This window comes from Mesorhizobium sp. C120A, from assembly GCF_030323105.1.
Lineage (GTDB): Bacteria > Pseudomonadota > Alphaproteobacteria > Rhizobiales > Rhizobiaceae > Mesorhizobium.
Genome location: NZ_CP100476.1, coordinates 5145957 through 5201817 on the forward strand (window position 1 = coordinate 5145957; position 55861 = coordinate 5201817).

57 protein-coding genes, 1 tRNA gene and 1 pseudogene (2 of these 59 only partly in view) are annotated in these 55861 nt (G+C 63.2%); 33 read left to right on the forward strand and 26 right to left on the reverse strand.

The genetic code is table 11. The features are described from left to right. Positions 1-216, reverse strand: the 5' portion of a protein-coding gene (locus tag NL532_RS25320; RefSeq protein WP_286487506.1) for a porin. The gene continues 957 nt to the left of window position 1, outside the view; only the first 216 of its 1173 coding nucleotides appear in the window; it begins with the start codon at positions 214-216; its stop codon lies off the left edge, out of view. A gap of 464 nt (positions 217-680) precedes the next feature. Here NL532_RS25320 and NL532_RS25325 point away from each other — a divergent pair. The 3 genes from NL532_RS25325 (at position 681) to NL532_RS25335 (ending at position 2579) form a co-directional block, all read left to right on the forward strand. Continuing rightward, a tRNA-Ser gene (locus NL532_RS25325) sits at positions 681-771 on the forward strand. Positions 772-1039: 268 nt separating this feature from the next. Next, positions 1040-1282, forward strand: a complete 243-nt coding sequence (locus NL532_RS25330) for a GIY-YIG nuclease family protein (protein WP_023829059.1) — start codon at positions 1040-1042, stop codon at positions 1280-1282. Positions 1283-1403: 121 nt separating this feature from the next. After that, entirely contained in the window at positions 1404-2579 is a 1176-nt protein-coding gene (locus NL532_RS25335) for a porin (RefSeq protein ID WP_023743754.1), read from the forward strand. Between the two features lie 91 nt (positions 2580-2670). On the opposite strand, the gene NL532_RS25340 is transcribed toward NL532_RS25335, so the two are convergent. Next, positions 2671-2832, reverse strand: coding sequence for a hypothetical protein (locus NL532_RS25340; RefSeq protein WP_023687272.1), 162 nt, complete (start codon positions 2830-2832; stop codon positions 2671-2673). On the opposite strand from NL532_RS25340, the gene NL532_RS25345 reads away from it, so the two are divergent. The 9 genes and pseudogenes from NL532_RS25345 to NL532_RS25390 all read left to right on the forward strand — a co-directional run bounded on the left by NL532_RS25345 (position 2831) and on the right by NL532_RS25390 (position 12345). Beyond that, on the forward strand, positions 2831-3943 hold the full coding sequence (locus NL532_RS25345) for a pyridoxal phosphate-dependent aminotransferase (protein WP_023692834.1): 1113 nt from the start codon (positions 2831-2833) through the stop codon (positions 3941-3943). The two genes, NL532_RS25340 and NL532_RS25345, sit on opposite strands and share 2 nt — an antisense overlap. Positions 3944-4098: 155 nt before the next feature. Further along, the gene (locus NL532_RS25350) at positions 4099-4383 is read left to right on the forward strand and encodes an acylphosphatase (RefSeq protein WP_023738560.1); all 285 of its coding nucleotides are present in this window, start codon (positions 4099-4101) and stop codon (positions 4381-4383) included. A gap of 69 nt (positions 4384-4452) precedes the next feature. Then, positions 4453-5109, forward strand: coding sequence for a TetR/AcrR family transcriptional regulator (locus NL532_RS25355; RefSeq protein WP_023747474.1), 657 nt, complete (start codon positions 4453-4455; stop codon positions 5107-5109). 65 nt (positions 5110-5174) lie between these two features. Then, the gene (locus NL532_RS25360) at positions 5175-6338 is read left to right on the forward strand and encodes an isovaleryl-CoA dehydrogenase (protein ID WP_023692831.1); all 1164 of its coding nucleotides are present in this window, start codon (positions 5175-5177) and stop codon (positions 6336-6338) included. A gap of 107 nt (positions 6339-6445) precedes the next feature. Beyond that, entirely contained in the window at positions 6446-7270 is an 825-nt protein-coding gene (locus tag NL532_RS25365) for a DUF1444 family protein (protein WP_023829060.1), read from the forward strand. An 8-nt stretch (positions 7271-7278) separates the two neighbouring features. Further along, positions 7279-8886 carry a carboxyl transferase domain-containing protein gene (locus NL532_RS25370; RefSeq protein WP_023829061.1) on the forward strand — a complete coding sequence of 536 codons (1608 nt, stop codon included), beginning with the start codon at positions 7279-7281 and terminating at the stop codon, positions 8884-8886. A gap of 1 nt (position 8887) precedes the next feature. After that, positions 8888-9416 (forward strand): annotated as a pseudogene (locus NL532_RS25375) (O-acetyl-ADP-ribose deacetylase). Between the two features lie 120 nt (positions 9417-9536). Next, on the forward strand, positions 9537-9911 hold the full coding sequence (locus NL532_RS25380) for a hypothetical protein (RefSeq protein ID WP_023829062.1): 375 nt from the start codon (positions 9537-9539) through the stop codon (positions 9909-9911). A 472-nt stretch (positions 9912-10383) separates the two neighbouring features. Next, positions 10384-12345: an acetyl/propionyl/methylcrotonyl-CoA carboxylase subunit alpha gene (locus tag NL532_RS25390; protein WP_023829063.1), complete on the forward strand. Its 1962-nt coding sequence runs from the start codon at positions 10384-10386 to the stop codon at positions 12343-12345. A gap of 66 nt (positions 12346-12411) precedes the next feature. Here the strand turns inward: NL532_RS25390 and NL532_RS25395 are convergent, their stop codons facing one another. Beyond that, on the reverse strand, positions 12412-13533 hold the full coding sequence (locus NL532_RS25395) for an ABC transporter substrate-binding protein (protein WP_023670204.1): 1122 nt from the start codon (positions 13531-13533) through the stop codon (positions 12412-12414). 386 nt (positions 13534-13919) lie between these two features. Further along, positions 13920-14186, reverse strand: a complete 267-nt coding sequence (locus NL532_RS25400; RefSeq protein WP_006199745.1) for an SEL1-like repeat protein — start codon at positions 14184-14186, stop codon at positions 13920-13922. A gap of 437 nt (positions 14187-14623) precedes the next feature. Here NL532_RS25400 and NL532_RS25405 point away from each other — a divergent pair, with 437 nt between their 5' ends. The 5 genes from NL532_RS25405 to NL532_RS25425 all read left to right on the forward strand — a co-directional run bounded on the left by NL532_RS25405 (position 14624) and on the right by NL532_RS25425 (position 18471). Next, positions 14624-14965, forward strand: a complete 342-nt coding sequence (locus NL532_RS25405) for a DUF2147 domain-containing protein (protein ID WP_023687258.1) — start codon at positions 14624-14626, stop codon at positions 14963-14965. Positions 14966-15191: 226 nt separating this feature from the next. Next, positions 15192-15344: a hypothetical protein gene (locus NL532_RS25410; protein WP_023692826.1), complete on the forward strand. Its 153-nt coding sequence runs from the start codon at positions 15192-15194 to the stop codon at positions 15342-15344. Between the two features lie 39 nt (positions 15345-15383). Beyond that, the gene (locus NL532_RS25415; RefSeq protein WP_023821077.1) at positions 15384-15578 is read left to right on the forward strand and encodes a hypothetical protein; all 195 of its coding nucleotides are present in this window, start codon (positions 15384-15386) and stop codon (positions 15576-15578) included. Between the two features lie 278 nt (positions 15579-15856). Continuing rightward, entirely contained in the window at positions 15857-17317 is a 1461-nt protein-coding gene (locus NL532_RS25420) for an AMP nucleosidase (RefSeq protein WP_023731828.1), read from the forward strand. A gap of 152 nt (positions 17318-17469) precedes the next feature. After that, entirely contained in the window at positions 17470-18471 is a 1002-nt protein-coding gene (locus tag NL532_RS25425; RefSeq protein WP_245262529.1) for an endonuclease/exonuclease/phosphatase family protein, read from the forward strand. A 25-nt stretch (positions 18472-18496) separates the two neighbouring features. Here the strand turns inward: NL532_RS25425 and NL532_RS25430 are convergent, their stop codons facing one another. Both NL532_RS25430 and NL532_RS25435 read right to left on the reverse strand, forming a co-directional pair. Next, positions 18497-19243: a DUF922 domain-containing protein gene (locus NL532_RS25430; RefSeq protein WP_348524273.1), complete on the reverse strand. Its 747-nt coding sequence runs from the start codon at positions 19241-19243 to the stop codon at positions 18497-18499. Then, the gene (locus NL532_RS25435; RefSeq protein ID WP_023826786.1) at positions 19240-20919 is read right to left on the reverse strand and encodes an electron transfer flavoprotein-ubiquinone oxidoreductase; all 1680 of its coding nucleotides are present in this window, start codon (positions 20917-20919) and stop codon (positions 19240-19242) included. Before NL532_RS25435 ends, NL532_RS25430 begins: the two co-directional genes overlap by 4 nt. Before the next feature lie 303 nt (positions 20920-21222). Here NL532_RS25435 and NL532_RS25440 point away from each other — a divergent pair, with 303 nt between their 5' ends. The 3 genes from NL532_RS25440 to NL532_RS25450 all read left to right on the forward strand — a co-directional run bounded on the left by NL532_RS25440 (position 21223) and on the right by NL532_RS25450 (position 23834). Continuing rightward, entirely contained in the window at positions 21223-21777 is a 555-nt protein-coding gene (locus tag NL532_RS25440) for a hypothetical protein (protein ID WP_032890987.1), read from the forward strand. Positions 21778-21917: 140 nt separating this feature from the next. Then, the gene (locus tag NL532_RS25445) at positions 21918-22796 is read left to right on the forward strand and encodes a uracil-DNA glycosylase (protein WP_023826785.1); all 879 of its coding nucleotides are present in this window, start codon (positions 21918-21920) and stop codon (positions 22794-22796) included. A gap of 225 nt (positions 22797-23021) precedes the next feature. Then, complete coding sequence (locus NL532_RS25450; RefSeq protein WP_023826784.1) at positions 23022-23834, forward strand: helix-turn-helix domain-containing protein; 813 nt, start codon at positions 23022-23024, stop codon at positions 23832-23834. Positions 23835-23853: 19 nt separating this feature from the next. On the opposite strand, the gene NL532_RS25455 is transcribed toward NL532_RS25450, so the two are convergent. Together NL532_RS25455 and NL532_RS25460 are read right to left on the reverse strand one after the other, a co-directional pair. Beyond that, on the reverse strand, positions 23854-24756 hold the full coding sequence (locus NL532_RS25455; protein WP_245270273.1) for a DMT family transporter: 903 nt from the start codon (positions 24754-24756) through the stop codon (positions 23854-23856). Between the two features lie 170 nt (positions 24757-24926). After that, positions 24927-25139: a hypothetical protein gene (locus NL532_RS25460; RefSeq protein WP_155923818.1), complete on the reverse strand. Its 213-nt coding sequence runs from the start codon at positions 25137-25139 to the stop codon at positions 24927-24929. Positions 25140-25176: 37 nt separating this feature from the next. Here NL532_RS25460 and pepN point away from each other — a divergent pair, with 37 nt between their 5' ends. Together pepN and NL532_RS25470 are read left to right on the forward strand one after the other, a co-directional pair. Further along, entirely contained in the window at positions 25177-27816 is a 2640-nt protein-coding gene (gene pepN / locus NL532_RS25465) for an aminopeptidase N (protein WP_023829065.1), read from the forward strand. 301 nt (positions 27817-28117) lie between these two features. Further along, a complete protein-coding gene (locus NL532_RS25470) occupies positions 28118-30439 on the forward strand; it encodes a PAS domain-containing sensor histidine kinase (RefSeq protein ID WP_023705424.1) in 2322 nt (773 codons plus the stop codon). 103 nt (positions 30440-30542) lie between these two features. On the opposite strand, the gene NL532_RS25475 is transcribed toward NL532_RS25470, so the two are convergent. The 5 genes from NL532_RS25475 to NL532_RS25495 form a co-directional block, all read right to left on the reverse strand. Further along, positions 30543-31016: an EF-hand domain-containing protein gene (locus NL532_RS25475; protein ID WP_023705425.1), complete on the reverse strand. Its 474-nt coding sequence runs from the start codon at positions 31014-31016 to the stop codon at positions 30543-30545. Between the two features lie 65 nt (positions 31017-31081). After that, positions 31082-34036: a bifunctional [glutamine synthetase] adenylyltransferase/[glutamine synthetase]-adenylyl-L-tyrosine phosphorylase gene (locus NL532_RS25480; protein WP_023829066.1), complete on the reverse strand. Its 2955-nt coding sequence runs from the start codon at positions 34034-34036 to the stop codon at positions 31082-31084. Between the two features lie 11 nt (positions 34037-34047). Beyond that, positions 34048-35523 carry a sensor histidine kinase gene (locus tag NL532_RS25485; protein WP_023829067.1) on the reverse strand — a complete coding sequence of 492 codons (1476 nt, stop codon included), beginning with the start codon at positions 35521-35523 and terminating at the stop codon, positions 34048-34050. 107 nt (positions 35524-35630) lie between these two features. Then, entirely contained in the window at positions 35631-36305 is a 675-nt protein-coding gene (locus NL532_RS25490; RefSeq protein ID WP_023670185.1) for a response regulator transcription factor, read from the reverse strand. 254 nt (positions 36306-36559) lie between these two features. Next, complete coding sequence (locus tag NL532_RS25495; protein ID WP_023670184.1) at positions 36560-38113, reverse strand: Do family serine endopeptidase; 1554 nt, start codon at positions 38111-38113, stop codon at positions 36560-36562. A 191-nt stretch (positions 38114-38304) separates the two neighbouring features. On the opposite strand from NL532_RS25495, the gene NL532_RS25500 reads away from it, so the two are divergent. Then, positions 38305-38574, forward strand: coding sequence for a CopG family ribbon-helix-helix protein (locus NL532_RS25500; protein WP_023670183.1), 270 nt, complete (start codon positions 38305-38307; stop codon positions 38572-38574). Next, complete coding sequence (locus NL532_RS25505) at positions 38571-38879, forward strand: type II toxin-antitoxin system RelE/ParE family toxin (RefSeq protein WP_023687243.1); 309 nt, start codon at positions 38571-38573, stop codon at positions 38877-38879. The genes NL532_RS25500 and NL532_RS25505 overlap by 4 nt, the downstream gene beginning before the upstream one ends. Here NL532_RS25505 and NL532_RS25510 read toward each other — a convergent pair. The 8 genes from NL532_RS25510 to NL532_RS25545 all read right to left on the reverse strand — a co-directional run bounded on the left by NL532_RS25510 (position 38876) and on the right by NL532_RS25545 (position 46042). Further along, entirely contained in the window at positions 38876-39337 is a 462-nt protein-coding gene (locus NL532_RS25510; protein ID WP_023829068.1) for a cytochrome c-type biogenesis protein, read from the reverse strand. The genes NL532_RS25505 and NL532_RS25510 overlap by 4 nt on opposite strands. Beyond that, positions 39334-41325 (reverse strand): heme lyase CcmF/NrfE family subunit, encoded by a 1992-nt coding sequence (locus NL532_RS25515; RefSeq protein WP_023829069.1) that lies wholly within the window; start codon positions 41323-41325, stop codon positions 39334-39336. The genes NL532_RS25510 and NL532_RS25515 overlap by 4 nt, the downstream gene beginning before the upstream one ends. Next, on the reverse strand, positions 41325-41768 hold the full coding sequence (ccmE, locus tag NL532_RS25520; protein WP_023670179.1) for a cytochrome c maturation protein CcmE: 444 nt from the start codon (positions 41766-41768) through the stop codon (positions 41325-41327). Before ccmE ends, NL532_RS25515 begins: the two co-directional genes overlap by 1 nt. 3 nt (positions 41769-41771) lie before the next feature. Continuing rightward, positions 41772-42926, reverse strand: coding sequence for a c-type cytochrome biogenesis protein CcmI (gene ccmI, locus NL532_RS25525; RefSeq protein ID WP_023829070.1), 1155 nt, complete (start codon positions 42924-42926; stop codon positions 41772-41774). A gap of 85 nt (positions 42927-43011) precedes the next feature. Further along, complete coding sequence (locus tag NL532_RS25530; RefSeq protein WP_023687241.1) at positions 43012-43455, reverse strand: RT0821/Lpp0805 family surface protein; 444 nt, start codon at positions 43453-43455, stop codon at positions 43012-43014. Positions 43456-43631: 176 nt separating this feature from the next. Beyond that, positions 43632-45050 (reverse strand): ATP-binding protein, encoded by a 1419-nt coding sequence (locus tag NL532_RS25535; RefSeq protein ID WP_023829071.1) that lies wholly within the window; start codon positions 45048-45050, stop codon positions 43632-43634. Then, a complete protein-coding gene (locus NL532_RS25540) occupies positions 45034-45699 on the reverse strand; it encodes a response regulator transcription factor (protein WP_023670175.1) in 666 nt (221 codons plus the stop codon). The genes NL532_RS25535 and NL532_RS25540 overlap by 17 nt, the downstream gene beginning before the upstream one ends. 82 nt (positions 45700-45781) lie before the next feature. Beyond that, entirely contained in the window at positions 45782-46042 is a 261-nt protein-coding gene (locus NL532_RS25545) for a hypothetical protein (protein WP_023692812.1), read from the reverse strand. Between the two features lie 280 nt (positions 46043-46322). Here NL532_RS25545 and NL532_RS25550 point away from each other — a divergent pair, with 280 nt between their 5' ends. Further along, the gene (locus NL532_RS25550; protein ID WP_023732030.1) at positions 46323-46709 is read left to right on the forward strand and encodes an ester cyclase; all 387 of its coding nucleotides are present in this window, start codon (positions 46323-46325) and stop codon (positions 46707-46709) included. Positions 46710-46715: 6 nt separating this feature from the next. Here NL532_RS25550 and NL532_RS25555 read toward each other — a convergent pair whose 3' ends face one another. Next, positions 46716-47123, reverse strand: a complete 408-nt coding sequence (locus tag NL532_RS25555) for a DUF3168 domain-containing protein (RefSeq protein WP_023670173.1) — start codon at positions 47121-47123, stop codon at positions 46716-46718. Positions 47124-47340: 217 nt separating this feature from the next. On the opposite strand from NL532_RS25555, the gene NL532_RS25560 reads away from it, so the two are divergent. Both NL532_RS25560 and NL532_RS25565 read left to right on the forward strand, forming a co-directional pair. Continuing rightward, a complete protein-coding gene (locus NL532_RS25560) occupies positions 47341-47550 on the forward strand; it encodes a hypothetical protein (RefSeq protein WP_023705435.1) in 210 nt (69 codons plus the stop codon). Positions 47551-47581: 31 nt separating this feature from the next. Beyond that, entirely contained in the window at positions 47582-47749 is a 168-nt protein-coding gene (locus tag NL532_RS25565; RefSeq protein ID WP_348524274.1) for a hypothetical protein, read from the forward strand. Positions 47750-47792: 43 nt separating this feature from the next. Here NL532_RS25565 and NL532_RS25570 read toward each other — a convergent pair whose 3' ends face one another. Together NL532_RS25570 and NL532_RS25575 are read right to left on the reverse strand one after the other, a co-directional pair. Next, positions 47793-48059 carry a DUF1488 family protein gene (locus tag NL532_RS25570; protein ID WP_023670170.1) on the reverse strand — a complete coding sequence of 89 codons (267 nt, stop codon included), beginning with the start codon at positions 48057-48059 and terminating at the stop codon, positions 47793-47795. After that, positions 48056-48319 (reverse strand): hypothetical protein, encoded by a 264-nt coding sequence (locus tag NL532_RS25575; protein WP_023670169.1) that lies wholly within the window; start codon positions 48317-48319, stop codon positions 48056-48058. The genes NL532_RS25570 and NL532_RS25575 overlap by 4 nt, the downstream gene beginning before the upstream one ends. A gap of 247 nt (positions 48320-48566) precedes the next feature. On the opposite strand from NL532_RS25575, the gene NL532_RS25580 reads away from it, so the two are divergent. The 3 genes from NL532_RS25580 to NL532_RS25590 all read left to right on the forward strand — a co-directional run bounded on the left by NL532_RS25580 (position 48567) and on the right by NL532_RS25590 (position 50921). Further along, positions 48567-48929, forward strand: coding sequence for a co-chaperone GroES (locus NL532_RS25580; protein WP_023829072.1), 363 nt, complete (start codon positions 48567-48569; stop codon positions 48927-48929). A 64-nt stretch (positions 48930-48993) separates the two neighbouring features. Continuing rightward, positions 48994-50622, forward strand: coding sequence for a chaperonin GroEL (gene groL, locus NL532_RS25585; RefSeq protein WP_023684537.1), 1629 nt, complete (start codon positions 48994-48996; stop codon positions 50620-50622). A gap of 146 nt (positions 50623-50768) precedes the next feature. Next, positions 50769-50921: a hypothetical protein gene (locus NL532_RS25590; protein WP_023829073.1), complete on the forward strand. Its 153-nt coding sequence runs from the start codon at positions 50769-50771 to the stop codon at positions 50919-50921. A gap of 12 nt (positions 50922-50933) precedes the next feature. Here NL532_RS25590 and NL532_RS25595 read toward each other — a convergent pair whose 3' ends face one another. Further along, positions 50934-52487 (reverse strand): trimethylamine methyltransferase family protein, encoded by a 1554-nt coding sequence (locus NL532_RS25595; protein ID WP_023829074.1) that lies wholly within the window; start codon positions 52485-52487, stop codon positions 50934-50936. Continuing rightward, positions 52469-52774 carry a glycine cleavage T C-terminal barrel domain-containing protein gene (locus NL532_RS25600; RefSeq protein ID WP_023727644.1) on the reverse strand — a complete coding sequence of 102 codons (306 nt, stop codon included), beginning with the start codon at positions 52772-52774 and terminating at the stop codon, positions 52469-52471. The genes NL532_RS25595 and NL532_RS25600 overlap by 19 nt, the downstream gene beginning before the upstream one ends. A gap of 127 nt (positions 52775-52901) precedes the next feature. Between NL532_RS25600 and NL532_RS25605 the strand changes: the two genes are divergently transcribed. The 3 genes from NL532_RS25605 to NL532_RS25615 form a co-directional block, all read left to right on the forward strand. Then, a complete protein-coding gene (locus tag NL532_RS25605; RefSeq protein WP_023687235.1) occupies positions 52902-55061 on the forward strand; it encodes a transglycosylase domain-containing protein in 2160 nt (719 codons plus the stop codon). Between the two features lie 73 nt (positions 55062-55134). Continuing rightward, positions 55135-55719 (forward strand): DUF1214 domain-containing protein, encoded by a 585-nt coding sequence (locus NL532_RS25610; protein WP_023670163.1) that lies wholly within the window; start codon positions 55135-55137, stop codon positions 55717-55719. Continuing rightward, on the forward strand, positions 55712-55861 hold the start of the coding sequence (locus NL532_RS25615; RefSeq protein ID WP_023829075.1) for a DUF1254 domain-containing protein. The gene runs 399 nt beyond the window's last position; 150 of the gene's 549 nt are visible here — the first part of the coding sequence; the start codon lies at positions 55712-55714; its stop codon lies beyond the right edge, outside the window. The genes NL532_RS25610 and NL532_RS25615 overlap by 8 nt, the downstream gene beginning before the upstream one ends.

Genomic DNA, 55861 nt, shown 5'->3' on the forward strand with positions numbered 1-55861 from the left:
GACGTCGCCGGCGCCGATATCGTAGCGGACATAGCCGCCGATGCGCAGGCAGGTTTCGGTGCCGGGAATGTAGAAGTAGCCCGAGCCGTAAACGTCGCAAATCTTGACGTATTCAGCCGGTTCCGGCTCGGCGACGACGACGGCGTCGGCGGCGCGCGCACCGGAAACTGCGATCAGGGCCGCAGCGGAGCCGAGGAGAAGGCTCTTAATGTTCATTTTCTGACCTCCAGTCAAAAGTTAAAAAACGGGTCTGGGTATTCTTTGCTGAAGGACAGCGTTCCCTGCCCCATCCCCACTACCGAAAAAGATGCGCACCGCGCCGCTCCTTCGAAATCGACATTACCCATGAGGCGGCGGCGTTCAACCACGATCGTACCGGCGAAAGGGCTATGCGGGCGCTATCCCCATGCGTTGTTGCACAAATGACACGATTTGGCCTCAGTCAGAAAGCTCTCATTAACTATCGAAGGGCCCGCAAGCCTTATCCAGCGCCGCGCAATGCGGCCGAATCCGGCGATGGCCGGCCAGAATTGCGGCCATGTCGCCGACTCGCCAGCCAGGGAACTGCCGTAGAATCGCCGCATGCAAAAGGCGCCGCTGCGGCCGAATGCGGATTTTTCAACGATTATCGCGCCGGCTTGTTGATTGTGCCGGCGCTTTTCTCTATCCAGCGGCGCAACGGAGAGGTGGCCGAGTGGTCGAAGGCGCTCCCCTGCTAAGGGAGTAGAGGTCAAAAGCTTCTCGTGGGTTCGAATCCCATCCTCTCCGCCATCCTGCTTCGCTCTTCGAGCTTCGCAGGACAAGCCCAACCCTCAGCGCGAAGCAGGATGGCGGAGAGGATGCCCTCCGAAGCCTTGGCGTAGAAGGGCCGGACCGTGTGGTGTGCTACGTGCCGCACAGCGTACGCCCAGACAATCCCTTGCAAAATTCGATTGGCAGTCCTGCTTCGCTCTTCGAGCTTCGCAGGACAAGCCCACCTCAGCGCGAAGCAGGATGGCGGAGAGGATGCCCTCCGACGCCCAGCAAGGGAGAGCAGCTCATGTGGTATGTGTATCTTCTGGGGAGTGCGGCTGCCGAACGCGAACGCTATATCGGCATAACGACGGACCTGAAACGACGGCTTGTCGAGCACAATGCGGGGAAATCCAGCCATACATCCAAGTTTCTGCCGTGGCGGATCGTCACCTATATGGCCTTTTCGAACCAGGGCAAGGCAGCTTCATTCGAGCGCTATCTCAAATCCGGTTCAGGGCATGCTTCCGCAAACAAGCGCCTGTGGTGATGGCCGCATCACCCGCAGCAAAGTTCCATTTTCAATAGACCTCAACAATAACAACTGATTACAGCGAAAACGCCTGTCGCCGGCTTCACTGTCTTGTTCGATTCTGACTGGAGGTCAGAAAATGAACATTAAGAGCCTTCTCCTCGGCTCCGCTGCGGCCCTGATCGCAGTTTCCGGTGCGCGCGCCGCCGACGCCGTCGTCGTCGCCGAGCCGGAACCGGCTGAATACGTCAAGATTTGCGACGTCTACGGCGCCGGCTACTTCTACATTCCCGGCACCGAAACCTGCCTGCGCATCGGCGGCTATGTCCGTTACGACATCGGTGCCGGCGACGTGGGTTCGTTCGATGGTGCGAGGTCCTTCGACCATAAGGATGGCGACGAGCAGGATACCTTCTACAAGAACGCCCGTTTCACGCTGAAGACCTGGACCGGCCAGGAAACCGAACTCGGCACCTTGAAGACCTACACCGAGACCCGCTTCAACTTCGGCAACCGCAACGGCTACCCCTCGGCAGACGATCCGACGACCGAAGCAGACGAGTTCAACTCCAACCCTGCCGGCAACAAGAACGTTTCGCTGAACTTCGCCTGGATCCAGCTCGGTGGCCTGCGCGTCGGTAAGGACGAATCGGCCTTCGACACGTTCATCGGCTACGCCGGCAACGTCCTCCAGGATACGCTCGTTCCCTACGGCGATTTCGATACCAACGTCGTCCAGTACTACTTCGATGCGGGCAACGGCTTCTCGGCCGTGGTCTCTCTCGAAGAAGGCTCCGGAACCGTTGGCACCATCGACAGCTACGTTCCGCATGTCGTCGGCGGCGTGAAGTACACGCAGGGCTGGGGCGCCATCACCGGCGTCGTCGCTTATGACAGCAACTACGAAGAAGTCGCCGGCAAAGTTCGTTTGGATATCACCCCGATGCAGAACCTGTCGCTCTTCATCATGGGCGGCTACGGCACCGACGACAATTTGACGGACTCGAGCTATGCGATCGACGCCGGCGGCCGCGGCTTCTACAAGCAGTGGGGCGGCAACTGGGCTTTCTGGGGTGGTGGCACCTACACCATCAACGAGAAGACCTCGTTCAATGCCCAGGTCTCGTATGACGAATGGAAGAATCTCGGTGTTGCCGCCAACATCGCCTACGACGTTGTTCCCGGCTTCACGGTCACGGCCGAAGTCGACTACCTCAATGCAGGCAAGTTCGACGACGCCAATTTCTCCAACTTCACCAACGCCGACAAGAAGAGCAGCATCGGCGGTCTCCTCCGCTTCCAGCGCTCGTTCTAAGACGCTCAGCCTGGCTGAAAATCGAACCCGGCGGGCAACCGCCGGGTTTTCTTTTTGAAGCGCCCGTCGCCATTGGCTGCAGTGCTGGCCTTCAAAAGGGTTGCCGCCTACCGGCGGTCAGGTCGTAGAGCGTGGCCACCCGCGCCGATTTCATCACGGGCGTGATGGCCACTATTTCCAGCCGCGCCAGAACTTGCGCCGTCCTATTGGGCACGCTAGCAAGAAGGCCCATCTTCTCGTGAGCCTTTGCCATGCGCCAGCGCCCTGCCCTCACGCCGCTTGTCGGCGCGCTTCCCTCGACGGTGCCGTTTGTCGGACCGGAAGCGCAGGAGCGCGAGCGCGGACGTGCTTTTCGCGCCCGCATCGGCGCCAATGAAAGCAGCTTCGGGCCTTCGCCGCGCGTTATCGCCCGTATGGAGCGCGTCGCGCGTGACCAGTGGATGTATTGCGATCCCGACAATTACGATCTGAAGCAGGCTGCGGCCCGCCATCTCGGCGTCGGCGCCGAAAACGTCATGGTCGGCGAAGGCATAGACGGGCTGCTCAGCCTGGTGGCGCGCATGTATGTCGCGCCCGGCGACGCAGTGGTCACCTCGCTCGGCGCCTATCCGACCTTCAACTTCCACATTGCCGGCGTCGGCGGCCGGCTGGTCACGGTGCCTTACGAGAACGACAAGGAAAGCCTGGACGGCCTGCTCAAGGCAGTCATCAAGGAGAAGGCGCCGCTGGTCTATCTCTCCAATCCGGACAATCCGATGGGCAGCTGGTGGGAAGCAGGAGATATCACCCGCTTCGTCGAAGCGTTGCCGGAAACCACCATGCTGGTGCTCGACGAGGCCTATGGCGAATTGGGGCCGGCCTCGGCGCTGCCGCCGATCGATGTCGCGCGATCCAATGTCATCCGCATGCGCACCTTCTCCAAGGCATACGGGCTGGCCGGCATACGCTGCGGCTATGCGGTGGCGGAAGCCGAGGTGATCCGTGACTTCGAGAAGATCCGCAACCATTACGGCGTCAGCCGCATGGCGCAGATCGCCGGCGTCGAGGCGCTGGCCGACCAGGACTGGCTGCACACCGTGGTGGCGCGAGTCGCTGCCGGCCGCACACGTATAGCCGGGATTGCGGAGACGAACGGGCTGAAGCCGCTGCCATCGGCGACCAATTTCGTCACCATCGACTGCGGCCAGGACGGCGCCTTCGCGCTGAAAGTGCTGCAAAACCTTTTGTCGCGCGACGTTTTCATCCGCAAGCCGATGGCGCCAAGGCTCGAACGTTGCATCCGGGTCAGCGTCGGCCTCGATCATGAACTCGACATCTTTGCCGAGGAACTGCCCGGCGCACTCGCCGCGGCGCGGGGAAACTAGCGCCGCCGATTGCCATCGCAACAGAGCCTGCCGAGGCCGCCAAGGCCAAAACAGAATCAGCCGCGACCCCGACTCCGTCGATCCAGCAGCAATCCGAAGTCAAGCCTGTTGCTTTCGTCCGATTCCGCGCCAGTTTCTGTGCATGGGAGGCAACGATGGATGACCGGCAAAGGGCAGTGCAGGCGCGTGTGCATGGCAAGGTGCAAGGCGTCGGCTACCGGATGTGGGCGCGACGCGAAGCGACAGGGCTTGGCCTCGTAGGTTGGGTACGCAATGAACGAGACGGCACGGTGACGGCCTCGATTGCCGGTGCCGATGCTGCGGTTTCCACAATGATCGAACGGCTCCGGCAAGGGCCAAGGGGAGCTTCGGTTTCGAGGGTCGAGATCGAAGAATTCGAACTCCTCGACGCGCCCATCGACTTTCGGATCATTGTCTAGACGGAACCACTTTATTGCCGCTTGAATTAATTGAACGTTCGTTTTATTACTAAATACCGGGAGACTATCATGGCACGCACAACGGGATCCGACGGCGAAAAAACTGAAGCGGCCGTCCGCGAGGCAGCGGTCAGCCTGATCGCCCGCTTCGGCTATGAGGCGACGTCGATGCGGCAGCTTGCCGCCGAGGTCGGCGTCCAGGCGGCCGCGCTCTACCGCTATTTTCCGACCAAGGAAGACCTGCTGTTCACGCTGATGCGCGAACATATGGAAGGGCTGATCGAAGCGTGGGACGCCGCACGCCCCGACGCAGCCGATCCGGCAACGCGGCTTGCCGCCTATGTCGAAAACCACATCGCTTTCCACATCGAGCGCCGCCACTCCACCCATGTCTCGAACATGGAATTGCGCAGCCTGTCGCATGACCGGCTGACGCAGATCCTTCGCATGCGCACCGCCTATGAGAAGGAGTTGCGCGCCATCCTGCGCGACGGCGCGGAGGCCGGCGCCTTCAGTGTCGATGACACCGGGCTCACTGCCATGGCCCTGGTCCAGATGATGACCGGCGTCATCGTCTGGTTCCGGCCGGGCGAGCGGCTGTCGATGGCTGAAGTCACGGCGACATATCTTTCAATGACAATGCGCCTGGTTGGCGCGAAGATCGACGGCAAGACTTACAGCGCCGCGCGTCCCTTCGGACGCGCAAAGGACGCTGTAGCATTTTGATTTCGCGCATGATCCTTTCCGGAAATCAAAGTTGATTTTCGGGGTCATGCGGCAGGAGGAACGGCATGTACACGAACACACTCAGCTTCGGGCATGACGAAGACATCGAGGCGCTGCGCGATCTGGTGCGCCGCTTTGCCCAGGAGAAAATAGCGCCGATCGCTGCCGAGATCGACCGCAGCAATCAATTCCCCACGCATCTGTGGAAAGAGCTCGGCGCGCTCGGCCTTCTCGGCATCACCGCCGATCCCGATTTCGGCGGCAGCGGCATGGGCTATCTTGCCCACGTCATTGCGGTGGAAGAGATTTCGCGCGCCTCGGGCTCGGTTGGTCTCTCCTACGGCGCCCATTCGAACCTCTGCGTCAACCAGATCAACCGCTGGGCGACGCCGGCTCAGAAGGAGAAATTCCTGCCGGCATTGTGCTCGGGCGAAAGGGCAGGTGCGCTGGCCATGTCGGAATCAGGCGCCGGCTCCGACGTCGTCTCGCTCAAGCTGCGCGCCGAAAAGCGCAACGACCGCTATGTGCTCAACGGCTCGAAAATGTGGATCACCAACGGCCCCGATGCCGAAACGCTGGTGGTCTACGCCAAGACCGATCCCGAGCGGAAATCGCGCGGCATCACCGCCTTCATCGTCGAAAAGACGATGGCCGGCTTCTCGGCATCGCCAAAGCTCGACAAGCTCGGCATGCGCGGCTCCAACACCGGCGAACTGGTGTTCGACAATGTCGAGGTGCCCTATGACAATGTGCTGCATGAGGAGGGCCGCGGCGTCGAGGTCCTGATGTCGGGCCTCGACTACGAACGCACCGTGCTCGCCGGCGGACCGCTCGGGCTCATGGCGGCCTGTCTCGACGTGGCGATCCCCTATGTGCATGAGCGCAAGCAGTTCGGCCAGCCGATCGGCGAGTTCCAGCTCGTGCAGGGCAAACTTGCCGACATGTATTCGACGATGAACGCCGCGCGCGCTTACGTTTATGCTGTCGCGGCTGCCTGCGATCGCGGCCAGACGACACGCAAGGATGCCGCTGGCTGCGTGCTGTTTGCCGCCGAAAAAGCGACGCTGATGGCGCTCGACGCCATCCAGCTGCTTGGCGGCAACGGCTATACCAACGAGTATCCGACCGGCCGGCTGTTGCGCGACGCCAAGCTCTACGAGATCGGCGCCGGCACCAGCGAGATCCGCCGCTGGCTGATCGGGCGCGAGATCATGGCGGAAGGGGTTTAGTGCCTGCCAAGATGGCAGGCTGTTGTTTTGCGGGTATCGAGAGACAAGTAGGGCGATAGATGGTTACGTCATCGGGGCATCCAGTCACAAGGCGGGGGATATTTGCGATGGCTTTGTTTTCCACAATCGCTGGCTTTCTCGGGCGCGCGAAGGCTCAGAAGCGTCGCTTTTCTAATATGGCGGAATTCAGAGAGCTCGTAATTGCCGAACTCAAACGGCAGCCGGGTGTCGATAGCGCTGTCGCAGACCCATCGGATCCTGCAAAAATCGGTGCAAAACTCGATGGCGCAGACGTGACGGCAGACGTCACAAACGTGTTCGGGCACTTGAACTCATACCCCGACGAAGACGCCGATGCGGCCATACGCAGGCTTGTCCGAGGCCTCGCCGAAATACGACCTAGGGCGAGTGAAGAAAGTCTGATCGCGGTGATACGGACCCAGCAGTATGTCGAGCACCTCAAATTGATGGGTTTGGATTTATTGTGCGAACCGCTGGTTGGTGAAATTGCGGTCGTATACATGGCCGACCTTCCCGATACAGTCTCACCTGTTGCTCCGAAGGACTTCCCCGGCCGGGCGCTTTCGGATTTGCGCGATGTCGCACTAGGCAATGTGAAGAAATGGCTGCCGAAAATTGTCTCCGACGGCCAGATTGGCACATTTTATCTCTATTACGTCGACGGCAATACGATGCTCTCCACGAGCCTTGTGCTGCTCGACGAGTTCTGGCTGTCGATCAAAGCACAGTTTCCCGGCGATGTTTTATTTGCGCTGCCGCGCCGGGATCAATTGTTCATCTTCGACGCGAGCAATCCGCAGGCCCAAAGCGCGGCCAGACAGATGATCGACGTCACGTTCGAGGATGACTTCAATCTGCTATCCGATAAAATTTTCGAACGCCGCAACGGCAAACTCCTAGCCCAGATGTAGAGCTCGAAATGGCCGTACTCCAGACCCAGATCTCGCCCTCCTCCGAGACCTTCCGCGCCAATGCCGAGCGCATGCGGGCGCTGGTTGCCGACATTGCGGACAAGGCGGCAAGCGTCGAGCGCGGTGGCTCGGAGGAGGCGCGCGAGCGTCATGTTTCGCGCGGCAAGCTGTTGCCGCGCGAGCGGCTGGCGCAGTTGCTCGACACCGGCTCGCCTTTCCTCGAGATCGGCCAGTTCGCGGCATGGTCCATGTATGGCGAGGAGATTTCCTCGGCCGGCCTCATCGCCGGCGTCGGCCGTGTCGAAGGCACCGAGGTGATGGTCGTGGTCAACGACGCCACGGTGAAGGGCGGCACCTATTATCCGCTCACGGTGAAGAAGCATTTGCGCGCACAGGAGATCGCGCTGCAAAACAATCTGCCTTGCGTCTATCTGGTCGACAGCGGCGGCGCCAACCTGCCTAATCAGGACGAGGTGTTTCCCGATCGCGAGCATTTCGGCCGCATCTTCTACAACCAGGCCAACATGTCGGCGGCCGGCATTCCGCAGATCGCCTGCGTCATGGGCTCATGTACTGCGGGCGGCGCCTATGTGCCGGCAATGTCGGACGAGACGATCATGGTGCGCAACCAGGCGACCATTTTTCTCGGCGGCCCGCCTCTGGTGAAGGCGGCTACGGGTGAAGATGTCAGCGCCGAGGAGCTTGGCGGCGCCGACGTGCACACCAGGCTGTCCGGTGTCGCCGACCACTATGCGCTGGACGACGAACATGCGCTGGCCATCTGCCGGCGCATCGTCAAAAATCTCAACCGGCGCAAGACTGTAAGCCTGACCTTACAGAAACCCATGCCGCCGCTTCATGACGCGCAGGAACTCTACGGCATCGTGCCGACGGATCTGCGCCAGCCCTATGATGTGCGCGAGGTGATCGCGCGCGTCGTCGACGGCTCCGAGTTCGACGAGTTCAAGCAGAATTACGGCACCACGCTGGTCACCGGCTTTGCCCATCTTGAGGGCATGCCGGTCGGCATCATCGCCAACAATGGCGTGCTGTTTTCCGAAAGTGCTGTGAAGGGCGCGCATTTCATCGAACTGTGCTGCCAGCGCAAGATCCCGCTGATGTTCCTGCAGAACATCACCGGCTTCATGGTCGGGCGAAAATACGAGGCCGGCGGCATCGCCAAGGACGGCGCCAAGCTGGTGATGGCGGTCGCCACCGCCAAGGTGCCGAAGGTGACGATGATCATCGGCGGGTCGTTCGGCGCCGGCAATTACGGCATGTGCGGACGCGCCTACTCGCCGCGGTTCCTGTGGATGTGGCCGAACGCGCGCATTTCGGTGATGGGCGGCGAACAGGCGGCGACCGTGCTGGCGGTGGTCAAGCGCGAGGGCATCGAGCGCAAGGGCGGTGAGTGGAGCGCGGACGAGGAAGCGAAATTCAAGAAGCCGATCCTGATGAAATACGAGCATGAGGGCCACCCGCTCTACTCCTCGGCGCGGCTGTGGGACGACGGCATCATCGACCCGGCGAAAACGCGCGAGGTGCTGGCGCTCAGCCTGTCGGCCGCGCTCAACGCCGACATCGAGGAAACGAAGTTCGGCGTGTTCAGGATGTAGGATGAGCAAGTTCGGCGAACGGATACATGTCCACACCGGCGACATCACCAGGCTTGCGGTCGATGCCATCGTCAACGCCGCCAATTCCTCGCTGCTGGGCGGCGGCGGCGTCGACGGCGCCATTCACCGCGCCGCCGGCCCGGAGCTCGAATTCGAATGCCGGATGCTGAACGGCTGCAATGTCGGCGAAGCAAAGCTTACCAAGGGCTATCACCTGCCGGCACGTTACATCATCCACACGGTCGGACCTGTCTGGCAAGGCGGCGGCAAAGGCGAAGCCGGACTGCTCGCCTCCTGCTATATCCGATCGCTCGAAATCGCCGCCGCCAGGGATTGCCGGACCGTGGCATTTCGGGCGATCTCCACCGGCATGTACCGCTACCGAAAATGAGGCGACGCAGATCGCCGTTGGCATCGCAGGTACCTTCGTCGGACAGAACTCAACGCCCGAAACAGTTATTTTCTGCTGCTTCGACGAGCCAATAGCTCAACTATACCGACAAGCCGTTGCTGCCATTGGAGGATGCTAGTCTGCATGGATAAGATGGTTCCTCCACCTACGCAAAAGCAATTTTCGGTGAGCAGGCTGGCGGCACTGGAGAATAGACGCTATTGTTCATCCCACATTGGGCAACGGGGATGGGGTAAAGATGAAGCCGAAATATTCGGGAAAAACGACTGCGTCGGTACTTGCAGTCTTGCTTATATTTGCGGTACCCGGCGTTGGCGCCGCGGCATCGCTGGCGGGAAGCAAAGGCGACATCCATTTCTATCCGTATTTGCCGAAAAGCCCGAAAGACCAGTGCACCATGGCTTACAACGCCTATGTGGCCGCCGGCGGCCATTCGGCCTATGCGACCACGCCCTATGCCCGGATCCGTTCGTTGTACATCATCTGCGGCTCGGGCTTGAATGCACCGTCACAGAAGGCTGCCGAAGAACGGGCGATGAAATCCTGCGAGTCCGCCCGCAGCCACTACAAGGTCATTACAGGGGCTGGCTGCGAAGTTGCGGCATCGAAGTAGGCCGACAAGCATCGGCTTGGGCATTTTTCAAATGGGCGGGGCAAGATGAAATCGACACGCATCAAACGAATTACTGTATCGATGCTTGCCGGCCTGCTCGTATTTACGGCACCCGGTATCGGGGCGGCTGGATCGCTGGCGGGCAGCAAGGGAGACACCCGATTCTGGCCTCCGTTGTAACTGAATCCAAAGGAGCCCTGCACGAAGTCGTACAACGCCTATGTCGCGGCGAGTGGCCACTCGGCCTACGCGACCACATTCTACTCGCGCGTCGACGATCTTTACATCATCTGCGGTGCGCGGCTGAACGCGCCATCTCAGAAGGCCGCGGAAGAGTTGGCGTTGCGAAGCTGTCAGGTTGGCCTGAAAAAGTGGAAGGTTCAGACCGCGAGCGGCGGCTGCAAAATCGCGGCTTCGAAATAGGCTCATTCCTGCCAGACCGGCGCCGCCCGAGACAAACCCGGGAGGCTCCATGTTCGCCAAGATCCTGATCGCCAATCGCGGCGAGATCGCCTGCCGGGTGATACGCACGGCCAGGAAGATGGGGGTGCGCACCGTTGCCGTCTATTCCGACGCGGACGCCAAGGCTCTGCATGTCGAAATGGCCGACGAGGCGGTGCATATCGGCGCTTCGCCCGTCGGTGAAAGCTATCTGCGCGGCGACAGGATTGTTGCGGCGGCGCTGGCGACCGGCGCCGAAGCAATTCACCCCGGCTATGGCTTCCTCTCGGAAAACCCCGATTTCGTCGACCAGGTGGTGGCGGCAGGGCTCACCTTCATCGGCCCGTCGGCCGCCTCGATCCGCGCCATGGGGCTGAAGGACGCGGCCAAGCGGCTGATGGAAAAGGCCGGCGTGCCGGTGGTGCCGGGCTATCATGGCGAGGCGCAGGAGATCGTGCTGCTGGCGTCCAAGGCGCGTGAGATCGGCTATCCCGTTCTGATCAAGGCGCGGGCCGGCGGTGGCGGCAAGGGCATGCGCCGGGTCGAACATCCCGACGATTTCTCCGAGGCGCTGTCGGGCGCACGGCGCGAGGCCAAGGCCGCGTTCGGCGACGACCGCGTGCTGGTCGAAAAATATGTCGACAAGCCGCGCCACATCGAGGTCCAGGTATTCGGCGACAATTTTGGCAATGCCGTGCATCTCTACGAGCGCGACTGCTCGGCGCAGCGCCGCCACCAGAAGGTGATCGAGGAAGCGCCGGCGCCCGGCATGACGCCGGCGCTGCGCGAGGCGATGACGGAAGCGGCGGTCAAGGCCGCCAAGGCGATCAGCTATTCCGGCGCCGGCACCATCGAATTCATCGTCGATGCCTCGCAAGGGCTGAAGGCCGACCGCTTCTGGTTCATGGAAATGAACACCCGCCTGCAGGTCGAGCATCCCGTCACCGAAACGGTCACCGGCACCGACCTCGTCGAGTGGCAGTTGCGGGTAGCCGCCGGCGAAAAGCTGCCGAAGACGCAGAGCGAAATCACGCTTTCCGGCCACGCCTTCGAGGCGCGCATCTATGCCGAGGACGCGGCGAAAGGGTTTCTGCCGGCGACCGGCACGCTGCATCACCTGGCGTTTCCCGACAACGCGCCCGAAGGCGCCAGCATGCGCATCGAGACCGGCGTGCGGGCCGGCGATGCGATCTCGCCCTTCTACGATCCGATGATCGCCAAGCTGGTCGTCCACGCCAAGGACAGGCAGGCGGCACTCGATGCGCTCGGGACTGCGTTGTCGCAGACCGAGATTGCCGGCTCGACCGTCAACACCGCCTTTCTCGCGGCACTTGCCGCGAACACCGATTTTTCGGCCGGCGACGTCGATACCGGCCTGATCGGCAGGCATCAGGAAGCGCTGACCGCGGTCGCCCCGCCGCGCAGCGAGATCGTTGCCGCGGCGGCCCTTGCCGCGGCGGGCGCCGGTGCCTTGCCGCCGTCGAACGATCCGTGGTCGTCGCTTGCCGGCTATGCGCATTTCCACAGCATTGCGCGCCGCACGCGCCTGCGCCATGGCGAGGACGATATACTGGCGCGTGTTTCAGTGCGGCCGGACGGGCGCTTCGAGGTGGCGCTGGACGCGCCCTATGACAGCGTCAATTCGCATGATCTTCGCGCCGCCCCTCGCCTTGCCCGCTGGCCAGGCCACGTCACCGTGTTCGAAGGCGCGGTCGGCTACAGTTTCCTCGTCCCGGATCCGCTGGCGCGCACCGACGAGGCGGCCGCCGCTTCCGGCAGCCTGCGCGCGCCGATGCCAGGCGTGGTCAAGCTGGTGCGCGCGGCAAAGGGCGAAAGGGTGATCAAGGGCCAGCCGCTACTGATCCTGGAAGCGATGAAGATGGAGCACACGATCGCGGCCAGCCATGACGGCGTGATCGCGGAAATCGCCACCGAGGGCGAGCAGGTCACCGACGGAACGGTGCTGGTGCGCTTCGTTGAAGAGGCTTCATAGCCGGCTGGAGGCTTGAATGAAAAATGGCCGGGACAAGCCCGGCCATTGCCATGAGTACGCGGCCGCTTACTGCGCGATCGGTGCGTATTTGCCGTCGTGCCACTGGTTGATGTCGTAGCTGGCGTTCTTCAGATCGCCCTTCTCGTCGAAGGTCACGTCGCCGACCACGGTGCTGAACGGCGTGCCGTTCTTCAGCGCTTCGGCTACCTTGACCGGATCGTCCGTTCCGGCGCGCTTGACGCCCTCTGCAAACGCCTGAACGACGGCGTAGGAGAACAGCGTAAAGCCTTCCGGCACGAAGCCGCCCGCCTTGATCTTGGCGATGGCCTCCTTGGCTTCCGGCTTGGCCTGCGGGTCCGACGGGAAGACGAACAGGGTGCCTTCACCGGCGGGGCCGGCGACCTGCCAGAATTCTGGCGAGGCGATCGAATCCGGCATGATCAGCTGGAACTTGACGCTCTGCTCGGCCGACTGACGCAGGATAAGCCCGGCTTCCGGGTGATAGCCGCCGAAATAGACAACGTCGGCCTTGAGGTCCTTCAGCTTGGTGACGAGAGCCGAATAATCCTTCTCGCCGGCATTGATGCCTTCATAGTCGATCTCCTTGAGGCCACCGGCATTCATCGTCGCCTTCACGGCATCGGCAACGCCCTGACCGTAGGCGCTCTTGTCATGCAGGATAACGACATTCTTGCCGGCATATTTCTTGGCGATCCACGGGCCAATGAAGGCGCCCTGCGCATCGTCACGCGTATAGAGACGCATGATCGTCGGCCAGCCGGCCTTGGCGGCGGCATCGGTCAGCTCGGGATTTGAAGAGGCCGGGCTCATCATCAGCGCGCCGGCCTCGGCGTAGACGGCGGAAGCCGGGATGCTCGAACCTGAACAGGCATGGCCGTCAATAAACTTGACGCTGTTGGCAACGATCCGGTTGGCCACCGAAACCGCCTGCTTGGGATCGCACTGGTCGTCCTCGATGTCGAGCTTGATCATCGAGCCGTTGACACCGCCGGCGGCGTTGATCGCGTCGGCGGCTGCCGTTGCGCCCTGCTTGAACTGGTCGCCGATCGTGGCGAGCTGTCCGGTCATCGGGCCGACCACCGAAATGGTGATGTCATCGGCAAAGGCAACCGGCGCGCTCATCATCAGGCCAAATACGGCCGCGCTCAAAATACCCATTTTTTTCATGGTGATAGAACTCCTCCCACACTCGCGCAGCCGCTCTGGCCGCGCTTCTTTCCGAAGGCGGGACAATTTCATCCTTCATTGGGCCTGTCTAGGCGCATCGGCGCCGCTCGATTGGGCCTCATCAACGCAAAAAGCCACGCCAGCCTGTTCCGGCCGGTCGTGGCTTTTTGCTCGTAGCAGTCCCCATGCGCCCCCGCGCCACGAAAACCTGCCCGCCGTCCCCATTGTGCACGACTGGACCGTGCCGGCCTGCCGCGTTCTTGTTCTTTCATGGTCGGCCGTCTTGTCGCGGCCTTGTCGTTTCACCGGTTCCGACCGTCTTTGCGGTCTTGATCCCGGGGCTTCCCTGTTTTCGATAATCTGCCTGCGATAATCTGCTCGCGATCTCAGTGCATCGTCATCCATTCGCGGGCTTCGCGCAGCGCCTTGGCGATCTCGACCTTGGACATTGCGGCCGACAGTTCCGAGCGCAGTTCCGCGGCGCGGACCGAGCCCTTGATGGCGGCGATGTTGAACCATTTGTGGGCGGCAACGACATCGGTCTCGCAATCGCGGCCGGTCGCATACATCATGCCCAGTTCGAAAAGAATGTCGGCCTGGGCAGTTGCCCCCATGGCGCCGAAGCCGGCTTCAAGCATTTCAAAACGTGCCATTTTAGTCCCCTGTCTGGCTCCCGAGAGCGAGGCTCTTCTGTCCCCCGGTGTTCCCTGGGGAGCCGCTCTTTCGATGCTTCCGAGAATGAGGCCGAGCCTTGAATCCGTCGTTAAATGGCGTGCTTAATTTGGAGAAAACAAAGCTAAAACAAGAGGTAAACGCGGAAATTCGTTAAGGATACAAAGTCCGCAATCCCGCCGTTTCTCGACCGATTTGACGAAAATTTGCAAGGCGCCGATCAACACTCTGCTAACCACGCGAACCAAAGCCAACGCCTCGATCGTTTCATTTCCACGGGCTGCACTCTCCCGACCCTGCATGAAAATTGCGAAACCTTCCGTCGCGGTACGCTTTTGTTTTGCCAGGAGCTGGATTAGCTTACGTTTGCGTAAGGGGCAGAGAGGCGGCTGCCCCATCTAAACCAGGGAGGACAGATATGTTTCGCAAAGTGAGCTTGGCCCTGGCGGCCGCCGTGATGATGGCTGGTGCGGCTTGGGCCGATCCGATCGAAGGCAATTGGAAGACACAAGCCGGCGACACAGCAGTTATCGGCGGCAGCGGTTCATTCTCCATCACCCTGAAGACCGGCAAATATGCCGGGAAGACCATCGGTTCGCTCAAGGCGGCCGGGGCCAACAAATATGCCGGCAACATCACCGATCCGGCAAACGACAAGACCTATTCGGGCAAGGCAACACTGTCGGGCACCTCGCTCAAAATGAGCGGCTGCGTGCTCGGCGGGCTGATCTGCAAGAGCCAGACCTGGCACAAGCTCTGATCTTGCTGCTTTGAGTTGACCAACGGGGCCTTCACAGGCCCCGTTTTCTTTTGCAGGACGGTCCGCGCCATAGCGACGACCGTGCCGTTTGCGGCGGCGCAAACCCGAACCGACGCTCTCTCTAAGACCTCGTCAATCACTTTGAACCGCAGATGAACGTCGGCATCAGCGCCGGTTCAGTCGCATCAGGGCATTTTGATGGCGTGTTCAAGGAGACACTACGCAAATGCTCGCTCGCCGCTTCACCATCGTCTGCCTGTTGATGAGCCTGTTCGGGATGCTCTTCGCCATCCTCGTGGCCGAAGCCGGCCGCCCGGCCCGTTCCTGGGATGCAGCCAGTTCCTGCCAATTCGATTGCATGAACCATTTTCGCCCCTGAGACGACAAAGACATAGATCCAAACAGAAAAGCAAAAGCCATGAACCGCATCGCCATCAACGCCCTCCAGACCCTTCGGCTCCTGCCGCGGGCGGCGCTCGTTCTGGTCGTGCTGTCGGCGCCGGTCCTGGCCATGCCGATGATGCGGGCCAATGCCGACGCGACGATCGACGCGCCGGCGACGAAGAAGCATGGCGTCGGCTTTGTCTTGCTGGTCAGTCTGCAGCGCGGGTAAGGTGTGCCGGTATTAAGGTGATGCCGGCCTGCAAGTGGCGGCCTTTGGTGCTCACATACTTCGAGTACGCTCCGCTCCGGTTCTCGAAGCCAACCAGTTTGGTCGCTTCGCGCCCGTCCTCGACTCCGGCTCAGCCTTACCTGAATCTCAGCACACCTTGGGCGTGGACGAATAAATCGACCACTTGGCGGCCATCCTCCCCTCCCAAGTGCGGCCTCAAGTCTCTATATTGAGCCATGGAAAAGCGAATCTACCCACAAGCTATCGAATCGGTCGTCATGCCGGAGCCTTTCGGCAAGCAGAGCTTCGACGACGCCAAAAAGGCCGTGGCCGCCTTGCAGGTGCTCTACGACCGCAACACCAAGTTTCTGCGCGACTCCTTTGCCACGCTCGCCGCCGGCGGCGACGAAAGCAAGCGCTACCGCGCCTTCTACCCGGAGATCGGCGTCACCACCAATTCGTTCACCCAGATCGACTCGCGCCAGGCTTACGGCCACATGCCGACCCCCGGGCATTTCTCGACCACCATCACCCAGCCGGTGCTGTTCGAACGCTATCTCGTAGAGCAGCTTCGCCTGATCATGCGCAATCACGGCGTGCCGGTAACGGTTTCGGAATCGACCACGCCGATCCCGCTGCATTTCGCGTTCCTTGAAGGAACCCATGTCGATGGCGCCGCCGCCGACCGCATCAAACGGCCGATCCGCGACCTGTTCGACGTGCCGGATCTTGACGGCACCGACGACCAGATCGCCAACGGCACCTTCGAGGTCGCGTTCGGCGAACCAAGGCCGCTGGCGCCGTTCACGGCGCAGCGCATCGACTATTCGCTGCACCGCATGACGCACTACACGGCGACCAGCCCGCAGCATTTCCAGAACTTCGTGCTGTTCACCAACTACCAGTTCTACATCGACGAGTTCGTCGCCCGCGCGCGGGCCCAGATGGCTGAAGGCGGCCACGGCTATACCGAATTCGTCGAACCGGGCAATGTCATCACCAAGGCAGGGCAAAACGCACCCAGCGAAGGCGTGGCGGCGCCGCGCCTGCCTCAGATGCCAGCCTATCATCTGAAGAAGCCGAACCATGGCGGCATCACCATGGTCAACATCGGCGTCGGCCCGTCCAACGCCAAGACGATCACCGACCATGTCGCGGTGCTGCGGCCACATGCATGGCTGATGCTCGGCCATTGCGCCGGCCTGCGCAACACTCAGGCGCTGGGCGACTATGTGCTGGCGCATGCCTATGTCCGGGAAGACCATGTGCTGGACGATGACCTGCCGGTGTGGGTGCCGATACCGCCGCTGGCCGAGATCCAAGTGGCGCTGCAGGAGGCGGTCGCCGAAGTCACCGGACTTTCCGGCTACGATCTCAAGCGCATCATGCGCACCGGCACCGTCGCCACCATCGACAACCGCAACTGGGAACTGCGCGACCAGCGCGGACCGGTGCAGCGGCTGTCGCAGTCGCGCGCCATCGCGCTCGATATGGAATCGGCCACGATCGCCGCCAATGGCTTCCGCTTCCGCGTGCCCTACGGCACGCTGCTTTGCGTCTCCGACAAGCCGCTGCATGGCGAGTTGAAGCTGCCCGGCATGGCGACCGAATTCTACAAGCGGCAAGTGGCGCAGCATCTGACCATCGGCATCAAGGCGATGGAGAAGCTGGCGGAAATGCCGATGGAACGGTTGCATTCGCGCAAGCTGAGAAGCTTTTCGGAGACGGCCTTTCAGTAGACCGGCTTGCCGTAAATGTTTGCCGCGAGGCGTTTCGTCATCTTGATTGGGCCGCATTTCAGCCGATAAAGGCCTGATACCTCGGCAATGTATTACCCGGTCTATGGGCAAAACCCGGTCTGATGGCACGCGTGCGAAAGATGATGGCTTCAATGGCGTTCCTGGCAATGCTCGGCCTCTCGGCCGCGCTTGTAGCCGGGTTCTTTGGCGCACTGCATCCGGCCTTCGATTCCTTCGCCCATTTCCGCATCCATTTTGCCGTGCTGATGGGGCTGATTGCGCTGCCGCTGCTCGCCACCTCGTTTCGCCTGCAGGCGGGCGTGGGCCTGCTGCTGGCCGTGGCCGCCTTCGCCAGCACGTTGAGCACCTTGCCGCGCCTGTGGCCGGTGCAGGCCGCCAATGACGCCGCGCCCGGCAACGAACCGGTCTACCGGCTGCTGCAGATGAACCTGCGTTTCAACAATCCGACACCCAAGAAGGTTCTTTCGCTGATCGCCAGGACCAACCCGGACGTGATCACGCTCGACGAAGTATCGGCCATGTGGGCGACCGAACTCGGCTATATCGAGAACGCCTATCCCTATCGCATCCTGTGCGCCCATCCCGACGGCGTGTGGGGCGTGGCGCTTTTGTCCCGGCGACCCTTTGCGGCCGGCACCGAGCCGCATTGCGAACCGCGCGGCGCGATGGCGGCCGCCACCGTCGATTTCGGCGGCACTCCGGTCGATGTCGCGGCGATCCATTTGAGCTGGCCGTGGCCGAAGGAACAATACTGGCAGATCGGCGAGTTGACCGAGACGCTCACCTCGCTCGGCGAGACGGCGATCATGGCCGGCGACTGCAATGCCGTGCCGTGGAGCGCCGCGGTACGGCGCGTTGCCTCGCTCGGCGGACTGACCGTGATGCCGTCGGCCGGACCGACCTGGATCCACCGGACCCTGCCCGATTTCCTGCGGCGCTATGTGGGCCTGCCGATCGACCAGGTGTTTTCGAAGGGCGGGGTGACCATCCTGTCGTCGACGCAGATGGAAGAGACCGGCTCCGACCATCTGCCGGTGATGGTGGAATTTTCATTGATGCGCGACGAGACCAAGCCGGTCGACGAGGATTCTACCGCGACTGTGTCGCTGACCCAGCCCAGCATGGGCGGCTAGATCGTACGCCACGGGGCTTACGGTTTCACAAGCCTACCAAGGCCTCGATGATGCGCTCGACATGGCCGCCTTCACTGTGCTCGCGCGCGTCGAACGCGATCTGTTTTGCCTCATAGAGCTTGGAAGTGGCTTGCAAGCGCCGCGTGGCTTCGACGCGCGTTTTGTTGCATTGCGGATCGTTGGCAAATTTCAGGCCGCGAACCGACCGCTCGGCAGCCTGCATCATCTGCCCGGCGATACGGCCATGGGTTCCTTCATGAGCGAGAACGCCTGTGAAAAACCGGTTCCAGCGTTTGCGCAGCGCCGGCGTGACGGCCGAGGCGACGCGCGGGTAGGTGTAGGCGATGTTGAGCGTTCCATTGGCCTGGCGCAGGCGGCAGACGCCGTTGACCTGACCCACGTCCAGGCTCCAGTCGGCGGTGTAGCTTGTCTGCGCGATGGCGTGGGTCATGAAACCGTGCTTGGGGCCCCTGCGGTTCATGGCGATAACCAGACCGGCACCTGTCATGCCGGTGATGTCATAGGTTCGCGTCTTGACGACGGTTTTCACCCCCGCCGACGCCGTCCCGACGACGCCGCAGGCCGCGCTTATGACGGCGACGCAAAACAAGACCAACACGCGCATGCCATTTTCCCCATGGACGCGGCAATGAGACCACAAGCAGACGACGGTTTCAACAATCTTTGGCGCCGAGCGCCTTACATGCATTGGTAAACCCGGCCATCGCCGCCATTTTTGCTGGTTGAGACGGCCCCGGTCGGTGAGGCTCACATGCCCTGATAGACCGGGCCTTCGCCGCCTTGTGGCGGCACCCAGTTGATGTTCTGGTTGGGATCCTTGATGTCGCAGGTCTTGCAGTGCACGCAGTTCTGCGCGTTGATGACGAAACGCACATCCTTGTCAGACGGATCGGCGGCGGCGTTGCCGTCCTTGTCGACCCATTCGTAAACACCGGCCGGGCAATAGCGGGTCGAAGGCCCGGCAAAGACATCATGCTCGGAACGCTTCTGCAACTCCATGTCGCCGACGATGAGATGCACCGGCTCGTTTTCCTCGTGATTGGTGTTGGACAGGAACACCGAGGACAGGCGGTCGAAGGTCAGCACGCCGTCCGCTTTGGGATAGGCGATCTTCTTGTGCTTGGCCGCAGGCTCAAGCGTGGCATAATCGGCATTGCCATGTTTCAGCGTGCCGAAGGGCGAGAAGCCGAACAGCGTGTTCAGCCACATGTCGAGACCGCCGAGGCCGACGCCGATAATGGTGCCGAAGCGCGACCAGAGCGGCTTGACGTTGCGGACCTTCTTCAAATCCTTGCCGATATCGGTCGCGCGCCAGGCGTCCTCATAAGACGACAGCTCGTCATTGGCGCGGCCGGAGCCGATCGCTTGCGCGACATGCTCGGCCGCCAGCATGCCGGACAGCACCGCATTGTGCGAACCCTTGATGCGCGGCACGTTGACGAAGCCCGCCGCACACCCCATCAGCACGCCGCCGGGGAAGGAGAGTTTCGGCACCGACTGCCAGCCGCCTTCGGTAATGGCGCGCGCGCCGTAGCCGATGCGCTTGGCGCCCTCGAAGGTGCGCGATATCGCCGGATGCGTCTTGAAGCGCTGGAATTCCTCGAAGGGAGACAGCCAGGGGTTCTTGTAGTTGAGATGCAGGACGAAGCCGACCGCGACCTGGTTGTCCTCCAGGTGGTAGAGGAAGGAGCCGCCGCCTGTCTTCAGGTCGAGCGGCCAGCCGAAGGAGTGCTGCACCAGGCCCGGCCGGTGGTTCTCGGGCTTGACCTGCCACAGCTCCTTGAGGCCGATGCCGTATTTGCCGGGCTCACGCCCGTCGGACAGTTTGTATTTTGCGATCAGCTGCTTGGACAGCGAACCGCGCGCGCCCTCGCCGATCAGCACGTATTTGCCCATCAGTGCCATGCCCGGCGCAAAGCCCGGGCCATGTGTGCCGTCTTTTTCGACGCCCATGTCGCCGGTGATGACGCCCGTGACGGCGCCGGCATCGTTGTAGACGAGGCTGACGGCAGCAAAGCCCGGATAGATTTCGACGCCTAGCGCTTCAGCCTTGGTTGCCAGCCAGCGGCAGACATTGCCGAGCGAGACGATGTAGTTGGCGTGATTGTTCATCAGCGGCGGCATCAGGATATTGGGCAGACGGAACGAGCCGGCGGGGCCGAGCACCAGGAAATCGTCGGCCGTAACCGGCGTCTTGAAGGGGTGGCCATCTTCCTCGCGCCAGCCCGGCAACAGGCGGTCGATGCCTATGGGATCGACGACGGCGCCTGACAGAATGTGGGCACCAACCTCGCCGCCCTTTTCCAACACCACGACGGAAAGCTCGGGATTGACCTGCTTGAGACGGATCGCTGCGGCAAGGCCCGCCGGGCCGGCCCCGACGATGACCACGTCGAATTCCATGCTCTCGCGTTCGATCTCGCTCATCAACCCCTCCGCACTGGCCGACCGTTTCCGGGCATTTTGCTGGCTCCTGCGCTGCATAGCGCATCAATCCGCGACAGGAAACCGGCGCTGACGTGACAATGGCGATTTCGACAAAAAGTCGCGGATGACAACTCTGCCGCAAGCGTTTTGCGCGCGACCGCGCTCAGCGTCCCATATTTTAATTGTTCGACGGCTCTCTTATCGGCCATACTTATTTCCATGCGCACGCCGTCCGGCTATTCATTGACGCGCTTCCCCCTTCCGCCCGGCCGGACCTGCCGAGCGATCCTTCTCGCCCTTTCAATGCTTACGCCGGTTCGCGCTCAGGCCGAGCCGGTGAAGGTGTGGGCGACCGGCGCCTATTCCTTTTCCGACGAGCTTGGCGGTTTCCACATCACCGGCGCCTCGGGCACCGGCACCAAGGAAGATCCGTTGGTCATCTCCGAGGAGCTGAATTCGTCGACGCCGGTGACGCTCACCATCCGCACCACCAAACCGATCCAGCCGTTCAGCACCAACGGCGAATTCGCCAACGGCATCCTGTACATGCGTATCGAGGTGCTCAACAACAGCGGCCAGGCCTGGGTCGAATTCCAGTTCGAGCTGCAGGAGATACTCAACCAGCCGAGCGTGTTCGGCGACGGCCTGTCCTTCGACCAGCGCAACAAGACGCCCGACAACATCCTGTCGAACGCGTACGCCGATTTCGACCGCGATTTCGAACCCTATGACCGGCTCTTGTTCAAGAGTGGACAGATCGACCCGCTGAAGAGGGGACGCTTCGAGTTTCTGATCACCGACTACACGCCGCGCTGGACGTTCTATCTGGTGCAGGATCCGCGGATTCCTACGGGGTAAGCGGCAGACGCCGTGAAAATCGCCACGAAATGCCCTTCGTGATCGGCGAAAGCCGACGAGCGCGTAATCTCCCTCCTTGAGGGGAGATTACTAACCGCCCAACCTTGCAAATCGTCTCTCGGCGGACGAATGTTCCCGGCATGACTGCCGCCTCCCCCAACAACCGATCCGACCTGGCCGAGTTGCTCGCCTTCTACGCCTCTGCCGGTGTCGACGAAGCGTTGGAGGACGCGCCGGTGAACCGGTTTGCCGGGGCAGCACCGGAGCGCCCCGAGCGCACAACGGCGCCTGCCGCGCCGCCTCGCGAAAACAAGTTTCCGGAACAAGCCGCCGCCAGCCCCGGGCTGGACGCAAGCCGGGTGCCGGACGCGCCGGCGCGTTCCGTTCCGGCCATGGCGACGGTGCCCGACGAGGCACAGGCGGCCCTGGCCCGGCAAATGGCGGCAAGTGCCTCGACGCTCGACGAACTGCGCCAGCACATGGCGTCGTTCGATGGCTGCAACCTCAAATTCACCGCCAAGAACCTGGTCTTTGCCGACGGCAATCCGGAAGGTTTGGTGATGTTGGTCGGCGAGGCGCCCGGCCGCGACGAGGATATTGAGGGCCTGCCCTTCGTCGGCCGCTCCGGCCGGCTGCTCGACCGCATGCTGGGGGCGATCGGGCTTGACCGGACTTCGGTCTATATCGCCAACGTCATTCCCTGGCGGCCGCCCGGCAACCGCACGCCGACGCCGCACGAGACCGAAATCTGCCGCCCCTTCATCGAGCGGCAGATCGAGCTGGTCAATCCGAAGGTGCTGGTCAATCTCGGCGGCCCTTCGGCCAAAACCCTGCTCAACACGACCGAGGGCATTCTGCGCCTGCGCGGCAATTGGCAGGTGCACACGACGGTGTCGGGCACTGCCATTCCGGCCATGCCGACGCTCCACCCGGCCTATCTTTTGCGGACGCCGGCGCACAAGAAACTGGCGTGGCGGGATTTTCTCGAGGTCAAGGCGAAGTTGCGGGAGGTGGGGTGAGGCGCGCCTCTTCCTTCCACCCTTGTGGGGGAAGGTGGATCGGCGCGCAGCGCCGAGACGGATGAGGGGTGTTCCAGCGGAGTGAGACGTTGGCGTTCCCTGGAACACCCCTCATCCGACCGAGCTTCGCTCGGCCACCTTCTCCCACAGGGGGAGAAGGGAGAACCGCGCCAATGACCTCAGAGGTAATTGAAATACCGCCCGCCCCGGCCTACTCATCCTCCCATGACAACAGTCCAAACCTCCGCCGGCAGCCTGATCCGCGAATGGCGCACGCGCCGGCGCATGAGCCAGCTTGATCTCGCAATGGAGGCTGAGATTTCCCAGCGTCATCTCTCCTTCGTCGAAAGCGGCCGCGCCGCGCCATCGCGCGAGATGGTGCTGCATCTGGCCGAGCAGCTTGAGATTCCGCTGCGGCAGCGTAATCAGCTGTTGCTGGCTGCCGGCTTTGCCCCGAGCTTCAGCGAGCGGCCACTCACAGATACGACGCTGGCGCCGGCGCTTGCCGCGGTCGAGAGCGTGCTCAAAGGGCATGAGCCGTTCCCCGCCCTCGCCGTCGACCGGTACTGGAACCTGATTTCCGCCAATGCCGCCATCGGCCCGTTTCTGGCCGATGTTGCCGAGCCGTCGCTGCTCCAGCCGCCGGTCAATGTGCTGCGCCTCAGCCTGCACCCGAACGGCATCGCACCGCGCATCGTCAATCTCGCGGAATGGCGGGCGCATCTGCTGGAGCGGCTGAAACACCAGAACGATGCCGCCGGCGATCCCGTCCTGGTCGAGCTGGAGCGCGAATTGCGAACCTATCCGTCCGGGCTCAAGGGTGCGCGGCCGGTGCCGGTCGAGCCCAACGGCATCGTCCATCCGCTGCGGCTGGCGCATGGCGACCAGGTGCTGTCCTTCATCAGCACCATCACCGTCTTCGGCACGCCGCTTGACGTGACGCTGTCGGAACTGGCGATCGAGTCTTTCTTCCCGGCCGACGAGCAGACGCGAGCGGTGCTGGTGCGGCTGGCGAAGGAACGTGCGGAAGCTAACTGAGCCAACCCCGCGGACCTCCTCACCCCTGTGGTGGCGCTGCCTTGCGCGTTCGGGTGCGTTCCAGGCCGAGTTGGCGCTCGCGCCAGATGATGAAGATGCCGGCGGCAACGACGATCACACCGCCGGCGAGCGTGTTGATGGTGGCGATATCGCCAAAGGCGAAATAGCCGACGACGACGCCGAGGATCATCGAGGTGTATTCGAACGGCGCCACCACCGAAGCTTCGGCATGGCGGTACGCCGCCGTCATCAAAATCTGCGCCAGCCCGCCACAGAAGCCCGCTGCGACCAGCAGACCGGCCTGCGGCGGTGTCAGCGCCTGCCAGCCGAAGGGCAGTGTAAGCAGCGCCATGACACTCGCCGTCGCCGAGAACCACAACACGATGGTCGCTGTTCGTTCAGTCTGGACAAGATTGCGCACGAGCAGGATGGCATTGGCGGAGATTGCGGCAGAAACAAGAGCAGCGATGACGCCCAGCACCTCCTGGTCGCCGAGGGCGGCGCCCGACGTGAGCAGCGTCAGCTCCGGCCAGGAGATGATCAGCACGCCGACGAGACCGACCGCAACCGCGCTCCAGCGATAGACGCGAATGGCTTCGCCGAGGAACAGCGAAGAGAACACCACCACCAGCAAAGGCTGGGCATAGTTCAGTGTGATCGCTTCCGGCAGCGGCAGCCGGGTCAGCGCGAAGAAGCCGAGCCCCATGGCGCAGACGCCGACGACACCGCGCGCAATGTGGTTCAGCGGGCGTTTGGTGGCGAACGCCGTACCGAGTTTTCTCTTGAAGGCCAGGAAGACGATGATCGGGAAGATGGCGAAGAAGGAGCGGAAGAAGACGATCTGGCCGGCCGGCAAAGTGCCGGCGGCCTTGATGCAGGTTTGCATGCCGACAAAGACCGCCACCGACATGACCTTGAGCATGATCCCGGTGAGAACATTAGAGCGCCGCGCGTCGTCTTCGACGCGCAAAGGACGCTCTGACACTTTGAATCTGCGCATCGTGCTTTCCAAAAATCGACATTGATTTTTGGGCCGATGCGCGCCGGGATGATCGGACAGTTTCCCGCCCGCTTCGTCTCCAGGCCCGGCTTTCACTGTTTTGTTGCTTCCCGGATCTCCGCTGAGATGCGCGTCGAACGACGCGGTACACAGGCGCCCATGCCGAACTTCGATGTGACGACGGTCATCAAGGCCTCACGATGATGGCGGAAGGGGAACGCCCCGAAATAGGCATTGGCGCAGTTTTGTCGAGTGACCGTTTCGTGTAAAGAGCGCGCAACTTTAGATTTAATGGGCCAGGACACGTCAGCGGCTCCGACAGCGACAGGGAAACCCAAGGGAATGCGAACCGATACCGGCCAGGTCTTCAAGCTCGAAGACTACCGCCCCAACGACTTTTCCATCCCGCAAACCGGCCTCACCTTCCGCCTTTCGCCAGACGCAACGCGTGTCACCGCAGTGCTGACGATCGAACGCCGCGATGGCGCCGCCGCCTCGACGTCGCTGGTGCTGGACGGCGACGGGCTGGTGCTCAAGCGCATTGCCATCGACGGTCGCGAGCTTGCCCCGGCCGAGTATCTCGCCACGCCGGACCAGCTGACCATTTTGAGGCCGCCGGCCCGTTTCCAGCTGCTGCTCGAGACCGAGATCGCGCCGGCCAGCAATGAGGCGCTGATGGGCCTCTACCGCTCCAGCAATGTCTATTGCACGCAATGCGAGGCCGAGGGCTTTCGCCGCATCACCTATTTCCTCGACCGCCCCGACATCCTGTCGGTCTATACCGTGCGCATCGAGGCAAGGCTGGACGAAGCGCCGCTGTTGCTTTCCAACGGCAATCCGGTCGAAAGCGGCGCGCTTGCCGACGGCTGGCACTTTGCAGTCTGGCACGACCCCTTCCCCAAGCCGTCCTATCTGTTTGCGCTGGTGGCCGGCAATCTCGGCAAGGTTGCGGACAATTTCGTCACCATGTCCGGGCGCGAGGTCGAACTCGGCATCTATGTCGAGCCAGGCAAGGAGGGGCTTGCCGGCTACGCCATGGATGCGCTCAAGCGCTCGATGCAATGGGACGAGCAGGCCTTCGGCCGCGAATACGACCTCGACGTCTTCAACATCGTCGCCGTTTCCGACTTCAACATGGGGGCCATGGAGAACAAGGGCCTCAATATTTTCAACGACAAGTATGTGCTGGCCGACCGGGAAACCGCCACCGATGCCGATTTCGCCAATATCGAGGCGATCATCGCGCATGAGTATTTCCACAACTGGACCGGCAACAGGATCACCTGCCGCGACTGGTTCCAGCTCTGCCTCAAGGAAGGGCTGACGGTCTTTCGCGACCATGAATTCTCCGCCGACCAGCGCTCGCGCGCGGTCAAGCGCATCGCCGAAGTGCGCACGCTGAGGGCACACCAGTTCCCCGAGGACCAGGGACCGCTGGCGCATCCGGTGCGGCCGCGCCGCTACCGCGAGATCAACAATTTCTACACGGCGACCGTCTACGAAAAAGGCTCGGAAGTCGTGCGCATGATCCGCACGATTCTCGGGGCCGAGGCTTTCCGCGCCGGCATGGATCTCTATTTCGAGCGCCATGACGGCGAGGCCGCGACGATCGAGGACTTCCTGAAGGTGTTCGAGGACGTCTCCGGGCGCGACCTGTCGCAGTTCGCGCTCTGGTATCACCAGGCGGGCACGCCGAACCTGACCGTCAGTTCGACGCACAATCCGGCGACGCGCGAGTTTACGCTCGAGATCGAGCAGTCGGTGCCGCCGACACCGTCGGAGAGCCGCAAGCGCCTGATGCACATTCCGCTCGCCTTCGGCTTGGTCGGCGCCGGCGGCGAACCGGTCACCTATGGCGGCGTCGAAGGCGCCACCGTCGAAGACGGTGTCATCCATATCCGCAAGCGCCGACATATGGTGCGCTTCTCAGGCGTCGCCGAGCGGCCGGCGGTGTCGCTCAATCGCGGCTTTTCGGCGCCGATCACACTTTCGGTCGAGCAGAAGGCCGACGACCAGTTCTTCCTCGCCGGCCATGACAGCGATGCCTTCGCGCGCTGGCAGGCGTTCAACACGCTGCTCACCGATGCGCTGATAGCGGCCTTCCGCCAGATCCTCGGCGGCGCGAAGCCGGCTTTCACCGCCAGGCTGACCGGACTTGCCGGCAAGATCGCCGGCGACGAGACCCTGGAACCTGCCTACCGGGCGCTGGCGCTGTCACTTCCGGGCGAGGCCGACATTGCCCGCGACATCGGCACGAACATCGATCCCGACGCCATCTTTGCCGCTCGCGAGGCGTTGGCGCTGGCAATCGCGCGCGCCAATCAGCAAACGTTCACCGACCTATACGGCCGCCTCGCCGGCGACGGGCCGTTCAGCCCCGACGCGGCAAGTGCGGGACGCCGCGCGCTGCGCAACATCCTGCTCGACTACCTCTCGCTGCTGCCGAAAGGTGCTGCGCTCGCCGCCCGGCATTTCGAAACCGCGACCAACATGACCGACCGCGCCGCAGCGCTGACCGTCCTTGCGCACCGCCATGACGGTTCGCCGGAGGCGATCAAGGCGCTGGCCGATTTCGAGGCGCGTTATGGCGCCGATCCGCTGGTCATGGACAAATGGTTCCAGATCCAGGCCAGCGTGCCGGGACGCCGGACAGTCGACACGGTACGCGAGCTGACTGGTCACGCAGCTTTCTCGATGGCCAATCCGAACCGGGTGCGCTCGCTGGTCGGCACATTCGCCAGCGCCAACCAGACCGGCTTCCACCGCGCCGATGGCGAAGGGTACCGGTTTTTTACCCAGACCGTACTCGAGGTTGAAAAACGCAATCCGCAAGTGGCGGCCAGGCTGGCGACAGCGCTGCGCTCGTGGCGCTCGCTGGAGCCGGGCAGGCAAGCCAAGGCCAGGGAAGCGCTGCTGGCCATCGCCGGTGCCGAGAACCTGTCGGCGGATTTGCGGGACATTGTGGAGCGAACGCTGGCTTGAGCGCCTCTTCCCTTCTCCCCCTGTGGGAGAAGGTGGATCGGCGCTTTAAAGCCGAGACGGATGAGGGGTGTTCCAGCGGAGTGAAACGTCGGCGTTCCCTGGAACACCCCTCATCCGTCGCCTTCGGCGACACCTTCTCCCACAGGGGGAGAAGGGAAGATCCTGCGTTATTTCAATCAATTTTTAATGTTTTTCGGCCGCGCCTCTGGACAAGGCGAATCACCTTTGATTCTTTACAGACGATTCGGATGTGCGGTGTTGCCGGATCGTCAAGCGTACGGAAATTCGGGGAGTGCCATTTATGGCCAAGGCGGACGCGTGGGGCGCGCCCGAAGGGACGGCTTTTGAGCGGCGCAAGGCGCGAGGCGACGGCCTCGCCGGCAATACGCGGCTCATCGCTGAACCAGCCTACCGGCGGCTCCTGGCTGCCGAACCCCTTCTGCGCCGTTCGATACCGGCTCTCATCATCATCTTCCTGATCGTCATCGCCGCACTGCGCGTGCTGTCGCTGATGAACGAGCGCGACGAGGCCGAGCGCGACGTCAAGGCGGTGCTGGGTCTCGCCGCCGGCCAGATGGCGAACGCAATCTCGGCCGACCCGACCGCGGCATCCAGCGGTGCAATTGATCTTCTGGAAAGCACGAGCCGCCAGGGCGCCATGGGCAGAAGCCATGTGCTTGTGATCACCGACAGCGCCTTCAAGATCATTGCCGTCTCGCCGCTGTCGACCGGCTGGCAAGGGCGATCGCTGGACAGCCTGGTGCTGGACGGCCAGCCGCTGTTCATGTTCGGCGACCGCGCCGGGGTCATGGATGTCAGCATCGGCGGCCAGGACTGGTACGCGGCGGTGAGCCTGACCCGGGACCGCAAGAACGCCGCCGCCGTGCTGGTGCCGCAGGAAGCGGTGTTCGACAGCTGGCGCAAGACCGTCTCGCTCAACGTCACGCTGTTTGTGCTGACAGCCGGCGTGCTGATCATCATCCTCTACGCCTATTTCGGCCAGGCATCGCGCGCCCAGACAGCCGACCGCATCTATCTCGAAGCCCATCAGCGCATCGACATGGCGCTGGTGCGCGGTCGCTGCGGCCTGTGGGACTGGGACATGGTGCGCGGCAAGATGTACTGGTCGCGCTCGATGTACGACATGCTGGGCTACGAGCCCTGCAACTCGATGCTGTCGTTCGGCGAGGTCGACGACATCATCCACCCCGAAGACGGCGACCTGTTCGAGCTCGCCAACAAAATCGTCGAGCGCGAGATCGACCATATCGACCAGGTGTTCCGGATGCGTCACGCCGACGGCCAGTGGGTATGGATGCGCGCCAGGGCCCAGGTGATCGACCCGGAAGCGCCTGAGATCCAGCTGATCGGCATTGCCGTCGACGTCACCGAGCAGCGGCATCTGGCGCTGCGCTCGGAGGCGGCCGACCTGCGCCTGCGGACCGCGATCGAAAACATCAACGAATCCTTCGTGCTGTGGGATGCCGCCCAGCGCCTGATCATGTGCAATTCCAAATACCAGAAGGACAACGGCCTGTCGGACCGCGACGTCATGCCGGGCGCTGCGCGCGCCGTGCTTGAAGAGCGCATGCTTGCCTTCGCCTCTGAACGGCGGCTGGCCAACACCAACGGGCCGCAAGGGGGCGCAACCTTCGAGCGGCAGCTCTCCGACGGCCGCTGGCTGCAGGTCAACGAACTGAGGACCCGGGACGGCGGCACGGTCTCCGTCGGCTCCGACATCACCCAGATCAAGCTGCACCAGGAAAAGCTGGTCGACAGCGAGCGCCGGCTGATGGCGACCATCCACGACCTCAGCCTCGCCCGCCGGGCCGAGGAAGAGCGCGCCAAGGAACTGGTCGAGCTCAACCGCGAATATATGAAGGAAACCGAGCGCGCCGAGGCCGCCAATCGGGCCAAATCCGAATTCCTAGCCAACATGTCGCACGAGCTGCGCACGCCGCTCAACGCCATCATCGGGTTCTCCGAACTGATGGAACAAGGCCTGTTCGGGCCGCTCGGTTCGCCGCGCTACGAGGAATATGCCAACGACATCAACGGCAGCGGCAAATATCTGCTCGGCGTCATCAACGACATACTCGATATGTCGAAGATCGAAGCCGGCCAATTCTCGGTGGACCGCGAGGAAATCGATCTCTGCCCGCTGATCCGCGAGACGGTGCGGGTGATCTCGCTGCAGGCGGCGGAGAAATCGATCACGGTCGAAACCCGCATCGCCGATACGATGACGCTGTTCGCCGACCGCCGGGCGATCAAGCAGATCGCCATCAATCTGCTGTCGAATGCGGTGAAGTTCACCGGCCAGGGCGGCCATATCTCGGTGCGCGCCCGCAACACGTCAGGCGCGCTGGTGCTGACCATCGAGGACAATGGCTGCGGCATTCCGAAGGAGGCACTGAGCAAGCTTGGCCGCCCCTTCGAACAGGTGCAGAACCAGTTTTCGAAGAACCACGCCGGTTCCGGCCTCGGCCTTGCCATCTCGCGCTCGCTGGCCGAGTTGCAAGGAGGAGCGCTGAAAATCCGCTCAACCGAAGGCGTCGGCACGATCGTGTCGGTGCGCATCCCGGTGAAGAAGGCGCAACCGGCGGTGAAGGCGGCGGCCTGACGGCCCGCCAATGCGAGCGGTGCTCTCCGCTGCGTTCAAGGACTGGGTAGGCGCGGTCATGTAAGGGCTCCGGCGGCTTTCGCCGCCGGAGACATATCGCAATTCACTCCATGCTGTCGTCGCCGCCGTCCCATTGGTGGTGGCGGCCCATGCGGCCGTTCTTTGGTAGTTCGTTGCGCTCGATCTTGCCGTCATTGTTGCGGTCGAGCATGGCGAACACCTTCTTCTCACGCCCGGTGATGTCGTCCGTGGTCAGCGTGCCGTCGCCCTTGGTGTCGTAGCGGGCGACGATACGCTTTGCCATTTCCTCGAACCGCGCCTTTTCCAGCGCGTCGGCGAGCTGGGCAACGGTCAGCTTGCCGCCATTGTCGGCGACCAGCTTCTTCAGCCGCGCGTTCATGGCGTCGGAAAACTGGTCGAAGCTGATGGTGCCGTTGGAATCCTTCATCGCCTTGTCGAGGCGCATCATCGCGCCCTCGCGCATTCTGGCGCTGGCATTGTTCTCGGCATAGGCGGTGGTGCCAACGGCGCCGGCAAGCGCGACGAAGGCAAGGGCAAGTCCGGTTGTCTTTCTCATGGGTATTCTCCTGTTGCATCGTCACCCCCGATGCGATCCGAAACAGCCGCCAGCGCTTCACGCCCTCACAACCGTTTCGTACGAAGCAAAAGGTCGAAATCCTTTCTGACCTTTTGCGACGTCTCCTTGAGGTGTGCTTCCAGCACACCGAAATCCGGCAGGTCAGTCACCGCCAGAAGCAGATCCGACAGTCCCGGCGGAACGTCATCGCGTTCGAATGCGCCGGTGAGGCAAACCCGCGTCATCTGGGTCAGCGCCAGATAGAGCTGGTAGGCTTCGCAAAGCTGCTGCCTGACGTCGGCCTCGGCGAAATCCGGCGACAGATGCGCCAGGATTTCGCCGGTCGCGGTCACCCTGCGGCCGGCTTCGACCTGCCCGGTTATAACCGCCACCTGCGCGATGAATTCGAGGTCGATGAGGCCGCCGGAGATGAGCTTGATGTCCCAGAGATCGCGCGGCGATTTTTCCTTCTCGATCAGCGCGCGCATCTCGGATGCCTCCGCCCTCACCTTGGCGGCGTCGCGCGGCAAGGCCAGAAGTGCCGCCACCTCGGCCTCGACCTCGGCGCAAAGGGCCGCGTCGCCGCCGATGGCGCGCCCCCGGGCCAGCGCCATGTGCTCCCAGGTCCAGGCCTCCTGGCGCTGGTATTTCTTGAAGGCATCGATGTGGGTGGCCACCGGCCCCTTGTTGCCGGATGGCCGCAAGCGCAAATCGAGCTCGTAGAGAACGCCTTCGGCGGTCGGCGCCGAGACAGCCGCGATCAGCCGCTGCGTCATCCTGGTATAGTAGTGCGATGGTGCGAGCGGCTTGTCGCCGTCGGACTCGTCGGCATTCGCGTCGTGGTCGTAGAGCAGAATGAGGTCGACATCGGAGCCGGCGGTGAGCTCGCGGCTGCCGAGTTTGCCCATGCCGAGCAGCGACACGGTGCCGCCGGCGATGCGGCCATGACGCAGCGCGAATTCGGTGGTCACCGCCTGCAATGCGGCGTCGATGGTGAGGTCGGCGAGATCGGAAAAGGCGCGGCCGGCGCGCGCCGGGTCGATCGAGCCGGCGAGCAGCCTGACACCGATCAGGAATTTCTGCTCGGAGGCAAAGATGCGCAAACGGTCGAGCACGTCCTCATAAGCCCGGTCGCCTTCGATGAAAGCGGCCAACCGCGCTGAGAGATAGGCTCGGTTGGGCAGTTCGGCGAGCAGCGCCGGGTCGAGCAGACCGTCGAAGACATGCGGGCGCCTTGTGATGATTGCCGCCAGCCGAGGCGCGGCGCCCATGATCGTCGCCATAAGCTTCAGCAGGGCGGGATTCGACTGCAGCAGCGAAAACAGCTGGATGCCGGCGGGCAGGCCGGCGAGGAATTCGTCGAAGCGAACCAGCGCCTCGTCGGCCCGGCGCGTCTGGCCGAAGGCTTTGAGCAGCGCCGGCGTCAGTTCGGTCAGCCGCTCGCGCGCTTCCGCCGACTGGGTGGCGCGGTAGCGGCCGAAATGCCAGCCTCGAATCACGCGGCAGATGTCGCTTGGCCGCTGGAAGCCAAGGCCGTGCAAGGTCTGCAGCGTGTCGGGATCGTCGACATCGCCTGTGAAGACCAGATTGCCGACGCCGGCCGACAATTCAGGCGCGGTCTCGAACAGCGCGGCGTAATGGCGCTCGACCTCATGCAAAGCCGCGCGAAAGGTTTCGGCAAATCTGGCGGCATCGGCAAAGCCCAGCATATGGGCGATGCGGTCGAGCCCCTCGTAATCGTCCGGCAGAATATGCGTCTGCTCGTCGGCGACCATCTGGATGGCGTGTTCGACGCGGCGCAGAAACCAATATTGCTGCGTGAGCGCGTCGCGTGCATCGGCGGTGATCCAGTTGCGCGCCGCCAGCGCACCCAGCATCGGCACCGTCTCGCGGCCGCGCAGCTCCGGAAAACGGCCGCCGGCGATCAGTTGCTGGGTCTGGACGAAGAACTCGATTTCGCGAATGCCGCCGCGGCCGAGCTTGACGTTGTGTCCTTTGACCGCGATCTCGCCATGACCCTTGTGGGCATGGATCTGGCGCTTGATCGAATGAACGTCGGCGATCGCCGCATAGTCCATGTATTTGCGCCAGACATAGGGCTGCAATTCTCGCAGGAACGCGTCCCCGGCATCGAGATCGCCGGCCACGGGACGCGCCTTGATCATGGCGGCGCGCTCCCAGTTCTGGCCGCGCGCCTCATAGTAGCGAAGTGCTGCCTCGACCGGGATCGCCAGCGGCGTCGAGCCTGGATCGGGACGAAGCCTCAAATCGGTGCGGAAGACATAGCCGTGCCCGGTGCGGTCCTGCAGGATGCGGACCAGCCTGCGGGTCAGGCGCGCAAACAGCTCTGTGGCGTCGAGCGGATCGACGATCGCCGGCGCATCCGGATCGAAGAAGACGACGAGGTCGATGTCGGAGGAGAAATTCAGTTCATGCGCGCCAAGCTTGCCCATGCCGAGCACGATCCAGCCGGATTGCCGTGACGGATTTTCGGGATCGGGCAATTTGACCTTGCCTTGGCTGTGCGCCTCGCGCAGCAGGAAGTCGACCGCCGCGCAGGTGCAGGCATCGGCGAGATTGCTGAGGCGCCTTACCGTCAGCGCGGCATCGGCCTCGCCAGAGAGGTCTGCAAGTGCGATCAGGAAGTGAGCTTCACCCTTCCACTGCCTGAGTTCCATCATCAGGCTGGATTCGGAAACGGTCTCGGAAAAGGCGGCCTTGCCGATCGCTTCGGCGATGGCGAGCAGCCGAGCCTCGACACTGCCATCGAACAGCGCGTCGAGGATTTGCGGCCGGCGGCGCGCGACATCGCGGAGGAAAGGCGAGAGATCGAAGACGGCAGCGAGAAACTCCTGGGCCGCGCCCTTGCCTCCTAGGAATTTCGCCAGCCGCGGCAGGTTCTCGTCCTTGGCATCGCCAGCGATCTCCGACAGTTCACGCCGGGCGCGGGTCTCATCCAGCGGCGCGAGCTGCGCCGCCAGTTGCAGGCGCCATTCGGTCTCGATCCGTTTCGCAGCCATCCTCACCGCCATCAATGGTCCTCCCGCGCCGGGAAGCTCATGATAACGGACAATCCGGGATTGGCAGGCAGAAGTTCAAGCCGGCCATTGTGAAAAGTCATGATCGCCTTGGCGAGGCTGAGGCCAAGACCGGATCCCGGCTGCGAGCGGCTCTTTTCCAGCCGCACGAAGCGCTCGGTCGCCCTGGCGCGGTCGGCGTCATCAGGGATGCCATGGCCGTTGTCGGCAACAGAAAGGCGGATTTCGTGACCGACGCGCTGCAGGGCTACGCGCACAGCAGGCTTTTCCGTCGCATCGGTCGAGTATTTGATGGCGTTGTCGACGATGTTCGACAGCGCCTGGCCGATCAGCTCGCGGTTGCCATTGACGGAAAAATTCCCGTCCGCGGCAGTTTCGAGCACCACGCCAGCCTCCTCCGCCACCGGCTCATAAAGCTCGACAACGTCATGCACCGCGGCGGCGAGATCGACCTTGCTGGTGCTCTCCGAGGAATAGCCGGCCTCCAGCCTGGAGATCATCAGGATGGCGTTGAAGGTTTTTATCAGCTGGTCGGATTCGGCGATGGTGCCTTCCAGCGCCTGCCGGTAGTCGGTGGTCTTGTGCTTGCCCGAAAGTGTCGCCTCAGCGCGGTTGCGCAGTCTGGTCAGCGGCGTCTTCAAATCATGGGCGATGTTGTCGGAGACCTGCTTCAGCCCTTCGTTGAGCGTCGCTATCCTGGCCAGCATGGTGTTGAGGTTTTCCGACAGGCGGTCGAACTCATCGCCGGCGCCGGTCACCGGCAGCCGTCCCGTGAGATCGCCGCCCATGATGCGGCGGCTTGCCTCCGAGACGCTGTCGATGCGCTTCAGCGCGGCGCGGCCGACAAGGAACCAGATCAGCAGCCCGCCCAGGCCCATCATGCCCAGCGCCAGCATCAGGGCGCGGCGGACGACGGCGCGGAAGCGCTCGGGCTCGCCGAGATCGCGGCCGACCAGCATGATCATCTGGTTGGGCAGCCGCAGCACCAGCGCGATGGCGTTGTGGCCCTTCTCGCCCTCGGGCTGAATTTCGGTCTCGCCGGGCTGCGCGCCATTCGGGTCAGAAGCCTGGTTGCGCTGCCGTTCGAGCTCACCTTCGCCGAAACGGCGATAGGAGAAGGGTTCGGTCGTCCAGCCATCGGTCTCGAGCACCCCCGGTGCCAGGCTCTGCACGTTGCCGGTGAGGATCTGGCCGTTGACGTCGGCAATGAGATAGAGGTTGGCGCCGGGCTGGCGCGAGCGCTGCTCGACGACGCGCACCAGCCGCGGCAGGCCGCCGCTCTGATAGGCACGGGCGAGGCCGAGCACCTCGTCATTGATGGTCTGCTGGGTCTGGCCGGTCAGCATGCGGGCCGACAACGACGTCATGTAGAAGACCAGCAACACGGCACATAGCGCGAAAAGCAGGAAATAAAGCGCTGAAAGCCGCGCCGCCGTCGTCCTCATGATGGCCGGCAGGGAAAGGGCCATCGAGTTCTAGCTCATGATGAGATTTGGCTGAAATCTCATCATGAACTACCCCTTTGTCGGAGCATGATCTTCTCCAAAAACCGGTACCTACTTTTTGGGATCATGCTCTAGCCGCTCTTCAGCATATAGCCGGCGCCGCGAACCGTATGCAGGATCGGCTTGTCGAAACCCTTCTCGATCTTGCCACGCAGGCGCGAGACGTGAACGTCGATCACGTTGGTCTGCGGATCGAAATGATAGTCCCAGACATTTTCGAGCAGCATGGTGCGCGTCACCACCTGGCCGGCATGGCGCATCAGATATTCGAGCAGGCGGAATTCGCGCGGCTGCAGCGTGATCTCGCGCGCCGCGCGCTTGACCGAATGGGACAGCCGGTCAAGCTCGAGATCGCCGACCCGGTAGACGGTTTCGGCCTCCCTGGCGCTGGCGCGGCGGTTCAGCACCTCGACGCGGGCGAGCAATTCGGAAAAGGCATAGGGCTTGGTCAGATAGTCGTCCCCGCCGGCGCGCAGACCGGTGACGCGGTCATCGACTTCGCCCAGCGCCGACAGGATCAGCACCGGCGTGGTGTTGCCGCGCGAGCGCAGGCCGGCAATGACGGAGAGCCCGTCGCGGCGTGGCATCATGCGGTCGACGACCATCACGTCATAGTCGCCGGCATCGGCCAGCGCAAAGCCGGTTTCGCCGTCGCCGGCGACATGGGCGGTGTGCCCAGCCTCGGCAAAGGCCTTCTGCATATAGTCGGCCGCCTCGCGATCGTCTTCTATGACGAGAATCTTCATAGAGCCGTTATACGCGATTTCGCCGGAAGATTGAGGGGCCGCCATGAGCGCAAAAGCTTTCGTTCAAGCATGTCGTTTTGCCAAAACCGCCGTGCACTTTTGGGCGACATGCTTCGATGTTAGAGCGGCAGCGGGCGATGGGGGCCCGCTGCCGCCGGGGGCAGAACACGATGACTGACTAACGCGTTCGGCCCCTTGCTTCCCGTGCGGCGGCTCGGGGGTGTTGAAACCGCCGCACTGGAAACTGTGTGATGTCAGCCTTTGGCGACTGGCAGCGCGACGAAGCGGTTTGAATCGTCGCGGGTGATCTGCATCAGCACCGCCTTGCGGCCGGACTTGACCGCATCGGCCATCGCCTTGGCGACGTCTTCGGTGCCGTTCACCTCCGTCGAATTGACCGAGGTGATGACATCGCCGGGCTGGATGCCGCGGTCGGCGGCATCGCTGTCTGGATCGACATCGGTCACCACCAGGCCCTTGCCGTTTTCCGACTTGGTGACGGTGAGGCCGAGATCGGCCAGCGCGGCGGGCTTTGCCGGTGCCGCGGGCTGCTGCGGGTCGGCCGAGGCCTGCTTGTCGGTGGACGGCAGCGTGCCGAGATCGACCTTGATGGTCTGGCTCTTGCCGTCGCGCCACACCGTGACGTCGACCGACTTGCCGGGTGGGTAGGCGCCGATCAGACGAGCCAGTTCCTTCGGCGATGCGACGTCCTTGCCTTCGACCTGGGTGATCACGTCACCGGCGGTGATGCCGGCCTTCTTGCCGGGGCCACCGTCCTGGGCGCCCGAAACCAGAGCCCCGTTCTGCGACTTCAGGCCCAGCGATTCGGCGATGTCCGATGTAACCGGCTGGATTTCGACGCCGAGCCAGCCACGCTGCACCGAGCCGCTCTTCATCAGATCCTGCACCACCTGCTTGGCGGTCGAGGCCGGAATGTCGAAGGCGATGCCGACGCTTCCGCCCGACGGCGAGAAGATCGCGGTGTTGATGCCGACGACCTGGCCGTTGAGGTTGAAGGTCGGGCCGCCCGAATTGCCGCGGTTGACCGAGGCGTCGATCTGGATGAAGTCATCATAGGGACCGGCGCCGATATCACGGCCACGGGCCGAGACGATGCCGGCGGTGACGGTGCCGCCGAGGCCGAACGGATTGCCGACGGCCACCACCCAGTCGCCGACGCGAACCTTGGAATCGTCGGCGAAATCGACATAGGTGAACTTGCCGACGCCATCGACCTTGAGCACCGCCAGATCGGTGCGCGGATCGGTGCCGATCAGCTTGGCGTCAAGTTCCTTGCCGTCATTCATCACCACTGTGAAGGCGGAGCCTTCCTCGACGACATGGTTGTTGGTGACGAGATAGCCGTCATCGGAGATGAAGAAGCCAGAACCCTGCGCCACCGGACGCGGCTGGTCGTTGTTATGGTCGCGGTGGCTGAAGCGACGATTGCCGCCGCCCTGGCCGTTCTGATCGCCAAAGCCCCGGAATTGCTTGAAGAACTGGCGCAGCTGCGGATTGTCGGGCAGGTTGTTCATGCCGTCCGGATCGTCGGACTGGTCGGAGCCGTCATCGGCGGCAGGCTCGATCTTGGCCTTGACCTTGACGCTGACCACGGCCGGCGAAACGCGCTCGACGACATCGGCAAAGCCCGGCACCTGGGGCGCTTCGACCCGCACGGCGTCGGCCAGAACGGGAGCTGTACCAGTGGCAACGGCGCCGAAACCGATGCCGCCGGCAATGGCCAGCGAAGCGGCGGCGGCCAACAGGCGCTTGCGGGTGCGGGAATATGGGTTGGGGGCGATAGTCATGGGTCTCGTATCCTCTTTTCACTGGATGCGGCTCAGGCAGAGCATCCTCGGACAAGAGAAATAGAAAGGCGCACATTACCGCGCCATTTCCGGAGCATGAAAGTTTTGTAATGTTGGGCGGACGCACAAATCGCTTGGTTGCGCTCGCCTGCTGCCCTATGGTGTACACAACTCAGCACAAGGCTTTCACAATGACAGCAAGCACCACCATGACCATTCGAGTCTCGTCCGAGACCAAGCTGAAGCTGGAGCAGATCGCTACCGATACCAGGCGTAGTAAATCGTTCCTCGCCGCCGAGGCGGTCTCAGCCTATGTCGATCGCGAGTTGGATATCATCGAAGGCATAAAACGTGGCATGGCCGACGCAGAGGCTGGCCGCGTCGTGCCCCACGACGACGCCATGGCGGAGGTCGACGCGGTGATCGAAGCAGCGAAAGCCAGGCGCGCAGGCAAGGCGTGAAGCGGTTCGTCACCTGGTCGCGAGAAGCGCTGGACGATGTCACGCAGCAAGTTGCCTTTATCGCTCAGGACAATCCTGCCGCCGCCCGACGCCTCGCGGACCGTATCCGTGAAATGGGCCGGGGCCTTGGTGATATGGCGACGGGCCGACCTGGCCGGGTAACAGGCACTTATGAGAAGCCCATCGGCCGCCTGCCCTACATCATTGCCTATGAATTGCGCCTGATCGCCGGCCGTCAGAGCATTGTTATCCTGCGCGCCATCCACACGTCGCGGGACTGGCCTTTGGAGGAATGGCCGAGCTAGTCGCTCAGCATCTTGTCCAGCGCCGCCTGTTCCTCGGCGCTCAGCGCCTCGGTTGCCAACGAGCGGCGCGAGCGTGTGGTCAGCACAATGAAAATGCCGCCGGCCAGAAGCAGAAGCACCGGCGTGCCCCACAGCAAGGCGTTGCGCGGGCTGAAGCGCGGCTTCAGCAGCACGAACTCGCCGTAGCGCGACACGATATAGTCCATCACCTGCTGGTCGGTATCGCCGGCAACCAGACGCTGGCGCACCAGGATGCGCAGGTCGCGGGCGAGGTCAGCATCGGATTCGTCGATGGACTGGTTCTGGCAGACCATGCAGCGCAGGCCTTCCGACAGCAGCCGCGCCCTCGCCTCGAGCGCCGCATCGGCGAGAACCTCGTCCGGTTTCACCGCTTGCGCCGCGCCGGCAAACAGCAGCGCCAGCAAAAGCACGAGCGAGGCCAGAGACCTGGTGCTCACGGCACACCTGCCGACGGCATGGAGGCTGCCTGCTTGCGGCGGCGCGAGGGTGCGCCAACCCGCAGGCGACGGTCGAACAGCGACATTGCGGCTCCCGCCATCATCACCAGAGCTCCGCCCCAGATCAGCGTCACCAGCGGCTTCCACCACAGGCGCACCACGACCGACCCATCGGTGCCCTCATCGCCCAGCGACAGATAGAGTTGGCTGAAGCCGATCGTCTCGATCCCAGATTCGGTCGTCGTCGTCTGCCGCACCGGAAAGAAGCGCTTGGCCGAGGTGATCTCGGCTGAAACGCCGCCACCGGCGCCGATCACGGAAAAGCGGCCGCGCTGCTCGCTGTAATTCGGACCCTGCGCCGGGAAGAGGCCGTCGAAACGCAGCGTGTGGCCGGAGAGTTCGACGCTCTCGCCGGCATGCATCGACAGTATCCTTTCGGTGCCGAAGCACAGCGTGCCGACAATGCCGAGCGTCGTCAGCCCGAGGCCGAGATGGGCAAGTGCAGTGCCGAACACCGAACGCGGCAGGCCGGCGAAACGGCGCAGCATGATGGCGTGCGACACATTGCCAAAGCCGGACTTGACGGCGAGGTCGGTGAGCGCGCCGCAGACCAGCCAGCAGGCGAGGCCGACACCAAGGGCGGCGAACACCGACGCGCCGTCGATGAACAGCCCGGTGACCAGCATCGCCAGGAGAGCGGCGCCGAAAGCCGCCATCAGGCGCTGGGCGACGGCATAGAGGTCACCGCGCTTCCAGGCGAGCAATGGTCCGAAAGGAACCACGACCAGCAGCGGCACCATCAGCGGGCCGAATGTCAGGTTGAAGAAGGGGGCGCCGACTGAGATCTTGCCGGCCGAAAGCGCTTCGACCGCCAGCGGATAGAGCGTGCCGACCAGCACGGTGGCCGTGGCCGTGGTCAGGAACAGATTGTTGAGGACGAGTGCGCCTTCGCGCGAGATCGGGTGGAACAGGCCGCCGGCCGTCAGCCGCGAGGCGCGCAGCGCAAACAGGGCCAGCGAGCCGCCGATGAACAGCGTCAAAATGCACAGGATGAAGATGCCGCGGGTCGGATCGGTGGCGAAAGCATGCACCGAGGTCAGCACGCCGGAGCGCACCAGGAAGGTGCCGAGCAGCGACAGCGAGAAGGTGAGGATGGCAAGCAGCAGCGTCCAGATCTTGAGCGCCGAACGCTTCTCCATGACGATCGCCGAATGCAGAAGAGCCGTGCCGGCCAGCCACGGCATAAAGGAGGCGTTTTCGACCGGATCCCAGAACCAGAAGCCGCCCCAGCCGAGCTCGTAGTAGGCCCAGTAGGAGCCCATCGCGATGCCGCCGGTGAGGAACATCCAGGCGACCAGCGTCCACGGCCGCACCCAGCGCGCCCAGGAGGCATCGATGCGGCCTTCGATGAGGGCGGCGACCGAGAAGGAAAAGCAGATAGAGAACCCGACATAGCCGAGATAGAGCAGCGGCGGATGGATGGCGAGGCCAAGATCCTGCAGGACCGGGTTGAGATCGCGGCCCTCGATCGGCGCCAGATTGAGCCGGGTGAACGGATTGGATGTCGCCAGGATGAACAGGAAGAAGGTGGCGCCGATCGCCCCCTGCACGGCCAGCACATTGGCGCGCAGCGTCGCCGGAAGGTTGGAGCCGAAGACAGCGACCAGCGCACCGAAGAAGGTCAGGATCAGCACCCAGAGCAGCATCGAGCCTTCGTGATTGCCCCAGGTTCCGGTGATCTTGTAGATCAGCGGCTGCAGCGAATGCGAGTTTTCCCACACGCTCGCCACCGAGAAATCGGAACTTGCATAGGCGCCGGCGAGTGCTGCGAACGATAGCGCCGTGAGGGCGAAGCCTGTGACCGTGACGGGACCGCCGACAGCCATCAGCCTCTGGTTGCCGGTACGGGCGCCGATCAGCGGCACCAGCGTCTGCACCAGCGACAGCACAAAGGCGAGGACGAGCGCGAAGTGTCCGGTCTCAACCATTACTGGCTCTTGCTCTCTTGCCACACGCCCTTGGCCTTCAGCCCGTCAGCGACTTCCTTGGGCATGTAGCGCTCGTCATGCTTGGCCAGCACGCTGTCGGCGACGAAAACGCCGTCGGCGCCAAAGCTGCCTTCGGTGATGACGCCCTGCTCCTCGCGGAACAGATCGGGCAGGATGCCGGTATAGCTGACCTTGACCGATTTGTGCGTGTCGGTGACCGAGAACGCAACCGTCGCGCCCTGCCCGCGCACGACCGTGCCCTTTTCGACGAGGCCGCCGAGTCTGATGCGCTGTCCCGGCTGCAAGCTGGCGGTGGTCAGATCGGCGGGCATATAGAAATAGGAGGCCTTCTGGCCCAACGCATAGAAGGTCAGCCCGGTGGCGGCGCCGAGGAAGGCAAGACCTCCGACAATCACCGACAATCGCTTCTGCTTGCGCGTCATGTCCTACTCCGTCGCCGTCAGGCCGAGCGAGGCGGCAAAGGCGGTGAATTTCTTCGCTTCCTCACTGTCGGCGCCAAACACGGCAATACCGCGATGCAGCGCGTCGCGCGCCTGGTCGGCCTTGCCCAGCACAACATAGGAACGAATGAGCCGCATCCATCCTTCCGTGTCGCGCGGATTTTGCCGCAATTTTTCGTCGAGGCCGGCGACCATGGTTTCGATCATGGCCTGCCTGTCCTGCGGCGCCATCGACGAGGCGGCATCGACGGCTGCGGCGTCGGGGCCTTTGGCGGGCTCTCCTGACGCGACGCTGCGGTTGGCGGCCTCGGCCAGTGCCTGTTGGACAGCTCCGCGCCATGGCGAATCCTGCGGCAGGGAATCGAGCATTTTCTGCCACGCCGCGGTTGCCTCGGGTATGCGGCCTTCCTGGGCCAGCGCCATCGCCAAATAGAACGAGGCTTTCGCGTTTGCCGGGTCGAGTTTTAGCGCCTGTTCGAAAGCGGATTGCGCATCGGCCGAAACGATGCCGCCGGCCGCATTGGCAATCGCTTCGCCGAGGCCGGCCTCGCGGGCGGCCGTGTCGCCATCGAGGCGGATGGCATTGCGATAGGCGGTCACGGCATCGGGAAAGCGCTGCAGGCGCAGATAGATCGGGGCGAGCACGTCCCAGCCGCGTCCATCGCCAGGGTTGGCGGCAAGATGGGCCTCGGCGCGCGCCACCAACTCGTCGACCGAACTATCGGCCGGATTCTTGGCCAGCCGTTCGGCAAGCGGCTGCGACGGCAGATCCGGCGAGCCGAGCTGGCTGTAAAGGCCCCAGCTGAGCAGAGGGACCGCCAGTACCGCAGCCGTTGCCACCAGCCTTGCCGCCTTTGACGGCTGCCGCGTGCCAGGCGCATCGGCTTGACCGACATTGGCTTGACCAACATCTCCCAGGCGAAGGATGCGGCGGGCGATTTCGGCGCGCGCCTCCTCGGCTTCCGCCGGCTGGATCAGCCCGCGCGCGGCGTCACGCTCGAGCTCGGCCAGTTGGTCGCGATAGACTTCGAGGTCGTGGTCGCTGCTGGTCGGAGCGTCCTTGCCGCCACTGGTCAGCGGCAGCAGCACCGTCAGGCTTGCGCCTAGCGTGAGGATTGCGGCTATGACCCAGAACAGCATGGTTCTTCCAATAGAGCGAGAGCCCTGCTCTCACAACATGAGGGTGCTGCGACGCTTTGACGGGATTCCGACCCCGGCCCAATGTTCAGGTCAGCGGCGTCCAGCTGCCGTCGGCGTTGCGGCATGCGGTGCCCCGCGCGGTCTGGCCGGCCGTGCCGGTAAACACCGTATGGGTGTACTGGCGGCAATCCTGCGAGCCGACGCGGTAGGGCTGGGCCGCGACGACTTCGCCGGAATGAGCCGAACTGTCGCTCTTCCACGTCACCTTCTGGCCGCTCGCCGTATATTCGAGCGCCTTGTATTCCGCCTCGAGCGCCTTGCGCTTCTCGGTGCTGTTCAGGCCGCTGCCGATCGATCCGCCGACGAGCCCGCCGGCCATGGCCGAGATGATCGTCGTCGCGACTTTGGCCCCTGAAGGAGGCGACGCGGGCGGGTTGGTGATGGAGATATCCGGGCCACTGCCCTTGCCCAGCGTTCCGCAGCCGGAAAGAGCGAGCAGTGCGGAAACGAGCGCAACGCGAATCTTCATGCCAACAACCGGTTTTCTTGAACGGGATGCGCTGGGGGCCGCGTCATCGGGGGCGTCAGGACGTGATACTATTGATATTTGTCGGAAATTTGGCCGTTCTTAACGGCTTTTGCGCAATCGAGGAGCCGCCATAACACAGGCATTCGGCCGTGTCGATTGGTGCCCTGGGCAGTACATCATTGCAAGCTCCGCAAGCGCACCACCGCCTTCAGTCCACCCATGGCGGAGCGGTCCAGCGCCAGCGCACCGCCATACTCATTGACGAGGTCGGCGACAATGGCAAGTCCGAGCCCGGTGCCTGGTTTTGTCTCGTCAAGACGCCGGCCCCGTTTCAACACTTCGCGGGCCTTGTCCTCGGGAATGCCGGGACCGTCATCCTCGATCGACATCTCGAACAGGCCGGCTGCGGCCGGCGTGACGGATACGGCAACAGTGCTCTTCGCCCATTTCATCGCATTGTCGAGAAGGTTGCCGAGCAGTTCCTCCAAATCCTCGCGCTCGCCGGCGAAGACGATGTCGGCCGCCGGCAACACGAGCGACAGGCTGACATCAGGCTTGAGTTTTTGCAGCACGCGCACCATGCGCTGCACCAGCGGCGTCACCGGGGTGCGGTAGACGACGCTGTCGCGCTGCGCCGCGACCCGTGCCCGCTGCAGGTAGTGGTCGACCTGTTTCTGCATCGACGCCGCCTGGTCGGCGATGAGCTGGCCCTTGGCGCCGCCGAGCGCCCGGCCCTCATTGATCAGCACGGCAAGCGGCGTCTTCAGCGAATGGGCAAGGTTGCCGACCTGCGTACGCGAGCGCTCGACGATGCGCTTGTTGTTTTCGATCAGCGCATTGGTCTCGTTGGCGAGCGGCTCGATCTCGGCGGGAAACCGGCCGTCGAGCCGCTGCGCCGTGCCTTCGCGCACCTGGGCAAGCGCGTTGCGAACCCGGCGCAAGGGCTGCAGGCCGAGCAGGATAGCGATCGCATTGATGGCGATCATGCCGACGCCGAACAGGCTGAGATAGGTCAGCAATCGGCCCTGGAAGGTGGCGATCTCCTGTTCGAGCTCGGTCTTGTTGCCCATCACGCGGAAGCGCGCGGCGCGGTTCTTGGCGTCGAGGACGAATTCACTCTCGAACACTTCGAGCTGCTCGTCGCCGATGCCGTCAGTGGAGTAGCTGCGCTGGAAACTCGAATTGAATGGCACCTCAGCGACGGTCGGCGACGGGATCGTCGTGGTCATCGAGGACGAATGAAGGTCGCCGTGCACACCTTCGGAAGCCGGCTCCACCGACCAGTACCAGCCCGAATTCGGCTCCGAGAAGCGGAGGTCGCCGAGGTCGGGAGCACCGGTGAGCTGGCCGGATTCGGAAACGCCGACTGAGCCGATCAGATTGAACAGATGCGCCGACAGCAGGCTGTCGAAGCCGCGCTCGCTGGCCTGGCGGTAGAGCGTGGTGATCAGAGTGAAGATGACGATCAGGGTGAGGATCGCCCAGATCGTGGAAAAGCCGATGACGCGGAAGGCCAGCGAGCGCGGCCAGAGCCGCGCCGAAAAAGGCTTCCTTGCTGGTATGGGGAGCGGTTCCGCCTTACGCCTCCGGCTCACGCATGCGATAGCCCATGCCGCGCACGGTTTCGATCATGTCGATGCCCATCTTCTTGCGCAGCCGGCCGACAAAGACCTCGATGGTGTTGGAATCGCGGTCGAAATCCTGGTCGTAGAGATGCTCGACCAGCTCGGTGCGCGACACCACCTCGCCCATATGGTGCATCAGATACGCCAGCAGGCGGAACTCATGCGAGGTCAGCTTCAGCGGCACGCCGTTGACATCGGCCTTCGAGGCCTTGGTATCGAGGCGCAGCGGCCCGCAGGTGAGCTCGGACGAGGCATGGCCGGCGGCACGGCGGATCAGCGCCCTTACCCTGGCCAGCACCTCCTCGATGTGGAACGGCTTGGTGACATAGTCGTCTGCGCCGGCATCGATGCCCGACACCTTGTCGCTCCAGCGGTCGCGCGCTGTCAGGATCAGCACCGGCATCTTGCGGCCGTTGCGGCGCCAGCGTTCGACGACGCTGATGCCGTCCATCTGCGGCAGGCCTATGTCGAGCACGACGGCATCGTAGGGCTCGGTGTCGCCGAGGAAATGCCCCTCCTCGCCGTCATAGGAGCGGTCGACGACATAGCCGGCATCGACCAGCGCGTCGGCCAGCTGCCGGTTGAGATCCTTGTCATCTTCGACGACGAGTACGCGCATGATCGGTCAGGCCTGTTGATGTGTCAGATATAGGCCGATTCCGGTGGTCTGGGAAACGAGCCCTGCAAGGGGGAAGATTGGATCAGTTCGCCGGGACGACGATCTCGGAGCGGCGCGGACGCTGGCCGTCCTTGCCCGGCACAAGCACGACGATGACGCAGACCTCCTGGCCGCCACGCGTCGTCTGCGAAGCCTTGGCCAGCGTGCCGCCATTCTGCTCGGCAACCTGCTGGCCGATCGCGTAGCAATCCGCCGCGGCTGCCGGCGTCGCTTGCGACGCCAACAGGCCGGCCGCTGTGAGCGCCAGTATCGCGATTCTGACATGAGAGCGAAGCGTTTTCATGGTCGGCGTTGTAACGCAACTGTGCTGAACGTGAAATGAACGGTGAACGGGTGAAAATCCATCCCCGCAATACCCCCTGCGCGCGCAACGAATGAATGCGATCCTACCGCCCAGTCCCTCAGACCGGGCAATGGATTCATAACCGGAAAACCGGCTGCGCGGCTATGGTTTTTGCGCGCAGGTTCTCAATTCGCAGCCAGATTGGGAACAGGTCAAGGCGAGACCATTCTGAAGGGCCGCCCTAAATAGCGCGGGAAACGCCAAATCATCGGAGTGCGCCATGACGGATAAACACCTTGCCGACCTTTACCGGGGCTATATCGCTTGCCTGAATGCCCAGGACTGGGCGAAACTTGGAGACTTTGTCGGCGACGAGGTGCAGCACAATGGCGAAATGCTCGGCCTGTCGGGTTATCGCCGTATGCTCGAAGGCGATTTCGAGGCGATTCCCGACCTCCGCTTCAACATCGAACTGCTGGTCTGCCAGCCGCCGCGCGTGGCGGCGCGCCTGCATTTCGACTGTCATCCCAAGGGCGTGCTGTTCGGCCTGCCGGTGAACGGCAAGCGCGTGTCGTTCGCTGAGAATGTTTTCTACGAATTCGGAGAGGGTCGCATCCGCGAGGTGTGGTCAGTCATCGACAAGGCCGAGATCCAGGCGCAGATCTAGGTTGCTTCAATCACTTTGCTCGGTGAGAGCGCGTATCCGCAGCACCCCGTGGTAGAGCGCCAGGTCCTCGTCGTAGCGGGCCTCGGCGAACTCCAGGGACAGGCGGGTCTGGTCGCGCGAGCCGGTGGCGAAAGCGGCGCCGTCAAGGCGCGCCCGGATGCTGTCCATGATCAGACGCGTCTCGGCCTCGCCTTGCGCCTTCGACCAGACATGCAGCGTGATGAGCTGGTCGTCATCATTGTCGGCGCCGGTGTCCAGATCGAATGCGCTGGTCCTGCCATAGGTCACATAAGGGAAGGCGGCACTGTCGGCCGCCTGCTCGCGCAACCCGGCGCCGCCGAGCAGCGCCGTCAGCGAGGCATCGCTCTTCAATCTCATGAACAAGGCTTGCAGCAAATCGCCGGGCGCCGTCATCGTCGTCTCCGTTCGCCTGTCACGCTTTGAACAACCTCAGTTTCGCGCGCAACCTAACCGCGTTGCACGGATTTCGCCAGATGACGATCCGCCTGATGGAAGGCGGCGAATCGGGCGGCATGGCCCTTTCACGGACTGGGTTCTATTTGGCATGCGGGGAGTTTCAAGAAGGGTGTTATGAGGAGCCCTGTTTTCTCCGGCAATTCGAGGTCATTTCATGCGAACGCCACCGCTGCTGCCGGCTTTTGGAAAGCTCGGCGTCAAGCCCCCGGTCGCGATTGCGGCAACACCCGCCCTGTCGAAGAGCACCGTGGCCCTGCGCATGCGCGAGATACTTTCAATGCATGGCGGCCTGGCCTTGAAGCTGTCGGTGGTGGCCTGGACAATCCTGATCCTGGCGGCGGCATTTTTCATGTCAAAGGCCTGATGCCGATATGGCAAACCGCTACGCGTTGCGCATGGACGAGCCCGAGAGCTGGACTATCTTCGACATCTTCACCGGCCAGCCTGTCGATCTTAAGCAACAGGTGATGGTGGCCATGAATTTGCGCGATGCGGAAGCGATGGCCGACCGCCTGAACAGCCGGGACGTCAAGCGGCGGGCAAAAGCCGACCGCAAGTCCTGACGCACGCTGATCTCAGCCGCTCTGATTGCAAGACGAACGGGCGCTAACCGAAATCCGCGGCTGTGAGCACATATATGCTCTTGCGGGTGCGGGCGTAGGCCTTGCTGGCAATGTCATGGATGGAGCTGGACGCGGTGTCGAAAGCCGCCAGATAGGTGGCTTCCGCGGTCGCCGTCCCTGATGGCGCCTTCGAGAGGGCATCGGCTGCGACAGAGAAGGAAATCTGGAACATGCCGTCGTGGCCGACAAAGCGGATGCGCTTGCCGGCCTCGTCATAGAAGCGGCTTGGATTGGGGAATGTCAGGCTCATGACGTGCCCCCCTTCGGCGCGGCGGCGGCTTTCTTGACTGTCGCCCGCTTCTTCTTCGGTGTCGGGTTCAAGGCTTCCGCGACGCGGTCGGCCTCTTCCTTGGCCAGGCGCAATTCCCTGAGCCTTGCTGTCTTGATCTCCCTGGCCCTCGCTTCGGACATGTAGTCGGAGGTTGCCTTGTTGCGCTCGGCCGTCTTCTTCTGCTTGTCCATGAAGCGGGCTTCAGCTTTTTCCATGATGCTCTGATTGCCTTCGGCCATCGCCTAAATCTCCTTCGTGCCTGAAATTGTGAAATCGAACTTACGATATAAATAGTCACTTTTGCCTCGAAATTCAATTTTTTGAAATATCTAGGCGCCTCGCGACGTTTCGAACCCTGCAGACATCATAATACTTTTTAATATTTAGTTTTGGCCACGAATAATTTTTGGCACTCCTATCTATCGAGTGCCAACACGCCTATAAGAACGGCGCGGTCGCCTATGCCGGCCCCAGAAAGAAGTTCTCATGAAGTTTCGGCCACTCCACGACCGCGTCGTCATCCGGCGCGCCGAAGGCGATGTCAAATCCAAGGGCGGCATCATCATTCCCGACAATGCCAAGGAAAAGCCGCAGGAAGGCGAAGTCATCGCCGTTGGGCCGGGCGCACGCGACGAAAACGGCGCGCTTGTTCCGCTCGACGTCAAGGCCGGCGACTTTATCCTGTTCGGCAAATGGTCGGGCACCGAGGTCAAGATCGACGGCGAGGACCTGCTGATCCTGAAGGAAGCCGACATTATGGGCGTCATCGACAAGAGCGAGACGGCCGCTATCGGCAAGAGCGGGACGGTCGTCACCGAGAAGAGCGTCAAAGCCAAGAAGGCTGCCTGACCGGCCTGGCTTTGCCAGGCTCCGGCGAGCCGCTTGCTTCACCACACCAACGGGATTGAAAAAAATGTCTGCCAAGGAAATCAAATTCGCCACCGACGCGCGCGACCGCATGCTGCGCGGCGTCGAGATCCTCACCAATGCGGTGAAGGTCACGCTCGGCCCCAAGGGCCGCAACGTCATCATCGACAAGGCTTATGGCGCGCCGCGCATCACCAAGGACGGTGTGACGGTGGCCAAGGAAATCGAGCTTGCTGACAAGTTCGAGAACATGGGCGCGCAGATGGTGCGCGAAGTGGCTTCGAAGACCAACGACCTCGCCGGTGACGGCACCACCACCGCCACGGTGCTGGCCGCATCGATCCTGCGCGAAGGCGCCAAGCTGGTTGCCGCCGGCATGAACCCGATGGACCTCAAGCGTGGCATCGACCAGGCTGTCGCCGCCGTGGTCAAGGACATCAAGGCGAAGGCCAAGAAGGTCAAGTCGTCGGCCGAGATCGCGCAGGTCGGCACCATCGCCGCCAATGGCGATGCCAGCGTCGGCGCCATGATCGCCAAGGCGATGGACAAGGTCGGCAATGACGGCGTCATCACCGTCGAGGAGGCCAAGACCGCCGACACCGAACTCGACGTCGTCGAAGGCATGCAGTTCGACCGCGGCTATCTCTCACCCTATTTCGTCACCAATGCCGACAAGATGCGCGTCGAACTGGAAGAGCCTTACGTGCTCATCCACGAGAAGAAGCTCGGCAATCTGCAGGCGATGCTGCCGATCCTCGAAGCAGTGGTGCAGAGCGGCAGGCCGTTGCTGATCATCTCGGAAGACGTCGAAGGCGAAGCACTGGCGACGCTGGTCGTCAACAAGCTGCGCGGCGGCCTCAAGGTCGCGGCCGTCAAGGCGCCGGGCTTCGGCGATCGCCGCAAGGCGATGCTGGAAGACATCGCCGTGCTGACATCGGGCCAGATGATTTCCGAGGATCTCGGCATCAAGCTCGAAAACGTCACCATCGAGATGCTTGGCCGCGCCAAGCGCGTACTGATCGAGAAGGACACCACCACGATCATCGACGGCGCCGGCACCAAGGCGACCATCCAGGCGCGCATCGCGCAGATCAAGGGCCAGATCGAGGAGACCACGTCCGATTACGATAAGGAGAAGCTGCAGGAGCGGCTGGCCAAGCTCGCCGGCGGCGTCGCCGTGATCCGCGTCGGCGGCGTCACCGAGTCTGAAGTGAAGGAAAAGAAGGACCGCATCGACGACGCGCTGAATGCGACGCGCGCGGCGGTGGAAGAAGGCATCGTGCCCGGCGGTGGCGTGGCGCTTCTGCGCGCCAGATCGGCGCTGGCCGGGCTGACTGGCGCCAATGACGATGTGACGGCAGGCATTTCGATCGTGCTCAGGGCACTCGAAGCGCCGATCCGCCAGATCGCCGAGAATTCCGGTGTCGAAGGCTCGATCGTCGTCGGCAGGCTGTCCGACAGCAAGGACCACAATCAGGGCTTTGATGCCCAGAACGAGGTCTATGTCGACATGATCAAGGCGGGCATCGTCGATCCGGCGAAAGTGGTGCGCACCGCACTGCAGGATGCCGGCTCGATTGCAGCGCTTCTGATCACCGCCGAAGCGATGATCACCGACGTTCCGGCCAAGGATGCGGCGCCTGCGGGCGGCGGTGGCGGCATGGGCGGCTACTGACCATCGCCCGAAAATTGCCCGCCTGGGAATCTGGGCGGGCATAAATCAGAACAGGCTGCCGGGGACATTTCCCCGGCGAGCCAGGAATTTCCGTCAGTCAGTCAAGACCAGTCAGCAACGACAGGGAGATCGACAGATGATCACATTTGCCCCGAAGCCAAACTGTATCCGCGACCAAGCCGGCGGAGGAGAGCCGCTTCGATCGCATCCGCCGGATTGCCGCCGACAAGCACAGGCAGGCCGATGCCGGGCCGATTCGCCGCGAGCCGTCGAAGACCGGCGACAAGCGGCCGATGTGACGGCTGCCAACCTCACGACATCGGCAACGCTCCGCCCTCTTCGGTGCGGCGGGCAATGAACTCGTCGAGCACATCGGATGTGGCAACGGCCGACGCCGGCGGCTGGAAGTCGGCCAGCGTCCGCTTCCAGATGCCGGTGGCGCGCTCGGTGGCCGGCTTCGAACCGGACTGCGTCCAGCTGCCGAAATTCGACCAGTCGGCGACCAGCGGCTCGTAGAAGGCGGTGCGGTAGCGCGTCATGGTGTGGCCGGCGGAGAAGAAATGCCCGCCCGGCTGGACTTCAGCGATCGCCTCGAAGCCGATCGAATCCTCGTCGCCGGGGGTCGTAGCGCAGAGTTCGGCAACCGTCTGCAATGCCTCGATATCGGTGATCAGCTTCTCGTAGGAGACGCTGAGGCCACCCTCCAGCCAGCCCGCGGCATGGATGCAGACGGTGGCGCCGGCAAGCACCGAGCCCCACAGCGCGAACTGCGTCTCGTGCGCCGCCTGCACATCGGAAATGTTGGCCGAACTGCCGCCGCCGGACCGCCAAGGCAGGCCGGTGAAGCGGGCCAACTGACCGGCGCCCAGCGTCGCCTTGACGTGCTCGGGCGTGCCGAAGGCCGGTGCGCCGGACTTCATGTCGACATTGGAGGAGAAGGATCCGTAGACCACCGGTGCGCCCGGCCGCACCATCTGCGCCAGCGCGAGACCAGCCAGCGCCTCGGCATGCTGCAGCGTCAATGCGCCGGCGACGGTGATCGGCGCCATGGCGCCGGCCAGGCAGAAGGGCGTGATGACAGAGACCTGGCCGGCCCTGGCGAAGTCGATGATGCCTTGCGCCATCGGGATATCGAGCTGGCGCGGCGAATTGGTGTTGATCACGGTGTAGCAATGGACGCCGGCCAGGAACTCGTCCTGCGAGAGCCCGCGCGCCAGCCTGATCATCTCGAACCCATCCTCGACCTGCGGCGTGCCGCGGGCGAAGACGAAGGGGAACTTGTCCGACAGGGTCAGCTGCGCACGGTTGACGGCATAGTGGCGCAAATGGTTGTCGACATCCTGCGGCTCGATCCAGGGGCCGAGCATATGCAGCACGTCGAAATTCTGAACAAGCTTGGTCAGTTCTTCGAAAGCGGCGAGCGTGCCCGGACGCCGTCCGCGTTCGAGATCGGTGACGTTGGGCGCCCCGGCTCCGGCCAGGAACGTCATCGAGCCGAGCTCCAGCATGAGATCGCGGCTACGGTTGCCCGCCAGCGCCCGGATGGATTTCGGCGCCGAGGCCAGTGCCGCAGTGACAATATCGCGGCCGATGCGCACCATCTGGCTGTCCTCGTCGACCAGCGCACCGGCTTTGGCGTAGATCGCCCGTGCCTCCGGCAGCAGCACCTTGATGCCGAGCTCTTCCAGCACGCGCAACGCCGTGTCGTGGATGGCCGCGACCTGGTCGTCCGAAAACACCGGCTGCGGCAGGAACGGGTTCTTGAGCGAGCGATAGTTCGGGTGGCGGCTTGACCCGCTGCCGGCCTCACCGGTGTGCCCGCGCCGGCGCTCGCGCCTGGTCTCCCTTATAATGTCATCGACCATGGCCAAAACTCCTCATTGCCGCATCGCCTGCCCTCGGGGTCGTATGGCGAGGCCGGAATAATTCGCGCCGGCCGCTCGACGCCGACAATGTGCACCCAAAGCGCGGTCCCCTCCCCGGCGAATTCGTCGCCCAGCAACGTCAGCGCGACGCTTTTGCCTATTGTGTAGCCATAGCCGGCTGAGGCGACGAAGCCGACGCGCCGGCCCTTGTGCCAGACTGGCTCGAAGCCACTGGCGTCGGCATCGACGGCGTCGACCTCCAGCGTCACGATCCGGGCGGCGCTCAACAAACCGTGCGGTGTGGCCTGGCTGCCCTTGTGAGCCGGGCTGAAATGGAAGAATAGTCTTCGCCGGGTATGCCCGCCCTGAAATTGCCCGCTTGCGGTTCTCAGGTGGGTTGGGTGAGTTTCGGGAATGGCCAGTCCTTTAGAACGACGTCCAAGACGAAGAGGTCCGATCGCCGCCGCACTGCTGGCGGTGGACGCGTGGATCGATTCCTCGCTCTACGAAATCGGCTTCAAGGCCGGCCAGTTCTGGGAATCGGCGACCATTTTTTCGCGGCGCTTCCGAGTCACCGGCTGGCGACGCGGCATCATCGAGGTGCTGAGCGAAGGTTTTACGATGGGCGCCGGCGGCGTCGTCGTGCTGCTCGCACTCGCGATGCCGGCCTTCCAGATCACCACCGGCGACTGGCGCAGTCAGGGCGATTTCGCCGTCACCTTCCTCGACCGCTACGGCAACGAGATTGGCCAGCGCGGCATCATCCAGCGCGATTCCGTGCCTGTCGACGAGATGCCGGACCATGTCATCAAAGCAGTGCTGGCGACCGAGGACCGGCGCTTCTTCGAGCACTACGGCATCGACGTGCTCGGCCTGTCGCGCGCCATCTTCGAGAATGTGCGGGCCAATTCCGTCGTCCAGGGCGGCTCCAGCATCACCCAGCAGCTGGCCAAGAACCTGTTCCTGTCGAATGAGCGGACCTTCCAACGCAAGATCAAGGAAGCCTTCCTGTCGCTGTGGCTGGAGGCCAATCTGTCGAAGAAGGAGATCCTGCAGCTTTATCTCGACCGCGCCTATATGGGCGGCGGCACGTTCGGCATCGAGGCGGCGGCGGATTTCTATTTCGGCAAGAGCGTCAAGGATCTGAACCTCGCCGAGGCGGCGATGCTGGCCGGCCTGTTCAAGGCGCCGACCAAATACGCCCCGCACATCAACCTGCCCGCCGCCCGTGCTCGCGCCAATGTGGTGCTGTCGAACCTCGTCGATTCCGGTTTCATGACCGAAGGCCAGGTGCTGCAGGCAAGGCTGCATCCAGCCGAGATCGTCGACCGCGGCGAGCAGAAGAGCCCAGATTATTACCTCGACTGGGCCTTCGATGAGGTCAAGAAAATCGCCAAGCCCGGCCAGCATTCGCTGGTCGCCCACACCACTTTCGACGCCAACATCCAGAAAGCGGCGGAGGAATCCGTCGAATTCCATCTCCGCCAGTTCGGCAAGGAATACAACGTCACCGAGGGCGCCGTTGTAGTGATCGAGACCAATGGCGCGGTACGCGCCATTGTCGGCGGCCGCGACTATGGCGCAAGCCAGTTCAACCGCGCCACCAAGGCGCTGCGCCAGACCGGCTCCTCGTTCAAACCTTACGTCTACGCCACCGCCATGGAGCACGGGTTCACCCCGGACTCCGTCGTCTCAGGCGGGCCGATCAGCTGGGGCGGCTGGTCACCGCACAATTACAATGGCGGCTCGGCCGGCAATGTGACGCTGATCACGGCGATCGCCAAATCGATCAACACCGTGCCGGTACGGCTGGCCAAGGACTATCTCGGCATCGGCCCGATCAAGGCGATGGCCGAATCATTCGGCGTGGAATCGCCGCTGGAGTCGCACAAGACCATGGTGCTCGGCACATCGGGCATGACGGTCATGGACCAGGCGACGGGCTACAGCGTGTTCGCGCAGAACGGCTTCGCCGGCTCGCGGCACGGCATCACCCAGCTCGTCACCCGCACCGGCGATGTCGTCTACGACTTTGCCAAGGATGCGCCGGCGCCGCATCGGGTTCTGTCGGAACAGGCTTTGAAATACATGAACACCATGCTGGCTGCGGTGCCGGCGATCGGCACCGCGCGGCGCGCGCAGCTGCCCAACATCGTCGTCGCTGGCAAGACGGGGACGACGCAATCCTACCGCGACGCCTGGTTCGTCGGCTTCACCGGCAATTACACGGCTGCCGTCTGGCTCGGCAATGACGACTTCACCCCGACCCGCAACATGACCGGCGGCACGCTGCCGGCGATGGTGTGGCAGCGGCTGATGGTCTACGCGCACCAGAATATCGACCTGAAGCCGATCCCCGGCCTAGACAAGCCCTTCGTCGACGAAGAGATCGCGGCCAAAGCCGAGGAAGCGGAGAAGAAAAACGCCGATCAGGCAGCCGCCGATGCCGCGGCCGAGCGCCCGGCGGTGTTGTCCAGCCGCACGACACAGACGCTGCGCGAGATGACCAAGGTGTTCCAGACAGCGCCCGTGCTCGGCTCGCCGCAGACACCGGAGACCCTGTCGGCGCTTTGATTCCACAGCGCTGCTTGCTCTGTGGCCTGCCCCGCTATATCCCCGAACGATAATTCTCTCGTCCCGGTTCTTCATGCTCAAGACCGCCTTTTTCACGCTGCTTTCGCTTGCCATAGCCATCGGCCTCGGCGGCGGCAGCGTCTGGTATGCGCTGCAGGCGCAGAGCGGCGTCGGCGCGATCAGCATCGGCCAATGGACCGCCTTCCCCGAGATCGGCACGCAAGATGCCGACCCCTATTCGAAGGCGCGCGTGGCGCGCGAGGGCGTGCTGGCGCTCGGCAAGGCGGAAGGCTTGTCCTTCATCGCCGAACGCGATGCGGCCGGCGATGAGCTTCAGCGGCAATGCGACTACAGGATCGAAGGCAGTTTCCCGACCGCCCGGTTCTGGACGCTCTATGCCGCGGATCAATCGCTCGGCGTGGTCGACACCGGCAAGCCGAGGCTGGCGGCGCTGCAATCCTACCAGGTGCTGCGTCAGCCCGACAATTCGGTGATCATCGCCGTCGGCAACCGTCCGGCCCCCGGCAACTGGCTTCTGACCGAAGGTTTTGGCCGGATGTATTTCGTGCTCACCTTCTACGACACGCCGATTGCCTCAAGCACCGGCCTTTCCGACGTGTCGCTGCCCCGGATCGTCAAGGCTGGCTGCAATGCGTAGGTTGCTGCAGGCCATCCTGCTCGGCCTGCTCGGCGCCGGCATCGTCCACATCGTGGTGCTTTTGCTGGTGCCGGAATTTACCGAGCGCGATGCCTGGTCACGGCTGGCGATGGCGTCCGACCTCTACAAGATGACCAGGCTG

Bases quoted from the DNA above. Each gene is read 5' to 3' on its own strand.
- NL532_RS25540 (WP_023670175.1), bottom strand. From the start codon at position 45,699: ATGCGCGTACTCGTCGTCGAAGATGACAAGGATCTCAACCGGCAGCTG.
- NL532_RS25405 (WP_023687258.1), top strand. From the start codon at position 14,624: ATGTTTCGCAAAGTGAGCTTGGCCCTGGCGGCCGCCGTGATGATGGCT.
- NL532_RS25415 (WP_023821077.1), top strand. From the start codon at position 15,384: ATGAACCGCATCGCCATCAACGCCCTCCAGACCCTTCGGCTCCTGCCG.
- NL532_RS25530 (WP_023687241.1), bottom strand. From the start codon at position 43,455: ATGAAGATTCGCGTTGCGCTCGTTTCCGCACTGCTCGCTCTTTCCGGC.
- NL532_RS25400 (WP_006199745.1), bottom strand. From the start codon at position 14,186: ATGGCACGTTTTGAAATGCTTGAAGCCGGCTTCGGCGCCATGGGGGCA.
- NL532_RS25610 (WP_023670163.1), top strand. From the start codon at position 55,135: ATGCTCAAGACCGCCTTTTTCACGCTGCTTTCGCTTGCCATAGCCATC.
- NL532_RS25480 (WP_023829066.1), bottom strand. From the start codon at position 34,036: ATGGCTGCGAAACGGATCGAGACCGAATGGCGCCTGCAACTGGCGGCG.
- NL532_RS25470 (WP_023705424.1), top strand. From the start codon at position 28,118: ATGGCCAAGGCGGACGCGTGGGGCGCGCCCGAAGGGACGGCTTTTGAG.
- NL532_RS25565 (WP_348524274.1), top strand. From the start codon at position 47,582: ATGGACGAGCCCGAGAGCTGGACTATCTTCGACATCTTCACCGGCCAG.
- NL532_RS25395 (WP_023670204.1), bottom strand. From the start codon at position 13,533: ATGAAAAAAATGGGTATTTTGAGCGCGGCCGTATTTGGCCTGATGATG.
- NL532_RS25445 (WP_023826785.1), top strand. From the start codon at position 21,918: ATGACTGCCGCCTCCCCCAACAACCGATCCGACCTGGCCGAGTTGCTC.
- NL532_RS25580 (WP_023829072.1), top strand. From the start codon at position 48,567: ATGAAGTTTCGGCCACTCCACGACCGCGTCGTCATCCGGCGCGCCGAA.
- NL532_RS25425 (WP_245262529.1), top strand. From the start codon at position 17,470: ATGGCGTTCCTGGCAATGCTCGGCCTCTCGGCCGCGCTTGTAGCCGGG.
- NL532_RS25345 (WP_023692834.1), top strand. From the start codon at position 2,831: ATGCGCCAGCGCCCTGCCCTCACGCCGCTTGTCGGCGCGCTTCCCTCG.
- NL532_RS25500 (WP_023670183.1), top strand. From the start codon at position 38,305: ATGACAGCAAGCACCACCATGACCATTCGAGTCTCGTCCGAGACCAAG.
- NL532_RS25350 (WP_023738560.1), top strand. From the start codon at position 4,099: ATGGATGACCGGCAAAGGGCAGTGCAGGCGCGTGTGCATGGCAAGGTG.
- NL532_RS25360 (WP_023692831.1), top strand. From the start codon at position 5,175: ATGTACACGAACACACTCAGCTTCGGGCATGACGAAGACATCGAGGCG.
- NL532_RS25605 (WP_023687235.1), top strand. From the start codon at position 52,902: ATGGCCAGTCCTTTAGAACGACGTCCAAGACGAAGAGGTCCGATCGCC.
- NL532_RS25335 (WP_023743754.1), top strand. From the start codon at position 1,404: ATGAACATTAAGAGCCTTCTCCTCGGCTCCGCTGCGGCCCTGATCGCA.
- groL (WP_023684537.1), top strand. From the start codon at position 48,994: ATGTCTGCCAAGGAAATCAAATTCGCCACCGACGCGCGCGACCGCATG.
- NL532_RS25380 (WP_023829062.1), top strand. From the start codon at position 9,537: ATGAAGCCGAAATATTCGGGAAAAACGACTGCGTCGGTACTTGCAGTC.
- ccmI (WP_023829070.1), bottom strand. From the start codon at position 42,926: ATGCTGTTCTGGGTCATAGCCGCAATCCTCACGCTAGGCGCAAGCCTG.
- NL532_RS25450 (WP_023826784.1), top strand. From the start codon at position 23,022: ATGACAACAGTCCAAACCTCCGCCGGCAGCCTGATCCGCGAATGGCGC.
- NL532_RS25570 (WP_023670170.1), bottom strand. From the start codon at position 48,059: ATGAGCCTGACATTCCCCAATCCAAGCCGCTTCTATGACGAGGCCGGC.
- NL532_RS25485 (WP_023829067.1), bottom strand. From the start codon at position 35,523: ATGGCCCTTTCCCTGCCGGCCATCATGAGGACGACGGCGGCGCGGCTT.
- pepN (WP_023829065.1), top strand. From the start codon at position 25,177: ATGCGAACCGATACCGGCCAGGTCTTCAAGCTCGAAGACTACCGCCCC.
- NL532_RS25435 (WP_023826786.1), bottom strand. From the start codon at position 20,919: ATGAGCGAGATCGAACGCGAGAGCATGGAATTCGACGTGGTCATCGTC.
- ccmE (WP_023670179.1), bottom strand. From the start codon at position 41,768: ATGACGCGCAAGCAGAAGCGATTGTCGGTGATTGTCGGAGGTCTTGCC.
- NL532_RS25490 (WP_023670185.1), bottom strand. From the start codon at position 36,305: ATGAAGATTCTCGTCATAGAAGACGATCGCGAGGCGGCCGACTATATG.
- NL532_RS25440 (WP_032890987.1), top strand. From the start codon at position 21,223: ATGCTTACGCCGGTTCGCGCTCAGGCCGAGCCGGTGAAGGTGTGGGCG.
- NL532_RS25330 (WP_023829059.1), top strand. From the start codon at position 1,040: ATGTGGTATGTGTATCTTCTGGGGAGTGCGGCTGCCGAACGCGAACGC.
- NL532_RS25410 (WP_023692826.1), top strand. From the start codon at position 15,192: ATGCTCGCTCGCCGCTTCACCATCGTCTGCCTGTTGATGAGCCTGTTC.
- NL532_RS25595 (WP_023829074.1), bottom strand. From the start codon at position 52,487: ATGGTCGATGACATTATAAGGGAGACCAGGCGCGAGCGCCGGCGCGGG.
- NL532_RS25340 (WP_023687272.1), bottom strand. From the start codon at position 2,832: ATGGCAAAGGCTCACGAGAAGATGGGCCTTCTTGCTAGCGTGCCCAAT.
- NL532_RS25420 (WP_023731828.1), top strand. From the start codon at position 15,857: ATGCCGGAGCCTTTCGGCAAGCAGAGCTTCGACGACGCCAAAAAGGCC.
- NL532_RS25550 (WP_023732030.1), top strand. From the start codon at position 46,323: ATGACGGATAAACACCTTGCCGACCTTTACCGGGGCTATATCGCTTGC.
- NL532_RS25370 (WP_023829061.1), top strand. From the start codon at position 7,279: ATGGCCGTACTCCAGACCCAGATCTCGCCCTCCTCCGAGACCTTCCGC.
- NL532_RS25475 (WP_023705425.1), bottom strand. From the start codon at position 31,016: ATGAGAAAGACAACCGGACTTGCCCTTGCCTTCGTCGCGCTTGCCGGC.
- NL532_RS25515 (WP_023829069.1), bottom strand. From the start codon at position 41,325: ATGGTTGAGACCGGACACTTCGCGCTCGTCCTCGCCTTTGTGCTGTCG.
- NL532_RS25365 (WP_023829060.1), top strand. From the start codon at position 6,446: ATGGCTTTGTTTTCCACAATCGCTGGCTTTCTCGGGCGCGCGAAGGCT.
- NL532_RS25575 (WP_023670169.1), bottom strand. From the start codon at position 48,319: ATGGCCGAAGGCAATCAGAGCATCATGGAAAAAGCTGAAGCCCGCTTC.
- NL532_RS25455 (WP_245270273.1), bottom strand. From the start codon at position 24,756: ATGCTCAAGGTCATGTCGGTGGCGGTCTTTGTCGGCATGCAAACCTGC.
- NL532_RS25545 (WP_023692812.1), bottom strand. From the start codon at position 46,042: ATGAAAACGCTTCGCTCTCATGTCAGAATCGCGATACTGGCGCTCACA.
- NL532_RS25355 (WP_023747474.1), top strand. From the start codon at position 4,453: ATGGCACGCACAACGGGATCCGACGGCGAAAAAACTGAAGCGGCCGTC.
- NL532_RS25390 (WP_023829063.1), top strand. From the start codon at position 10,384: ATGTTCGCCAAGATCCTGATCGCCAATCGCGGCGAGATCGCCTGCCGG.
- NL532_RS25555 (WP_023670173.1), bottom strand. From the start codon at position 47,123: ATGACGGCGCCCGGCGATTTGCTGCAAGCCTTGTTCATGAGATTGAAG.
- NL532_RS25560 (WP_023705435.1), top strand. From the start codon at position 47,341: ATGCGAACGCCACCGCTGCTGCCGGCTTTTGGAAAGCTCGGCGTCAAG.
- NL532_RS25495 (WP_023670184.1), bottom strand. From the start codon at position 38,113: ATGACTATCGCCCCCAACCCATATTCCCGCACCCGCAAGCGCCTGTTG.